The sequence below is a fragment of the Carboxylicivirga caseinilyticus genome (assembly GCF_050589785.1).
Classification (GTDB): domain Bacteria; phylum Bacteroidota; class Bacteroidia; order Bacteroidales; family Marinilabiliaceae; genus Carboxylicivirga; species Carboxylicivirga caseinilyticus.
In genome coordinates, this window is the sequence record NZ_JBNGOX010000009.1 from 1 (window position 1) to 57671 (window position 57671).

At 34.9% G+C, this 57671-nt stretch carries 40 protein-coding genes (1 of these 40 running past the window's edge); 18 read left to right on the plus strand and 22 right to left on the minus strand.

Annotation, left to right across the window (positions count from 1 at the left end):
• Positions 1–122: 122 nt before the first annotated feature.
• The 7 genes from ACRD62_RS06575 to ACRD62_RS06605 form a co-directional block, all read right to left on the minus strand.
• Positions 123–833 carry a hypothetical protein gene (locus ACRD62_RS06575; RefSeq protein WP_430819337.1) on the minus strand — a complete coding sequence of 237 codons (711 nt, stop codon included), beginning with the start codon at positions 831–833 and terminating at the stop codon, positions 123–125.
• Positions 834–843: 10 nt separating this feature from the next.
• Positions 844–1860 (minus strand): DUF6371 domain-containing protein, encoded by a 1017-nt coding sequence (locus ACRD62_RS06580; protein ID WP_430819338.1) that lies wholly within the window; start codon positions 1858–1860, stop codon positions 844–846.
• A 62-nt stretch (positions 1861–1922) separates the two neighbouring features.
• Complete coding sequence (locus tag ACRD62_RS06585) at positions 1923–2969, minus strand: AAA family ATPase (protein WP_430819339.1); 1047 nt, start codon at positions 2967–2969, stop codon at positions 1923–1925.
• On the minus strand, positions 2959–3360 hold the full coding sequence (locus tag ACRD62_RS06590; protein WP_430819340.1) for a helix-turn-helix domain-containing protein: 402 nt from the start codon (positions 3358–3360) through the stop codon (positions 2959–2961). Before ACRD62_RS06590 ends, ACRD62_RS06585 begins: the two co-directional genes overlap by 11 nt.
• 106 nt (positions 3361–3466) lie before the next feature.
• Positions 3467–4246 (minus strand): hypothetical protein, encoded by a 780-nt coding sequence (locus ACRD62_RS06595; protein ID WP_430819341.1) that lies wholly within the window; start codon positions 4244–4246, stop codon positions 3467–3469.
• On the minus strand, positions 4239–5489 hold the full coding sequence (locus ACRD62_RS06600; protein ID WP_430819342.1) for a tyrosine-type recombinase/integrase: 1251 nt from the start codon (positions 5487–5489) through the stop codon (positions 4239–4241). Before ACRD62_RS06600 ends, ACRD62_RS06595 begins: the two co-directional genes overlap by 8 nt.
• 339 nt (positions 5490–5828) lie before the next feature.
• Positions 5829–7142, minus strand: a complete 1314-nt coding sequence (locus ACRD62_RS06605; RefSeq protein ID WP_430819343.1) for an ATP-binding protein — start codon at positions 7140–7142, stop codon at positions 5829–5831.
• A gap of 537 nt (positions 7143–7679) precedes the next feature.
• Between ACRD62_RS06605 and ACRD62_RS06610 the strand changes: the two genes are divergently transcribed.
• Positions 7680–9179 carry a leucine-rich repeat domain-containing protein gene (locus ACRD62_RS06610; protein ID WP_430819344.1) on the plus strand — a complete coding sequence of 500 codons (1500 nt, stop codon included), beginning with the start codon at positions 7680–7682 and terminating at the stop codon, positions 9177–9179.
• 1 nt (position 9180) lies between these two features.
• Positions 9181–9618: a T9SS type A sorting domain-containing protein gene (locus ACRD62_RS06615; RefSeq protein ID WP_430819345.1), complete on the plus strand. Its 438-nt coding sequence runs from the start codon at positions 9181–9183 to the stop codon at positions 9616–9618.
• A 39-nt stretch (positions 9619–9657) separates the two neighbouring features.
• On the opposite strand, the gene ACRD62_RS06620 is transcribed toward ACRD62_RS06615, so the two are convergent.
• The 6 genes from ACRD62_RS06620 to ACRD62_RS06645 form a co-directional block, all read right to left on the minus strand.
• Positions 9658–12945 (minus strand): two-component regulator propeller domain-containing protein, encoded by a 3288-nt coding sequence (locus tag ACRD62_RS06620; RefSeq protein WP_430819346.1) that lies wholly within the window; start codon positions 12943–12945, stop codon positions 9658–9660.
• 252 nt (positions 12946–13197) lie between these two features.
• The gene (locus tag ACRD62_RS06625; protein ID WP_430819347.1) at positions 13198–15201 is read right to left on the minus strand and encodes an IPT/TIG domain-containing protein; all 2004 of its coding nucleotides are present in this window, start codon (positions 15199–15201) and stop codon (positions 13198–13200) included.
• A 26-nt stretch (positions 15202–15227) separates the two neighbouring features.
• Positions 15228–15926 (minus strand): hypothetical protein, encoded by a 699-nt coding sequence (locus ACRD62_RS06630; protein WP_430819348.1) that lies wholly within the window; start codon positions 15924–15926, stop codon positions 15228–15230.
• Positions 15919–18411, minus strand: coding sequence for an IPT/TIG domain-containing protein (locus ACRD62_RS06635; protein ID WP_430819349.1), 2493 nt, complete (start codon positions 18409–18411; stop codon positions 15919–15921). The genes ACRD62_RS06630 and ACRD62_RS06635 overlap by 8 nt, the downstream gene beginning before the upstream one ends.
• Positions 18412–18413: 2 nt before the next feature.
• Positions 18414–19643, minus strand: coding sequence for a hypothetical protein (locus ACRD62_RS06640; protein WP_430819350.1), 1230 nt, complete (start codon positions 19641–19643; stop codon positions 18414–18416).
• A 10-nt stretch (positions 19644–19653) separates the two neighbouring features.
• On the minus strand, positions 19654–20625 hold the full coding sequence (locus ACRD62_RS06645; protein ID WP_430819351.1) for a WD40 repeat domain-containing protein: 972 nt from the start codon (positions 20623–20625) through the stop codon (positions 19654–19656).
• Positions 20626–20810: 185 nt separating this feature from the next.
• Between ACRD62_RS06645 and ACRD62_RS06650 the strand changes: the two genes are divergently transcribed.
• Together ACRD62_RS06650 and ACRD62_RS06655 are read left to right on the plus strand one after the other, a co-directional pair.
• The gene (locus ACRD62_RS06650; RefSeq protein ID WP_430819352.1) at positions 20811–21905 is read left to right on the plus strand and encodes an AraC family transcriptional regulator; all 1095 of its coding nucleotides are present in this window, start codon (positions 20811–20813) and stop codon (positions 21903–21905) included.
• A gap of 149 nt (positions 21906–22054) precedes the next feature.
• Positions 22055–24394 carry a TonB-dependent receptor gene (locus ACRD62_RS06655; protein ID WP_430819353.1) on the plus strand — a complete coding sequence of 780 codons (2340 nt, stop codon included), beginning with the start codon at positions 22055–22057 and terminating at the stop codon, positions 24392–24394.
• A gap of 41 nt (positions 24395–24435) precedes the next feature.
• On the opposite strand, the gene ACRD62_RS06660 is transcribed toward ACRD62_RS06655, so the two are convergent.
• Positions 24436–26676, minus strand: a complete 2241-nt coding sequence (locus tag ACRD62_RS06660; RefSeq protein ID WP_430819354.1) for a T9SS type A sorting domain-containing protein — start codon at positions 26674–26676, stop codon at positions 24436–24438.
• Between the two features lie 302 nt (positions 26677–26978).
• Here ACRD62_RS06660 and ACRD62_RS06665 point away from each other — a divergent pair, with 302 nt between their 5' ends.
• Positions 26979–30464: a discoidin domain-containing protein gene (locus ACRD62_RS06665; protein ID WP_430819355.1), complete on the plus strand. Its 3486-nt coding sequence runs from the start codon at positions 26979–26981 to the stop codon at positions 30462–30464.
• Positions 30465–30608: 144 nt separating this feature from the next.
• Complete coding sequence (locus ACRD62_RS06670) at positions 30609–30884, plus strand: hypothetical protein (RefSeq protein ID WP_430819356.1); 276 nt, start codon at positions 30609–30611, stop codon at positions 30882–30884.
• Positions 30885–30934: 50 nt separating this feature from the next.
• Here ACRD62_RS06670 and ACRD62_RS06675 read toward each other — a convergent pair whose 3' ends face one another.
• The 4 genes from ACRD62_RS06675 to ACRD62_RS06690 all read right to left on the minus strand — a co-directional run bounded on the left by ACRD62_RS06675 (position 30935) and on the right by ACRD62_RS06690 (position 37714).
• Entirely contained in the window at positions 30935–32542 is a 1608-nt protein-coding gene (locus tag ACRD62_RS06675; protein ID WP_430819357.1) for an alpha-L-fucosidase, read from the minus strand.
• 90 nt (positions 32543–32632) lie between these two features.
• Positions 32633–35728 carry a glycoside hydrolase family 2 TIM barrel-domain containing protein gene (locus tag ACRD62_RS06680; RefSeq protein WP_430819358.1) on the minus strand — a complete coding sequence of 1032 codons (3096 nt, stop codon included), beginning with the start codon at positions 35726–35728 and terminating at the stop codon, positions 32633–32635.
• A gap of 33 nt (positions 35729–35761) precedes the next feature.
• Positions 35762–36739, minus strand: coding sequence for a glycoside hydrolase family 43 protein (locus ACRD62_RS06685; protein WP_430819359.1), 978 nt, complete (start codon positions 36737–36739; stop codon positions 35762–35764).
• Between the two features lie 18 nt (positions 36740–36757).
• Positions 36758–37714 (minus strand): glycoside hydrolase family 43 protein, encoded by a 957-nt coding sequence (locus ACRD62_RS06690; RefSeq protein WP_430819360.1) that lies wholly within the window; start codon positions 37712–37714, stop codon positions 36758–36760.
• A gap of 784 nt (positions 37715–38498) precedes the next feature.
• Here ACRD62_RS06690 and ACRD62_RS06695 point away from each other — a divergent pair.
• From ACRD62_RS06695 to ACRD62_RS06740, 10 genes are all read left to right on the plus strand, one after another.
• Complete coding sequence (locus ACRD62_RS06695; RefSeq protein ID WP_430819361.1) at positions 38499–41624, plus strand: SusC/RagA family TonB-linked outer membrane protein; 3126 nt, start codon at positions 38499–38501, stop codon at positions 41622–41624.
• 12 nt (positions 41625–41636) lie between these two features.
• Complete coding sequence (locus ACRD62_RS06700) at positions 41637–43346, plus strand: RagB/SusD family nutrient uptake outer membrane protein (protein WP_430819363.1); 1710 nt, start codon at positions 41637–41639, stop codon at positions 43344–43346.
• 24 nt (positions 43347–43370) lie between these two features.
• Positions 43371–44207, plus strand: coding sequence for a hypothetical protein (locus ACRD62_RS06705; protein ID WP_430819364.1), 837 nt, complete (start codon positions 43371–43373; stop codon positions 44205–44207).
• 80 nt (positions 44208–44287) lie between these two features.
• A complete protein-coding gene (locus tag ACRD62_RS06710; protein ID WP_430819365.1) occupies positions 44288–44872 on the plus strand; it encodes a DUF4369 domain-containing protein in 585 nt (194 codons plus the stop codon).
• A 50-nt stretch (positions 44873–44922) separates the two neighbouring features.
• A complete protein-coding gene (locus ACRD62_RS06715) occupies positions 44923–46671 on the plus strand; it encodes a DUF6057 family protein (RefSeq protein WP_430819366.1) in 1749 nt (582 codons plus the stop codon).
• Positions 46668–48122 (plus strand): TolB family protein, encoded by a 1455-nt coding sequence (locus ACRD62_RS06720; RefSeq protein WP_430819367.1) that lies wholly within the window; start codon positions 46668–46670, stop codon positions 48120–48122. Before ACRD62_RS06715 ends, ACRD62_RS06720 begins: the two co-directional genes overlap by 4 nt.
• 14 nt (positions 48123–48136) lie before the next feature.
• Entirely contained in the window at positions 48137–49891 is a 1755-nt protein-coding gene (locus ACRD62_RS06725) for a DUF6057 family protein (RefSeq protein ID WP_430819368.1), read from the plus strand.
• 12 nt (positions 49892–49903) lie between these two features.
• Positions 49904–51358 (plus strand): TolB family protein, encoded by a 1455-nt coding sequence (locus ACRD62_RS06730; protein ID WP_430819369.1) that lies wholly within the window; start codon positions 49904–49906, stop codon positions 51356–51358.
• Positions 51359–51372: 14 nt separating this feature from the next.
• On the plus strand, positions 51373–52581 hold the full coding sequence (locus ACRD62_RS06735; RefSeq protein WP_430819370.1) for a chorismate transformation FkbO/Hyg5 family protein: 1209 nt from the start codon (positions 51373–51375) through the stop codon (positions 52579–52581).
• A 16-nt stretch (positions 52582–52597) separates the two neighbouring features.
• On the plus strand, positions 52598–53122 hold the full coding sequence (locus ACRD62_RS06740) for a nitroreductase family protein (RefSeq protein ID WP_430819371.1): 525 nt from the start codon (positions 52598–52600) through the stop codon (positions 53120–53122).
• A 30-nt stretch (positions 53123–53152) separates the two neighbouring features.
• Here the strand turns inward: ACRD62_RS06740 and ACRD62_RS06745 are convergent, their stop codons facing one another.
• Genes ACRD62_RS06745 through ACRD62_RS06755 form a run of 3 tightly spaced genes read right to left on the minus strand, consistent with a single transcriptional unit; the run spans position 53153 to position 54358 of the window.
• Positions 53153–53473 (minus strand): hypothetical protein, encoded by a 321-nt coding sequence (locus ACRD62_RS06745; protein WP_430819372.1) that lies wholly within the window; start codon positions 53471–53473, stop codon positions 53153–53155.
• Positions 53474–53496: 23 nt separating this feature from the next.
• Positions 53497–53892: a NifB/NifX family molybdenum-iron cluster-binding protein gene (locus tag ACRD62_RS06750; protein WP_321406300.1), complete on the minus strand. Its 396-nt coding sequence runs from the start codon at positions 53890–53892 to the stop codon at positions 53497–53499.
• 22 nt (positions 53893–53914) lie between these two features.
• Positions 53915–54358: an ArsC/Spx/MgsR family protein gene (locus ACRD62_RS06755; protein ID WP_430819373.1), complete on the minus strand. Its 444-nt coding sequence runs from the start codon at positions 54356–54358 to the stop codon at positions 53915–53917.
• A 223-nt stretch (positions 54359–54581) separates the two neighbouring features.
• On the opposite strand from ACRD62_RS06755, the gene ACRD62_RS06760 reads away from it, so the two are divergent.
• Together ACRD62_RS06760 and ACRD62_RS06765 are read left to right on the plus strand one after the other, a co-directional pair.
• Positions 54582–55037 (plus strand): hypothetical protein, encoded by a 456-nt coding sequence (locus tag ACRD62_RS06760; protein WP_430819374.1) that lies wholly within the window; start codon positions 54582–54584, stop codon positions 55035–55037.
• 123 nt (positions 55038–55160) lie between these two features.
• Entirely contained in the window at positions 55161–56486 is a 1326-nt protein-coding gene (locus ACRD62_RS06765; protein ID WP_430819375.1) for a T9SS type A sorting domain-containing protein, read from the plus strand.
• A gap of 134 nt (positions 56487–56620) precedes the next feature.
• Here ACRD62_RS06765 and ACRD62_RS06770 read toward each other — a convergent pair whose 3' ends face one another.
• Positions 56621–57671 carry the 3' portion of a tetratricopeptide repeat protein gene (locus ACRD62_RS06770; RefSeq protein WP_430819377.1) on the minus strand. 905 nt of this gene lie beyond the right edge of the window, so 1051 of the gene's 1956 nt are visible here — the last part of the coding sequence; the start codon falls outside the window, past its right edge — the gene reads right to left on this strand; it ends in the stop codon at positions 56621–56623.

The following is a 57671-nucleotide window of genomic DNA, read 5'->3' on the forward strand; positions in this document are numbered from 1 at the left end:
ATTTCTTAGCGTTTAGCATGTCGTTCGTTTTTAGTTTTCCGAAAAATAAAAACTGACATGGGGATATTTTAGGCGGAGTTTACCGGATGCTTACATTTTATCCATCGTTATGCGAATATAGATTAAACGGATAACAACAAGGCTTCATATTTCAATACTCGTGCTTCGTAAAAGCGCAACTGATTTTGTAACTCTTTAATTCTTGCGCAGATATCCTCAATTTGGTTCTGAAAGGCTGTTGTAAGAAGTTGCTTATTGGCAATTTCTAAGTCATGTTTTTGAATGGCATCCTTAATTCGATTTCGGTAATCATCAATCTCTACTCGTAACGTTGGATTAAACTTATTCGCCAAGTCAAGCTCAGATTTTAAACGATTATAAGCAAACTCGTTTCCCTTCTTCTTTTCTGTTAAATATGCGCTATTAAGATAATTGTTATAAAGAACTAAGTCCGATAAGCTCATAAGTTTCATCAATTTGGCTTTGTCACCACTTTCAATTGATAAAACTTCTTCTTCAATAACTAATATTTGCGCAGAAAGCTTACTTTTATCGACTTCCAACTGTTCTATTTGGGCATTAATAGCTTCCAGCTTAGTTTCGCACTCATTGCATTTTGAAATAAGATACTGTGTATCTAATACTCCTTCAATAATAACATCATTTTCTTGTTGTTGCGCAATATTATCTATTTGGTGTAAATCCATATTGCCGTTTTTGCGCTGTTTCTTCTTGTAATTATATGCAGCACGGCACTTATCGGAACAGCATACTGCATCGGAACGTTTAGGAGTGAATGATTCTCCACAATTAAGGCATGTTTTGTTATTCATGTTTAAATATTTAATCGGTTATTACTAAATCAAATTTTTCGATTAGAAGAGAAAGGTTGGGATTTTTAGCAGTTAACGCATTTAATCGTTTTTGCTCTTCTGATATTGGCTCTGTTTCTTCTTGCCACTTGTAACGAACAAGAAAATCAGCAAGGTCTAGCCCTTTTGTAATTTCTTCTTCACTGGCATGTTTTTGCAGTAAGTCAGATACTAAAAACTTTACGTTAATAGATTTCTCAATTTCAGCAGCTTTGATAGTCCAATCTTCAACTGCATTTAAGTCTGGGTAAAGAACAACGGTTTTACCTTTGAGCACTTTACACCTTTCTGCGCTAAAGTTTTGCATTCCACCGGTAGCTAACCATGTGAATTTAGGTAGGTAGGCACTTGCTATGATAGCGGTCTTTTCACTCTCAACAAGTGCAATGGGCTTGTTTTCTTTTAATAGATGCTCTCCAAACAGACACATCTTATAATTGAAGTCTTTAAGATTAAGCTCGGTATGAACCACCGAGAAATAGTTTTTGGGTTTTTTAGTGCGTTTGCCTGTTGTAGCATTATAAAGCATTATCTTACCAGACCTTGCTCTTCCATTAATGTCGGTTTGCCAAAATACAGTTGCACCATTCCATTTTTTAGATGTTCCAACAAAATATCTGCTGACTAATTCAAGGACTTTTTTGTTTCCAAAAATGCTATTAAGAAAAGTCACAAAGTTATTATCGTCATATCGCTGCAAAGACGCCTTAACTGTTTCTGAGGGAATGAATGATATTCTTTCTTCAATCTTTCTAGCTGGGGGGTTGTAGTTAATGTATTTAAGGTCAGAACTAGTTCTTTTGCTCTTGTATGTATGGAGTTGAATTACTTTTCCGCAATGTTGACACGTGCCTAATCCAGTTTTCCAGTCAAGCATCATGCACTTTTCCTTGCTTTTTTTACGATGTTCAGAGCATATAGGACAAGTGCTATACCGCCTACCTTCAGGAAGATTATATTGATTATATTTCTCTATTTCAAAGTTCATAACTGAGAGATGTGGTGTAACAACCTGTAACAAGTATAACACTGTTACATCTGTTACACTTGTTACAGATTGTGCCTTTTTAATACTCTTCCAACTTGCATTGCATTAGTGCCAAGTTGCTCAGCAATTTTTCGATTGCTTAATCCTGAGTTTTCCTTTTTTAGTTGAAGTATGTTTTGTTCCAGCTCTGCTCTTTCTGACTTATCAATCTGTTTAAGGTGCTCTATTTCAGAGCTAAAATCAACAAAATGGAACTCCAAAAAGTTAGTTTGCTTATTAATCTCACAGATTATAATGTTTTCTGCATCATATACTTGTTCAGAGTTACGCTGTTTAATTTGCTTGATATAGCGCAAACTTTTGTCTTTATGACTTAAACCGATGGCGAAACTGCTATCTGTAAAATTTGATAGCATTTTACTTCCTTGGATATCATTAACAGTAATTGGTTTCGATGAATCTCTTTTAGGTGTATGCGCTAACACTAAGATAGAGAGCGCGTATTTTTTCTTAAGAGCCTTTAAGTGTTTCATAAGTGGTAAGGCATCCTTGGCTTTTTCATTGTCATTGCCCAAAAAAGTAATATTGTCAATGATTAAAATACGTGCCCCCGTTTTTAATATGGCTTTCTCCAGTGATTCGTTTAAAAAGTTCTCAAACGATACATTATCCGGTAATTCCGCATCTGTATTTATTTCAACTCTCTGGAAGCGTTCGTTAAAACGATAGTGGTTTGTATAGTTATCCGAATACCTTACTTCAAACTGCTTGTCTGATAGTTCAAAATCAAAGTATAAGACCTTTTGTTGTAAAGCTTCCAGTTTAAAGCCTCTTATTGGTATGCCTTTTGAAATACTATTGGCAATTTGAACTGCTAAAATGCTTTTCCCTAAGTTAGTGTCGGCAAACAATATGCATAATTCACTTTCGTGCCAAAATTCAGAAAAAAGCATTTTAGGTATTGGTCTATTCTTAGCTTCGTCAATCCACTTATTGGCAGATTTTACAATGAATAGCCCCTGAACTGCTTCTGCATCCTCCACTAGCAGTGATTGTTTTAATGCATCTTGCTTTATAGCATCAAGGGATATTGAGTTTTTATCTTCCATCCGAAGCACCTCCCTTTCTGATGTTCAAATAGTCCAGTGCGCTGTCTGCCAACTCATCATTTGTCTTAACCCTGCCTGAGTGGATATATTCAAGAAGTGCTTCTCTTGAGAAATATAGGCGTTTACCTTTCTTCATATGTGGCAATTCGCCCCGGCTAACTTTTGAGTAAACAGTCGGTTTTTCTAAGTGTAGTACTTCGCAAGCTTCGTCAATATTTAGAAGCTTGTCTTGAGGTTCCCTCTTTTCAGTGCTTAGTAATGGAACTACTTGATTGGCAAGATGGTTAGCTACTTGGTTGGCAATAGCTTTAGCAATGTTGTCGATAAAAACATTGGTAGCTTGATTAACGGTTTCGTTTGTTTCTTTTTGTTGTAACGTGGAATTATCCATAAGTCTGTTTTTAAAATTTGAAACAAACTTATGGTTGGTTTGCACTGTGTATTGTGCTGTGTAAATACATGGATTTTTACATGCATTTAATGAAGCAGTTAAGTTTTTAGGATTTAATGTATCCTATTAAATCCTTGTCTTCTGTCAATCCAATTAGTTTTTCTTTATAATCAGAACCAAATGAATTATTAATTACTTTTTCACTTACACCATAAAACTCCTTAAATGCCCTATAGAAACCTTGTCCATTTTTAACTGGGTAGTTGTCTTCTGCGAATTGCTTTATGAGTTTATAATCAAACTGGTCATTCTCATTTAAAGGAAAAGCTATCTCAAAACCTGCATTGATTTTAAAAATGTGTAATAATGCGTACCATTTTGCAGGTACTTTTTTTTCCACAGGAGAATCGTCGTTTTGTTTAAAAAACGGAGCAATCTTATCAATAAATATTTCTTCTTTCTCAAACCATTCTAACAAATAATCGACGTATTCAGGTTTTTGATATCTGGTTCTGCTCACCTGCGCTCTTATCTCAGTTTTTCGGTTGTTAAGTATAATCTCCAACTTGTGCTTTTGAATGTCATCAATTTTACCATCGTCGTATAATGATAAGGTATTAATACTTCCAAGGATTGACATTGTTAGCTGTGACAAATACCTAAAAAAGGTTTTGGGAGAATAAAAATTGATATGAACCTCGTTCAAATCTTTGTAATATAATGCTTCGTTGTTTTTTATGATAGGAAGTTCGTTTTTATACTTTTCCTTTAAGTGTTTAAACATGTCTAGTTCGAAAGGAAAAATTTCAACCCATCCCTGATATATTTCGTTCAATTCGTTTATGATTTTATCAATCGCTATTATTTTTCTTTCCGTATCAGTCATTAAAATCCATCATTTTATTAGCTATATCTCTTTTCTGGTCATCGGCAAAACCAGCAAAATATGCTTTTGTCGTTTTAATATCAGTATGCCCAAGTGATTCTTGCGCAAGCTCCATTCCAGCTCCTTTCCTAATTAGGTTTGTTGCAAAGGAGTGTCTGGCAATTTTACTATTAATTTTAATATCTAATTCAAGACTTTGCGCATATTTTTTCATATGCTGACTAATAAAACGGTTGAAATTATTAACCGCTCTGTCCGTTTCCGCTTGACTAAAGCCTTGGGATAATATTGGAAATAAGTATGTTTCGTTGTTAATTTTCTTATTACCATACTTTTTAATGACCTCTTTTGTGAAAGGATTAAGGTAAATTATAATTGGTTTGTGTTCTACATCAGTGTCTTTGATTTTATTTCGGTAATAATAAAATGTATCATCGTCAATAAAATCCTTGTATTTAACATTCGCAATATCTTTAACATTCATACCATTACAAGCATAGGAGAAAAACCAGAACGCTTTAGCCTTTTCTTGCTCTTCTGTTTTTGGCTCTCCCTTCATTAATACTTTTAGTTCCTCTTCAGAAAGTGCTGTTTTGACTTTCTTCGAGGTTGGTATTTGATACTTTCCTTTCCCAAAAGGATAAATCTCCTGTTTTATAACTCCATCTGCAATCGCACTGTTGAAAATAGCTTTTAGATTTCGCAAATACATACCAATTGATGTTCGACTTCGCCCTAACGATTCCATATGGAATTGATAGTCTTTTAACCATTGTACTGTTATAGTTTTAAAGTACAATTCATCATTACTTGAAAATTGAATAAGTGATTTTAAACTGTATTCATAACTCGTTGCAGTAGTTAATTTATTGTTGTGCTTATAATTATCAATTGCTGCATTGTAGTATTCGTTAACAGTGCGTTTAACCTGAACCTTATTGGGCGCTATAAGTAGTTCAAAGTCCTCAAAAGTAAATTCATCTAAAGAATCCGCTTTTTCATATGTAGTTGTTTCCAGTCCCTTCAATAGTATTTTATAGTCCTTCCATTTTCCTCTCGGTTTTTCCACAGACCATATCAGGTCGAATTCATCCTCTGTGAATTCAAACTTAGTTGGATATAACTTTTGCCTCCGGGGATGAGCAGTAAATACTCTTAATTTAACCGGATATTTTCCATTCTTCTTAGCTCTACGAGTGTCCAGATAAATGGATATTTGGTAGTCTCTATTGATATTCGCCATGTCAAAATTTGCATATTATTTGCATACTAAACTACAAAAAAACAATAAATTTCACAAATTTACACAAAGTACCATAATTATATATTACTGTCTTTCTGTATTTTACAAATTTTTGCAAATCATCACAAATGTAAATTATTTGACTGGCAGTCAAAAGGTCATCGGTTCGATTCCGATATTCTCCACATTGAAAATCAAGGCGTTTGCAGGCTTCCACTGTGGGCGCTTTTTTTTGTATTTGCATAGAAGAATTATAACTTTTTAGTTTCCCTTCAGATTCGAATTCAATATATTTTGAACTAAAATATTCTTCAGATAATTTATTTACGATATAACGAACTACATATCCTCCATTGATAAGGCTTTGTATTCTATAGCATATCCTTTAAAAGATTTTTTTATATTCTGTGCTTTTTCTTGTAATTCTATTATACTTATATTTTCCTTGTTTCTTTTGACTTCTGCAAAAATCACCGTTTTTTCAAAATCATTTACTGCAACAATATCAATCTCATTCAAATCTCGCTTTTCCCAATAGGTACCAATTGTTGAGAATTTTTTTTGTTCTTTGAAATCTTCAATAAAGTATTTCTCGAGTAATCTGCCACTATACATTTTATAATCTCTTTCTACAATATCTCGAACATAATCAAAGTTCCCGATTTCTACCGCACTCTGATATTTGTATACAAAACGAAACCAGAAATTCAGAAAGTTGTCTTCTATAGTATATTTCATATTCCTACCTCCCGGTTTGGCTAATATGGGTTGAACTTTACGTATAATGTTGAAGTCCTTTTCCAATCTCTCAAGATACCCACCAACTGATGTTTCCAATATTGATTCTATCTCAGGTCTGGAAGTCTTTGACGATGCAATTAATGATAATATTGAAAAGTAGGTTGCATAGTCTTTTCCAAATTCTTCTATCAGTATGTTTCGTCCTTCATCAATAAATAATGAATTTTCTCGATAAATCTCACTCAATATTGCATCAAGAGTATATGCATTTTTGTTGACTAAGAGCTCAACATATTTCGCAACTCCACCTGTGACAGTGTAAAATGCCAATAAATCTTCCTTTTTATAATCAGGATTATTATCTGCCATTATTTTCTTTATAGTCGTTGGGGAAAAAGCCTTTATTAATATTCGATCTGTAGCTCTTGCAAATAATGGTTCTTTAGAATTTTCGAATATTTTATTCATTAATGAATATATTGAACCACATAAAATCAGGTTAATTCTACTTTCATTTTTATATGTGTCCCAAATATTTTGCATATCACTGTACACAGAAGGATTAACTGTGTAAAATTCCTGAAACTCATCAATGATCAATGTAAAATTCCGTTCCAATGATAACTCCATAAGATATTGAAACAATTCTTTAAAGTTGGATATAGAGCCGAATATTTTGATTCCAAGTCTCTGTATTACTTGCTCTACAAATTCTTCACATAATAACACTTCATTTTTACGAGCAACGAAAAAATAAATCGAGGAGTTATTCAATTCATTGGACTTCTTTATCAAGCTTGTTTTTCCGATCCTCCGTCTACCAACCAAAACAGTCATTTTTGCATGATCTTTTGATTGTTCTCTAATTGAATCAAGTAATGCCAATTCACTTTCCCGATTATAAAATTTCATAGTGATTACTTTAAATTAAATAACTTCAGACTCAACTCACAGTATGTATTATCTATCGCAATTCAATACTTTTTCGCAACAATCAATACTGTATTGTTCATTACTGTAATGCACATTGCAATAAATGCAAAAATACAATAAATTGCTTAATTCACTATCCAATGATATAAAAATCACCTCCTAAAAGAATTGCTTTTGGGTATTTAGTTATTAATGTTTTTAATTCTGTTTTGATAAATTTCAAATTTGAGTGTCACTATCTCTTATAGTTTAAACCTAAGCTCATCTATCAAAATCAAATTGTATGGCAGTCAAAAGGTCACAGGTTCGATTCCGCTATTCTCCACTGAAAATAAAGCGTTTGCAGATTTCACCGTGGGCGCTTTTCTTATTTCACTTTTTGATCGCAAGGTTATATTCTGATTCGCCTCTATTCCAACTAAGTTACACACAGAGGTACTTCCATAAATAATTATTCATTTTATATGGAATAAAATAAATTATATTTAAATTTATTTTTTAACCAATTATCTTACTATGAAATCCTTGCTAATTCCAATCATTATTTTATTCAGCCTAAATGTCTGGGCAGAAAACTATACTTTAACACTCAATGATGTTACATTTGACCAAGCAACTGGCACCATTGTACAATTCAATAATTATACTGAGAAAGACATTACAATCCCTTCCTTCTTTAATGTAGATGGCATTGATGTTGAAATTAAGATAATCGGTAATAATGCCTTTAGTTTTCAATTCCTATCGTCAGTTAAACTCCCAAATACCATAACAAGAATTGAATATATGGCATTCAATTACAACAACTTATCCAGCATAGATTTGCCCGATGGAATTACTACCATTGGAAATGAGGCATTTGCAAATAATTATATAAACACTCTTTCATTACCTTCATCCTTAACTGAGATTAGTTATGGTGCCTTTGAAAACAATCAACTTAGTTCAATTAATATTCCATCAAACCTTACAGAAATAAAGGCTTATACATTTTCTCAAAATCAAATTAGTTCTGTAGTAATTCCCGAAAATATTGTGAGTATTGAACGCTTTGCATTTTATTCGAATCAGATTAGTTTACTTACTATTCCAAATACAATCACATTTATAGGAGAAGCCGCTTTTAACAAAAACGCGATTACAACTATAAATGGAGAAAGTTCTGATGGCATAATATACCTAAGGAATGAAGACGGAACCGAAGACCTTTCTGCTATTATTTCATATGGTGGAACTTCAAAAGCCATTGATTTCATACCATCAAGTGTGGTATCGATCAATGAATTGGCTTTTACCGGAAATTCAATTACTTCATTGACTATTCCTGAAACCATTACTGAAATACAAGATAATGCCTTTGCCAGTAATGCCATTACTACATTATCGATTCCTAACAATGTTACATCTTTAGGAAGTTTTGCATTTGCATTTAATAGCTTAGTCTCAATTTCTCTTCCTGAATCTATTTCTGATATAGGCTTTGGATTAGTTAATGGTAATGCCATTACTGAAATTAACGGTATCCCTTCAAATGGAATTTTATTTGGCCGTAATTTTGACGGTACGGAAGATCCTACAATTGTGACATCATATGGAGGTGTATCCGATATAATCAACTTTATTCCTGAAACAGTTAAAACAATAGGCGAACATTCCTTTATTCTTAATAATCTTACATCTGTGACCATTCCTGAAGGAGTGACATGCATAAGAGATTTGGCTTTTCAAAACAATAAGATTACAACATTAAATCTACCTAATTCATTGCATTATATTGGATATCAGGCTTTCTTTTTGAATTCAATAAACTCAATTACAATTCCTGAGAATGTAATATGCATTAAGGAAGGTGCTTTTTTAATGAATTCATTAAGTAATTTTTATCTACCAACTCATTCCGAACTTTCTTCAAAAGGATGGATAGATGCAGCTGGAAATACATATTATTCAAACGAGAAGGTTACTAATTTGTCAACATCTTATAGAATTCACCGACATCTACCATATCGAATATAATTTGAATGGAGGTGCATTAACTTCAGAAAATCCATATTATTATGAGAAAAGCACTGGTATTTCGAGCTTTAATGCTCCAGTCTATAACAATTACGATTTTAGTGGATGGTATAAAAATGATGATTTAATTGAATCAATCACCCCAGGTTATGAGGGAGATCTCTTCTTATCAGCTAGATGGGATTTAGCCAATAATATTCAAAATGAAAGCAAAGTATTAGAAATCTTTCCTAATCCTACAGATGGATATCTTAACATTAAATATGGAAATAGGTTTTCAATAGAAGTAATCGATCTTACCGGAAGTATTCTTTATCATGAAAAGATTTCAAATGGATCAGTAAATCTCAGTAAAATCTGTAATCCTGGTATTTATATCTTAAAAGTTGAAGATATCGAGTCTAAAAAAATCATGACCAGAAAAATCGTAATAAAATAATGATTAGAAGTGTACTGCAAATAATATATTAAACAATCATTAATCTTCTTTGGGTAAAGGGATTGTAAAAATAAAGGCTGTCCCTTTACCTAAATTTGATTGAACTTCTATCGAACCATTATTTTTCTCAACCAATTCTTTACAAAGGAAAAGTCCAATACCCGTGCCGGGTTCTCCAGAAGTTCCCGTAGTACTTGCTAATGCTTCATGATCAAAAATAATTGGTAGCTTATCTTGGGAGATACCAACACCATCATCTTCTACAATAACCTTGATTTGATGAACTTCATTTATTGCTTTTACTTTAATGTTTCCGTTTAAATTTGTGAACTTAACTGCATTACTCACAAGATTCCTTACAACGGTTCTGAACATATCTTCATCTCCATAAGCTATTAGATCGTCAGAACACTCCAGTTGAAACAATATCTTTTTTTGGTAAATAGCTTCATGAAAATGCAGAGTCGACTCCTTTAATGTCCTAAGCACCATGAATTCCTTCCTCCGGAATTTCACTTCTTTTGTTTGACTCTTTGCCCAAAACAATAAATTTTGAAGCAGATCAAAAATACGACTTGTTGACAAATTAATATTATGAGCCAATTTAACCCTTTCGTCCTTATTACCACTGTCCTGTTCTTCCATCAATAAATCCGTCATTCCTAAAATAGTATTAAACGGACTTATTAAATCATGAGCAATAATTGAGAATAATCTATCTTTGGTCTGATTCAATTCCTTTAAACGCACATTTCCTTTTTCAAGCTCTTCCGATTTCTCTGTGATTATTTTAGACTGTTGTTCTAATTGCACTTGTCTATCTTCTAAAAGTTTATTTAGGTTATCCAGGTATTCGGCCTGTGTTCTGAGCTCTTCGTTGCTTTGCCTGAATTCTTTGGTTTTCCGGTTCACCTGCATTGCCAATAACTTGCGTTGCCTTCTTATTCTAAGTGAATGAATATTTAATGTTATCCATATCAGAAAGAAAACGAGACCAATTAAAAAAACTATAAACAACGGAGTTTTATACCAGGGAGGATTTACCTTAAACGAAATTTGTGCTTCCTTCTCATTCCAGACGCCATCATTATTGGCTGCCTTAACATGAAATTTGTATTTACCTGGTGATAGATTGGTAAAACTTACTGAAGTTTGTTTGGTTGGTTTCTGCCAGTCCTCATGCAGTCCCTCCAACATGTATTTATAGGTATTCTCGTCCGGATTATTATAAGACAAACCCAAATACTCAAATGTGATGATCTTATCCTGATAATCAACTTCAAAATATTTGGTATAACTAATATGCTCTTTTAAGATTGAAGATGAATCATTGGGATCGGTAATATGATTTAATACGTAAAGATTGGTAATAACCGGATCAGGAGGATACATATTTATACTTACCTCTAAGGGATTAAAATGAGTAATACCTTTTGTACCTCCAAAATATATTCTTCCTTCAGAATCTTTATACTGAGCCCTTGGAATGAGGCTGTTATTATTCAATGATTCAATATCATCAAATAATAACACATCATTGTTTTCTACATTAAGTCGTATAATACCATTGTAGGTACTTAACCATAAATTACCAGCGTTATCTTCCTGAATTCCACAGATTGTTGTTTTTAAGATGTCGTTATTAAATCTCTTAAATTCCTTTACTTCTTTTTGATACAGATTAAGTCCATTATCTGTACCAACCCAAATTCGCTTTTTAGTATCTTCAAATAACACGAATATGTTATTACTGCTTATGCTGTTTGAATCGTTGGAATTAAAATAAAAGTTTTCGAATCGACTACTCCCCTTTTTCATAAAACCCAATCCCCATACTGTAGCTGCCCATAAGTCACCATCAGAAGTACCAAGAACATCATTTACATAGGGATTTGAAATACCTGAATTAAGAGTATTGAAGTGATAAAATTTGTTTACCTTTTTATCTAATTTATCAATCCCTTTACTATATGTCACTATCCACAAATCACCATTTACATCCTCCGAAATTGCACGAATATCGTTACAAGCTATTGATGCAGTGTCGCCCGGACTATGAGTAAAGCTGTCGAAATAGTCTTTTTCTGAATTATATTTTTGCAGTCCTCCTTCGTATGTTCCGAGCCAAACAGAATTATCCGAATCAGTATATAAAGTAAAGACTGTTCCAGAGCCAGGTCCTCTAGCGTCTCCTTCTCGATGAAATTTTTGTTCCATCTTCCAATCCCAGTAATTAAATATTGTTATACCTGGCCTGCTGTTAGCTATCCATAAATTTCCTCTGGAATCTTTTGTAATAGCGTTAACACCCATATGTTCCAGATGCCAATGCTCTGCTTTATTATTTGATACATGCTGAAATCCACTTGGCGGTACTCTTAAGCCAAGTCCTTCACCGTTATGACCTACCCAGATATTATTCTGATTATCCTGATAAATTATGGCTGGAGAAGGTTTTATACTATGCTGATCATCACTATAATAATAATAACCATAAAAAGAATCCTTCTCATCATCATACATTTTTAAACCCGTATAATCAATGGTCCAGATCTGATTATTATTATCAACCATGATATCAACAATATGATCTGTATCAGGCAAACCTATCGGATGCAATTTAAAAATACGGTTTTCTATATCATAGGAAATCAGACCATTCCCCCTGCTTGCTATCCATAACATACCATCTTTAATGGCAATATCCTGAATATTAGCATACGGTAATTTAAACGAGGAGTCTCCAATTTCAAACTTCGTTAACTCTTTAGTGTTATGGTTGTAATAACTAAGTCCACCACCAGACATTGCACCAATCCAAATATTATTATTTGAATCAAATATGAAACGGCTTATTTGCCCATTCTCTATTTCAATAAATTTCTTAAAGATATTTTCGGTGGCATCATACTTAAAAATGGTTGAAAATACACTCACAAAAATTTCACCATCAGCATTTTCTGCAATACAATCAATATGCATGGTTTCACTAATTTCCTGAAGACCAGAAAAACCATAACTTATAAAATTGTCCTTCAACCTATTATATGCATGCAAACCATTTTGGGTTACAACCCAAAGAGTAGATTTACTGTCGACAAATAAATCAGTAATATAATAATGTTGTAATTGGGTTGAATCTTTAACATTATCATAGTAAGATTTAAAATTCTCACCATTAAAACGATTTAATCCATTTATGGTACCGACCCAAATATAACCTGTTGAATCTTTAATAATTGAGGTCACAAAGGTATTAGAAAGTCCTTCTCTTTGATTAAAATAGCGAAATTTTAAATCAACTGTTTGGGCAAATCCATTACTCAATACTATTAAAAAAGCTAATAGTAAGAAATTGAATCTTATATTTTGTTTACATGCTTTGATGATGTATAAATTTTCCCCTTACACAAACAATCATCTAATTTACAAAGATGTTTGCGTTTTATAAACAGTTAGGTTCAAATAAATACGCAGATATTCAAAACAAGTTTTAAAATATAAAGAAATATTGATCCTTCTTTTTCAATTATTTGCTAACATTTCAAATTTGAACTCAAGTTTCAGTGCTTAATCATATTATCTGGATGGGTCAAACTCCCACATCCAATTATTCATTCCTAACCCCACATATCCTTTCCCATCTATACTAAAAGCAATTGCATTGCGATTATCGATTAAATCGGATGTTTCAATTTCCGACCATGATTGAAACATTATATTATAAGAATAGAATGAATGCCAATATCCTATGGAAGCGTAAATTTGATCATTAATAACAAAACCTAAAGATCGGTTATTATCGCCTCCTTGAGGAAAATCTTTTATTTTAATCCACAGATCATTACCCGGATCATATCGATACATAAAAGAAATATCTGTAGCAAACCTTCTGCCTAAACCCACATAAGCATTAGAACTTGTTGATAAGGCAATACCATAAAACATCTGTTCAGGATAATTAGCGACTTTAGACCAATCATCTGTCATCTCATCATATCTCCAAACATCAGTAAAATACTCGAGCGTACCGCCACCATATCCTGTACCTATATAACCCGAATTATTAATTTTAAATGCAACAGCACTTGAACGCTCCTTACCAGCAAAATCCTGAAGTTTTGTCCATGTATTATTCTGAATATTATATTCCCACCAATCTTTATAATAAACATGATAAGGTGAAGGAGAACTACCTGTTCCAAAGAAAACATTATCTTCGATAACAAATCCAACCCCATTAAACCTGTTTCCTCCGGGAAAATCTTTTAACCTTTTCCATTCGTCTTGATTCGGATCGTATTCAAAAAACACACTACTATTATTTAATCCAATATATGCTTTCGATTCACCTGCAAAACAACTGGCATAACCATATGAAAAACCTGATGTTAATAATTCTTCTGGTGCATTTTTAAGTCTGAACCATTGATCATTAATTATCAGCTTCTCATCAAATGTGTATTGTTGCCCGGCTATTTGAACTGCCAAGGACAGATTTCGGGAAGGATAAATTATTTCATCCTGGGTGGGTAATTGAACTTGAATTTCATTATTACTTGCCTTAATAACTTCAACTTGTATTCCTCCGACATAAACATCGTTATTTTGAGCTAGCGGACTAAAATTCTCACCTGTTATAGACAGTGTAGTACCTGTTAATATGGCTTTTGGAGAAAATTCTGATAACACAACTGGCAGTAGTTTAAAACTTTCTGTTGCAAATGAAGAAACACTATTCATCTCAACCCTAACCTCTGAACTCTTTTTATTCAGATCATCAGGTACATTTACAATTATTTCTTCATCTGACACTTCTATTAATTCTGCTTCAAATTCATCAAAAAAGACTTTAAGAGTGCTTATATTCGAAAAGTTTTCTCCTGTTATGGTCACAAGCGTTTCAAAATTCCCAGTTTTTGGACTGTAATCAAATACTTCTGGTGTAACTAATTCAAATTGCTGGTCTGCTATGGCTCTATTTCCATTTATTGTGACCGATAATTCTGATTTTTGACTTGCTAACCACGGCGGAACTAGTGCAACAATAGTATCCTGACTTTCTTTAAGAACTCTTGCATAAGACGTATTAAACTTTACTTCATTTGTAGTTTGTACATAGCTAAAGTTCTGCCCTACAATCGTAATGGTATCTCCTAAATTACCTATTTTAGGTTCATAATAAGTTATAACAGGGGCTTTACTACCCATACTTTCGAATGATACCTCATTTCCATAGGTAATTAGACTAGTGTTTTTTAAATAGCTGCGAACATAATAAACCTCTCCTGCCTCTAATGTTGTCGTAACAAGCTGGTTAAAATTTTCACTTTCCAATGGCTTGTAAATAATATATTTATCAGATCGGTCAATAGTTGGGTTATTTACTTTACTCCAAACGAACCCATATTCTTTAATATCTGAGTTGTATCCATTAATAACCTTGGCAGAAAAAAAGGCTCCTTCTTTAGTTATATTAGTTACTTCTTCGGTATACAACAGTGGCAATAAATCAGTATGTTGCTCCTTATTGCAAGCAGCCACAATCAACACCATTATAATAATTGAAAAATAGCTTTTCATAACTGATAGATTTTATAAACAAGATTCTAAAGAAAAACATGTCGATAATTACCCAATGTAATTATTAAACCACCCATAAGCGAATTTAGGTAAGTACCTTCATTATCATAGCCAGTATAAATATTGAAATACTGCACATTATACGACAGCTTGAGACCAATTCTTTGCGATAAACGCAAATTTGCTTCCGGACTTATTTTCAAACTAAACCCAGTACTGGAATCTGTCATATTATAAACTGGTTCTAATGACTCTGTCTCACTAAATGGAATTATCTCATTGTCAACCAGCATCGATCTGCTTCCGGAATATAAATGCATTTGCGGAGAAATGGATAGCCCCAGGCGAAGTCTATTCATCAATCCACCTTCTTTGTGAGGTGAATGCACAAATAATTGTGGCCCAACTGATATAAGATTACCTCCATCGGTCAGTATTTGAGCAAATCCGGCTCTTGTTGATGGTTCTGAAAAATTATAAAAGCCTAAAGCAGCACCTCCTGATAACCATGAATAGATTTTATGCCCATATGAAAAATCAAAACTAAATCCAGTTTGATTTACCTCCGAAGGGAAAAACATATTAGTACTACCACTAATGCCGGACAAGGTTCCATAACCTGCTGTGATTCCTATTTGGTGTCGGGTTTCTAACAACTGAGCATTGCTATAATTTGCAAATGTTGTACTAATAAATAACAACATTAAAATTTTAATTCTATTCATCTGGAGTGAATTTATAAACAACATTATTAACTAAATAATAAACATCACCATTAACATCAGGAAAAAAACGAGTTGAGGTTGTACTTCTAGATATAATATTTGGCTCCAGCTTCTCGAATGAATCATCTCTAGGAGAAAGGCGTGCCAACTCTAAATAATATGTACGTACAAAACACTCATAAATTTCATCATTGTATACAAAAAAATGCTTGAATGCGTAGTAATAATTAAATCTATAGAGAGGAGATAAAATATAAGTAGTATTATTGAAATCACTTAGTAACACTTTAGAAAATCCATTATTAAACCCTGTATAGAAATATTCGCCAATACCAAATGTATAATAATCAAAATGAAATTCTCCCAGTTCTTGCCATGAGCCATTATATCTATATACTTTATTATTCTTAGTATTTACAATTAGTTCATTATTGATTTCAGCGGTTCGAATAACACTATCATTTTCAGCTTCAACCACTACATCATCCCAATGCATAAAGTCAAAATTAAACTCTAGCAAATGGTAATCATGACATATGTATATATTATCATTAATAATAGTTGGGAAAATACAGTTTTGTGCATACAATTCTCCCGGAATATGACTATCTGCAAGTCTTATGTTAGTTGTTATCTTTTCAACATGACCTGTATTCATGTCAATAACACGCATTGCTTTTTCATCATTTAATAGATAATATAATTTATAATCTTTGGCAAAGCAAAGCTCACCATGAGGCTCATAATCAAACTCTTCACAAGTAGTTTCATAACTAAAATAATCCTCCAATATGATATTATGATCCGTAGGATACAATTCATCTCCAAAGAGAAATTCAAGCCTATATTCCCCTTTTCCGATTAAATTTAATGTTGTATATTCATTTTTATCGACAGTAATCGATTCATTTGGTCTTTTAAACACCAAATTACTTTGAATATGTCTTAACTGATATGCTCTACTTATAAATGGCAAATTGACACCTTCAATAAATAACTTATCACCTCGCTTAATAATGTTGTTTGGAATAGATGAGACTACAGGATAAGGAACTTCAATAATCTTCTTATTAGAAAATCTGCTATTATTTTCTAACCATATCTCGTATTGCCCGGGAAGCATTTCCTCTGCAAGATAAATGAAGTATTTGGCACTACTTGAGGTCATTGCTATACTTCCTGTTACATTAGGTCTATCGATTCCTTTAAAATGAAGTAGACATCGACCTCCATATGTTCCGTCAGTACTAATTTCTAACTTCCCCCCATATGGAATTGTTGAATCAAACACTTTGGTGATTTTAGGCTTTCGATGAATCACAGACGAATTATAGATTGTCACAAGATTTTTATATAATTCACTATATACCTGACAATTAACATTAAACTCCTCATGTGCATAATCTTTATAATATATGTTTGGAATTAACCTTGCACTATCTTTCCATAATCCAACTTTATTACAAAGAGATTCTATAGAAGTTATCACATCAACTTTACTAAAATCAATATTCTTTGCATATAAGGTTATAGTGTCTGTAGCATAAATACTATCAACTGAGAGGCCTAAAATAGACTGTTCATTATAATGAAAAGTTGGACTAACTGAAACAACACTACCTGCCTGATTAAACTCCAAATCTACATCCTGCTCATCACCTAAAAAGGGAACTTGAAAATGTAACTTATCAATTTTTAAATATGGATTTTTTATTGGATTAATTCTTATCGGTTCCAAACTAATGTCTCCGAATAATAACCTACCATAATATTCTGAAAGATTTTGTCCTTCAATGATAATAGTATCTGGATATTGACCTCTATCAGTATTTATTCCGGTAATTAGAGGACTAAGTATTTTAAACTCCTTTTTATCTGATGAATTACCATATAAATTCACACAGACGACACTTTCATATACGTCCAGGTTAGGAGGAACTATTACCTTAATTGAATCGGAATTACCCCAAATAAGAGGTGCAACAATACTATTAAATAACACTTTATTATTCTTACCATTCCTATCAAAATTCTCACCTGTTATAAGAATTGTATCACCCCAGAAAGCGATAGACGGTTCTATTTTTGATATTACTGGTGGTTGAGATCCACTTGAAAAAAACTCAATCAGGTTGCCATAAATCAGGTATTTTTCAGTTTTGGCATAACTTCTTAAATAATAAGTAGTATCAGGAACCAGCACATAATCATAAAAAAAAGAAAAACTCTTATCATTTAATTCATTTACCTTTAGTACTTCATCATCAATTGTTGGTTCCTTTTTTAAACCCATCACAAATCCCTGCTCAACAACATCATGTTTACTATCGAGCAAGATTGACGCAGAAAAAGTAACACCATTCTTTGTTGATCCATCATATGAAACTTCATTCGTGGAAAGGACTAAAACATTTGATTTCTGATAGTCTTTTTGACACCTCAAAAACAAAAGAGCTATAAATATTATGTAAAGATTCCTATTCATCTTTATAAAACTATTCCTGTTGATAATTGAAATGTATTATTAATCTCATTAGGTCTGACTAAACTTTCCTGTTGACCTCCTATTTCCACTCTTCCTGATAGGTATGAAAAATTAACGAAAACCTTAATATTCTTTATCTTATACATTCCACCGATCTTGAGTATAAAACCTATCTTAGAATTATTGACGTCATTAATTTCTCCTTCGTAAATGACATTTTCTTGATCCGCATAGATTGTTTCTCTATAAAACCCAGCATCACCACCCAAACTCCAATCCTTATACAACCCAATACCTAGCGAAGGCCGAAATTTTCTTTTAGGATATGTATACTGTAATCCTCCTCCCGTTAAAAGCCTGGTATTTTTTATCGTTGCATAATTATTATACTCAAGACCAATACGTTGCTCATTATAATAACCATGAAACTCATCTTTATTAATCTGCACCTTTGTAAACAGAGTTAATCTCTCATTTAGTCGTGGTACGATAAATTGAATATCCAATCCTCCAACCAAAGAATGGCTTGCATCAAAATCAAATAATTCAATATAAGGATCCTGAACTTTATACGTTGTAATTGCATAACCGATATAAGGCATTAAAAGAACACTTAATATTGGTTGTTCTTTTTCATATATAATACAAGACTCATCATCACATTTATAATCATGATATTTCTTTGTAATGTTTATTAGTGACTTATGAGTAAGTACTGAGTTATTAATATCACTTTTCAATTCTGGACAATCTTTAAGAGCATATGTCAGCAATCCAATATATTTTTTGTTATTCCCAACTAATTGTACTCCATCCTTTTCGTAAGCGATATCATTACTTTCCAATTCAATCATGCCATACTCTTCTGAATCAATAAAATAAGCATAATAATCGGCTGATTTATAAAAATATAAGCTTCTAATTCCTTTAAGCAAAAATTCAACCAGCACCGTATCTTTAACATGCTCATTATTGATATACTTTGACACATAATATTTACCATCATTAAACCTGTAGCCAAAAATTTCTTTCGGATTAAATTGCTTAATTTCCTGTTGACCTTCCTGTTGAAAAGAACAGAATTTCATATTCCGAATGTCTCCTCTATAATCAACTAAGCCATAAATTGTGTCTAAATCATTAGTTATAACGTAACCCGGTCGTAAATCTGTTTGAGAATAGATTATGCTGCTAAAACAAAAAAGAATAATAGAAAAAGGTAATGATCGCATAAAGGTTAGATTAAAAAGTACTCTTAAAATTCATTTTGGCAACAGGTATTATTTGAATACCCCTACCATGCAAAGAACAAACAATTTGTATCTGTTTTGAATTACTCCTAATAATTTGAATTTTGGTGATTGGCGCTTTTAACTTCAAATCATAAGTGCCGAAGTCTGATCTTACCAAAAGCTTTTGATTAAGTCCAGCAACAGAGATTAGTTTACCATCTTCACTAATATCCATCGTTAGCAACCAATTACCTGATAAATTCTCTTCATCCAAAAGAGTAAAATCTTCTGATTTTGTTACTTTCCAATCAAATAGTTTCCCATCATCTCCTACAGCACACAATCTATTTTTAAAATTATTAAATGAAAGGTCCCTCACCCATTTCTTACTAACTTCCATTCTTCTCAACCATTCGAAGGCAGGTGATCTAAAAATATTAATTGTTCCATCTCCACTAGCGATTGCCAGTAAACCAAGACTCTTTGAAAAATCAATAGAAGTAACAGGTCCATCAAAGTGATAAGAAAGCTTTGTCGTTCCAATTTCATCTATATTCATTTCATATAAATTCCCATTGGAACATCCAATAAATAATTTATTCTTTTCTGCAATCAGGTTCAGACAAGTAACTTCTGAATCATCAATCTTAATTCTGTTAATTAGTTCCTTTGAGGCTTTTGAAAAAATATAAACTTCACCATTATTTGTACCAGCTACCAAATAATCACTGGCTGCATTTGTAATTATAGAGTTAATGGTTTCGTTTATACCACTCCCAAATGTTTCTTTCAAAATGTTATCAGATAAATCCCAAACCAGTATCTTACCATTGTCAGGATAGTATAATTGGTCCTGATCGATAACAATAAAATCTCTGATGTTTAAATCCGTAGAAGGTAATGTGGTAAATTTATTGTTTTGCGAATATATCTGCGCAAGAAACAGAGCAAATATAATGAGAGAAGATGTAAAAGATTTCATAAGACTTAGGTTCAGATTCGCTCAAATTTAACAAAAATATTAATTGTTACGATAATCTCTGTTCTCGAATAAATCTCAAAAGCAGGTATACTCTAATCAATATCGAATAATAACATTCAATTAATGTCAAATAACAAAAATTCCTTATTTTCGACATCGACCTTTATTAAGACAAAAATATTGGAGTGATTAACAATCTTTTAGTAATATTTTTAGTTGGTTCGTTAGGACTACTTTCTTTTATTCATCTTTCAGATCCATGGAAAATAAATAAAAAAGGTAACCTATGCTTTGGTATATTTCTTTTCTTTTGGGCTTCATTCTGGATTGATGAGATAATTGAAATAACTTCTAACGGCCAGTTACCAGAAAGCTGGAATTTACTTGTTAGAAGTATCCAAATTCTAATTACCCCATTATTATATTTTACAATCATCTTTTACTCCAATCCTTTTTACCGATTTAGAAAAAGAGACCTTATACACCTTGCCATACCGCTTATTTATGCATTTTGTTTATATGCTCTTTTTAATAATCCCACTAATTCTAGTTGGTTGACATTAATAGTTATTAGCATCATTTCCTTTCAGGCATTGTTTTACGTATCCATTTCATATCTGAAGATCAGGAAACACAAAAGATTACTTCATCAAATTACATCAAACAACCAAGGAAGAGACCTTATCTGGCTGGAATACATTATCCTACAAATTTTCATTACGAGCATTATTGTCGTTATTGCCAATATATTCTTCAAAACAGAAAGACCTGGCCTGCTTATAAATGGAATTAATGTAATGGCAGTTTATCTTATTGCATACTTTTCATTGCGCCAAAAAGAAATATTTCCCATTAAAAAAGGCCGCGAAAAAGAGTTGGATTACCTAAGCCATGATGATGATGAACAAGAGACCTCCAGGCGAAAATTGATTTCTGACACGGAATTAGAATCAATTAAAACCAAATTGATTTCTGTTATGAAAAATGAACAGCCTTATCTTGATAGTGAATTAAACCTTATGAAGCTGGCAGATTTGGTTGGTATAACACCGCATCAACTATCCTATACCATAAATAATGGTTTTGATCTAAACTTCTTTCAATTTGTGAATCAGTATCGAATAGAAAAAGCAAAAGAATTATTAAATGATGATTCAAATGACTACACGATTCTTGCTATTGCTTTCGAATCAGGCTTTAATTCCAAAACTTCTTTCAATACTACTTTCAAAAAACTTACCCATCAAACACCTTCGGAATTTAAAAAAAGCAACCACTAATATTTAATTGATTTACAAATCAGAAGTTCGACTTTATAAAGTCACGTTCGAACTTAAATAAAAAGGTTCGTATTCATAAATTGGAACATTCATACCCCTTCTGAAGTCTAGTTTTGTCAAAATAACTATAGCATTAGAATGTTTAAATTATGAAGAATATATTATTGTTATTTGCAGCTATTATATTATTAACGGAAGTAAGTATTGGACAGAACCTGAGCCAAACAATTAAAGGAAAAGTATTGGATGCAGACACTCACCAACCATTACCCGGAGTAAATGTTATTCTCTCCGATTCGAATCCTCCTATTGGCACAATAACAGATTCTGAAGGAAATTATGAACTTTCCAATATTCCAATAGGCCGCCAGAGCCTACAATTTAGTTTTATGGGATATGAACCTGCAAAATTCAGTGAACTGGAGATTGGTTCAGGAAGAGTTTTTGTATTGAATGTAAAAATGAAAGAGAGCTTTCAACAATTAAATGAAATAACTATTAAACCAGAATTTAGAAAAGATAAGGCTCAGAATAATATGGCGACTTTATCAGCCCGCTCATTTAGTGTTGAAGAGGCTATCCGTTATGCCGGAGGTTGGAATGATCCATCTCGATTAGCCGGTTCATTTGCGGGAGTAACCATGGCTGAAGGCGTAAATGATAACGCGATCGTAATACGGGGCAATGCTCCAAAAGGTATTTTGTGGCGATTGGAAGATGTAGAAATCCCTGCTCCTAACCACTTAAACGGGGTAAATAATGGCGGTGGAATCGAAACTGTTTTTAGTATTAATATGCTGGATAATTCAGATTTCTATACCGGAGCTTTCCCTGCAGAATTTAGTAATGCCATGTCGGGTGTTTTTGATATGAAATTCCGAAATGGAAGCAATGAAAAGTTCCATTCTACTTTTCAGGTGGGGTCGCAAGGTATTGATATTAGTGCTGAAGGTCCTTTTAAAAAGAATGGAGATGCAACCTTTCTTTTCAACTATCGCTACTCAACCATGGGATTGATTGGGGAATTTTTGGATGGAAACTTTGGATTACCGACCTATCAGGATTTAAGTTTTAAAGTTCATCTGCCAACACAGCATGCCGGTGAATTTTCGATTTGGGGCATTGGTGGCATAAGCAGTGTTTCATTCGATCCGGATGATGACATGAGTAGCTGGACCAACACATTTGATAACAATCAATATTCAACAGGTTCTGATATTGCGGCTTCAGGCTTTTCGCATTTGATCAATACTGGTTCTAAAACTTTTATTAAATCGTCTGTTGCTGTCAGCTATGATCAATTCAAAATGGAAAGTAACCAATGGCAACGCGATGGAAACATCGTACCTTTGGCCGACCATAACGAAGATAACATACGCCTTCTTTTGAGTAGCTACGTAAATCATAAGTTTGGCAATCGACATACCAATCGTACAGGAATTCGATACAACCAAACACACTATAGCATCCTTGTAAATGGAAATCCCGATCCAATGGATGGTTCAACCCTGATTCGCATTGCAGATCAATCTGGTAATATTGGACAAACTCAATTTTTTACTCAAAGTAAATGGCGCATCACTTCCACATTAGATTTCATTGGTGGTGCAACATTTTCGCATTTTGATATGAACAATGAATTAATACTAGAACCACGTATCAGTAGTATCTGGCGTTTTTTTCCACAACATTCCATCAGCCTGGCTTATGGAAAACATAGCCGTCCGGAACCATTACGCTTTTATGAAGCTCAGAGTTCAAGTGGTGAAGCTTTGAATCCTAATTTAAAAATGACCAAAGCCAATCATTTTGTTTTGGGATATGATTTTCGAATCAATTCAAATTTAAAACTAAAAATTGAAGGCTATTATCAGCAATTATATGATGTTCCTGTGATTGATGGGACCTCATATTCAATTTTAAACTACAAATGGGACGATTACTTCGAAGATGCTTTGGTAAACAACGGCTCAGGAACTAATACTGGGATTGATATAACACTCGAAAGATTTATGAAACAAGGTACTTATTATATGATGACAGCTTCATTTTTCGATTCGAAATATGTTGGAGGTGACAAGGTTGAACGTAATACCTCGTTCAACCGTAATTATGTAATTAATCTTCTGGGGGGTAAAGAATGGAAAGCAGGTGTAAATAACAGCTTTGGATTAAATACCAAAATAGCTTTAATGGGTGGAAATCGTTTTACTCCGGCCGACCAGGAAGCATCCAGACAAAACGAAATGGTAATATTAGACGAAAGTAAAGCCTTTGAATGGCAGGAAGATCCTAAATTATTTATCGACTTATCGTTGAATTACAAAATTAACAGAAAGGGAAAAGCTCATGTATTAATGATACAAGCTAAAAATCTTTTGGCTCAAAAAGAGATGTTTGGTTGGGCTTATGACTTTGAAAAACAAAAAGTAATTGAACATGGAATGGCAATGATTTATCCATATTTTACTTATCGAATTGAGTTTTAAATAAAAGAGGAACCTGACCAGTTCCTCTTTTACAAGTTTTATTACTTTACAACCAGTTTACACTTATAAATTTGATCATCATACTGTATATTAACCAGATATACACCAGACTTATTATACTCCATTGCATATGCCATTGATGAAACATTTTTGAAATTCTTTTCAACAATCAACTTACCTGACAAATCATATACTGTAACGACTACTTGCTCTGACAAATGAGGTAATATAATGTTAATCAAATTATCTGAACCAATAGGATTAGGATAAACCAAAACATTTGTATTAGCTACTGTTTTTACTAAACCGGTTGAGATAGTTGTCTCATAAACTCCCATATCAACAACATTATTTTTGATTCGTTCACTAAAGTCAAGATCCAATGAGTAATTTGCTATTGAACTATTAGAAGCGGCGTCAATACATGGAGAAGCATTTGTTTGGTGGAAATCCAATCCTGTTGCATCAACGAACAATGGATTGTCATTAATATTACCAGCGCCGGATATTGCATCTTCAAGACATGAGTATTCAACTTGATTAACATTGTAGGTATTATTTCCGGTGACATTGGCTGTATTGCCCCAAACAATGCTATTATAAACTTTCAGGTTACCAACAGAATGGCCAAACAATCCGCCACCTGTATCATTTGAGTGATTATTAACAACCGTACAATTAATCAATGTTGTAGATCCTTGATCTAAATCCTGATAGACTCCGGCTCCCCAGCGATTACTTACATTGTTATAAATCAAACAGTTTACCAAATGCAATGCACTGTAACGGTTATAAACACCACCGCCATCATAACTTGTTGCATGATTATCACGAACAATAACATTTACTAACGCAACGTCACCTGTCATGGAAACGATTCCACCACCTCCATAAGCCTTTTCCAGGATCACACCATCTATTACTACCTTATCATCTGAGGCTGCCTCAACTCTAATTAATCGTTCTGTGTTATCACTTAAATCGTCTGCCACTCCAATATCTCCACTAATTATAGTTGGGTTTAAATTGAAATTTCGTTCTGTAACTGATGTTTCCAAACCCGAGAAACCTCCATAAATACTTATGCTCTGTTGAATTAATAGCTGATCTGAAGTCGCTGTACCTTCTGTAACATAGTAGGTTCCTTCTGCAAGCCAGATTTCATCTCCTGCCTGTGCAGCTGAAATGGCAGATTGTAAATCGGTATAAACAACGCTTTGCCCACTCCAGGCGGGACTTCCCGAACCAGGTTTTACGTAGATAACACCAGCTTGTGGAATATATTCCATTGCCCCCATATCAACCGTTGCAATAACTCTTGCATGGCAGTTCAGATCTTTTGTTTCTGAAATCAAGTCATTAGAGGCTGCACCAATAGCAGGTGATGCGCCGGTCAGATTATAATTATTTGCTGATTCATCAACAAACAATGGATTATCATTAATATTACCGGTTCCGTTTATTGCGTCTTCAAGACAAGAGTATTCCACTTGACTTACATTGTATGTATTATCTCCGGTAACATTGGCCGTATTGCCCCAAACAATGCTATTATAAACTTTCAGGTTACCAACAGAATGCCCAAACAATCCACCGCCTGTATCATTCGAATGATTATTAACAACCGTACAGTTTATCAATGTTGTTGATCCTTGATCTAAATCCTGATATACGCCGGCTCCCCAACGATTACTTTCATTGCTATAAATCAAACAATTTACCAGTTTTAATGTACTGTATCGGTTATAAACACCACCGCCATCATAACTTGTTGCATGATTATCACGAACAATAACATTTACTAACGCAACATCTCCTGTCATGGAAACTATTCCACCACTTCCAAAGGCTTTTTCAAGAATCACACCATCAATTACTACCTTATCATCTGCAGCTGCCTCAACTCTGATTAATCGTTCTGTGTTATCACTTAAATCGCCTGCAACTCCAATATCTCCGCTAATTATAGTTGGATATAAATTCCAGTTTCTATCTGCCTTTAAAGTTTCCGAACCCGAAAAACCTCCATAAATACTTATGCTCTGCTGAATTAAAAGCTGATCTGAAGTCGCATTATCTTCTGTAACATAGTAGGTTCCTTCTGCAAGCCAGATTTCGTCTCCTGCCTGTGCTGCATTAATGGCACTTTGTATATTTGTATAAATCGTACTTTGTTCACTCCAAGCTGTACTTTCTGAGCCAGGCTTAACATAAATAACACCTGCCTTCACAGATAAAACAAAGCTTATTGCGCAAATAAAAGCAAATAGATTTCTTTTCATAAAAAATACTTCTTCTTAAATAATTATCAGTTTAAAAACCTGCAAAAATATAAATTATATTGAATAATTTTCATTGTCAAAAAAGTATCTATCTAATTAAACGAACTCTAATACAGCACTTGAGAATCATCTTCGAAACCACAACCTTTTTGATTAATAGCAACTCATGCAGATTTTGTGCTGCTTTATGCAGAATTTATAAAACATCTTGTCCTTATTTTATTGTTTTTTTGAAGGTTGATAATTAAGTGATTTCTGAATTCATTCTTTCAATAGAAATCGCTTATAACTGAATGCATAAAATGAAAAAGAAAATCACCTTCCTGCTTCTGGCCATCATTTCATTGGTATTTGGGTACCTTCTGGTAAATCCCTCAATAAATGATATTGAAGATGAAATTGGTAATGAAGAACGTCCCGATGAACCTGTTTTAGCCGGTGAAGAGTTGGCAAAATTTAAGGAATACCTTAGTGAAAGATTAAATAGTAGCAGACTAAAATCAACTGAAGCAAGTACGGTTAGTTCCTATGCTAATGGCAGACTAACAGGCGAATGGAAAACCAAATTATCACAAACTGGCTGGTATGGATATCGGGTAGACAATTCAGCTTACGATTCATTACGTAACGTTTTTTACGTGGTTAGTTATGCCGGTCACTTATACAAACTGGAATACGAGAATGAAGTAAAATGGACTTTACTAAATCATAAAATAGTAATGAATCCAACTAACAATTCTACTGCAAATCCGGTTTTTACCGGAACATTGCTGGATGATAATACTTATCGTTTGATTCGTAGCAACGATGATGCAGGAAGAATGGAATATTCTGACGATGAAGGCCTAACCTGGACAGCTGCAAGTGGTGCAAATCTTTCTCAAAGCTGGTCGAACCAGATTTTTGAGATTACCAATGATGGAGTTAAAAAAATAATGTTACATACTTATTACTCCAATTATCACCACATCTATTTTTCAAGCGATAACGGCGCCACTTATACTGAATCAAGCCTAAGCATTCCCATCTCAACTTATGATATGCGGATTGCAAAACCTTTTTATACCAACAATGCATATATGTGGCTATGGCGTAAAAGTGAAAAGACCATTGATATTTACAAATACAACCCATCTGTTGGCGACTTTGAGTTACAAACCTCATCTACCAGCACATTAGCAGGAACCAACCTTTCGAGTGCTGCAGCGACTTATTATAACGGACAGTATCATTTTTATTTGTCAACCATCAATTCTACTTACACTGTTTATTACTCATCTGATGAAGGAGCTAGCTGGGTTGAAAAAAATGCAGGGCGCGACAGACCCTTTGAGGTAATTTGTCCTGATAAACCCAATATGCTTATCAGTGGCTTTGAAGATATGAAGCTATCTACTGATTACGGTGCAACATGGAACGGATTTGGTTATAAACTAGGCTGGGACATGCAGCATATGCGGACCTTTGAAAAAGCAGGAGGAACCCCAATTACACTGGTTGGTCTTGATTTTGGGTGCTATATTTCTGAAACACCTGAAAACAAGGACTCTTATACATGGTGCAACAATGGCGCATGGTTTGCAATGCATTACGATGCAGCTTCTAGCCAGAATTTCAATTCGATTTACATGGCAAACCAGGATCGTGGAGCAACTGCCTACAAAGATTCAGGTATGATTGTCAGCACAAAAGATATTGACGGAACAGATGTATTACGCACTGGTTTTTCGAAGCGCGAAACATCAGCCTGGACCTGGTTTTATTACGGAAGAATAAAGCATCAGTATAATTTTGCAACAGGTAAAACCGGAGGTTCTGCTGTATTTGATGGATTAGGCAACTGGTGGGCGGCTCCAATCTTAGCATCACCCAACCCTAACGAAGATGCCATTTATGCAGCTTACGGAAGTAATCTTCAGAAATTCACCTATGATGAATCCACAGGAACCATTACTCAAACAGCTCATGCTTATAATTTCAATAGTAAATATAGTTCTGACATCGGTAGTTTTGGTTATTCAGAACTTGACCGCGACATGTGGTATGTTGCCTTAAACAATGGCATATTCTTATACTCAACAGATGGAGGTGAAAACTGGACAAGAGCCGGATATTATGGAAGTGCGCCTAAGTCGAACGACCAGTATTATAACTATCCAAAGAATCAGGCGGTAATTAAAGCCTCTGAGATTGATGCCAACACGGTTTATTATGCAGGTGTCGGTAATTATTTTCTAGTATCGACCAATCATGGTCAGACTTTTTCGTCGAGAACAATTGGTTTAAATGTATCGCGCATACGCGACTTTGCTTTATCGCCGGATGAACAGTTTATCTTTGCAGCATGTGGATATGGTGGTGCATGGGTTTATTCAGTGCAGGACAACCGTTGGTTTCAAATGACTGATGATCCTATTCCCAGTGTTGATTTTACTGATGTTGAATTTATCAAAAGAACCAACTGTGTTCGTTTTGCTACCTATGGTAGTGGTATCATCGAGTTTCACCTGGATAATGCATTCTATCCGGTTCAGGCTCCTGACGGATTAAGTGCTGAAAACAACAAACAAAACTTTGTTGAGCTTAATTGGAATGACAATTCAGACAATGAAGACGGATTCTACATTGAACGTGCCAGTGACAGTGAATTGTACTTTACCTGCATCGATACGATTGAATCTAATTCGATCAGTTACGTCGATACCACAATGCAATACGAAACCAACTATTACTACCGGGTGAAAGCCGTGAAAGATGAAACAGCTTCAGCTGAGTCTAACCTTGCCATGGTAAAAACACTTAAAAAGGGATATGTAAGCCCGGCTAATATCAACTTAATCGATTATAGCAGCGAGGAAACAAGCAGTGAATATTCTCCGGCTATTTATGCCTTTGACGGGAATGAAGATACTTACTGGCATACACAATACAGTGGAGCAGCACCCGGCTATCCACATTATCTCACAGTTGACTTAGGCGAAGAAATGAGTCTGGCTGGATTCAGGTATCTGCCTCGTCAGGATGGAATGACAATAGGTACCATTGCTAACTATGCCATATACATAAGCAACGATCCAGCTGATTTGGGTAATGCAGTTAACACAGGTAAGATGGCTGCCAGCACCAAACTGAAAGAAGTAATGTTTGATGAAAAAGTATCCGGGCGATATGTGAAATTTGAAGCCCTTTCGGAAATTAATGGATCAACCTATGCAAGTGCAGCAGAAGTAATTTTATTAACTCAGATGGTTCCACCAGATAACCCAACCAACCTAAAAGGAACAGTATATGTTGAAACATCTGTATTCCTTACATGGAGTGATGCATCATTAAATACCGAAGGATATATCATTGAGCAGTTGAAAGATGGTGAATTTGTTCCTTTTGACACGATTCAACCAACTATTAAAGTTTTCATGATTTCGGATTTGTCACCGGCAACCAGTTATACCTTCCGATTGAGAGGTTACAACGATGGAGGTATCTCAGAACCATCCAACGAGATATCAGTTACAACCGGCGGAACAACTGACATTTCAAATACTGAAGCAAGCATTAAAACTTATCCTAATCCATTTGATAACGAACTAAATATTGACTTACCTGAAATCAGCTCGGATGCTATCTTACGATTGTGTACTATTAATGGTAAGGTATTCGTTGAAAAAGAGATAGAACCCGGAACAAAAAAGATTTCAATAAATACCGGTAATCTCGATTCAGGTATATATCTGTTAATTATCAATTTCGATGAAAAACAAATAGTACAAAAAGTGATTAAAAAATAATAGCTGATTCACAATAATAAAAAACTCCCAGGGCCAAAATCAATGAGCTTTGGGAGTTTTTATTTTGAATAGCATATCCTTTAAAATAGAAATCCCTAATTTTGCAGAGTCTGAAACAGGATAAAATAATCTAAATGATATCAAATGGATTTACTGGTACTGATTTTATTAAGTAGGAAAATTCGCAAAATAATTAGGGAGAAAGAAGGTCTTAAACCCAACTTATATGTCATCACGTTGCTCCTGTTATGGTTCTCTATTGGACTGCTTTTTGTTTTTATTGGCATGAAGTTATTTGGAGAATTAACCTATGCACTTTTCTTCGGATTAATTGGTGAAGCCATAGGAGGCTACCTTGGATATAAACTGGCAATTAATGCTGAACCGGTTGTTGAGAATGATAACGATTCATTATTCTGATATTAACAAAAAAAGCAGCATCCCGAAAGGAGATGCTGCTAAATATTTGTTTAGTATATTTTAATTACAACCGGCATTTTTGACTCAGGTGCTGATTTCAGCTTTACTCGTAGACCATCCTGATCAAATGAATAGTTTTCAATTTCACTACCCAGAACCATCACATTCCTCATTGAATCACTGATCAATGCGCCTTCTGACGAAAGTGATCTTATAAGAAGATTCTCATCATCTGGAGCACTCATCACGATTGCATAAAGAGCAGATCCTTTTTGGGTAAACCTAATATCATTTGAAGCATAAGCTTGACCCTTGTTTTCATTAAAGCCCTGTGCATTTATTGGATTTGCACTTTCTGCTTTTGGACCTTCCCCATAAATTAACCATGGACGGGTATCAAAAATACACTCACTGTTTACCTCCATCCAATGTGCAATTTCTTCTAAAATTGCTTCCTCTTTATCATCAATAGAACCATCCCCTCTTATTGGAATATTTAATAACAGATTTCCATTTTTACTAACAATATCAACCAACATCTGAATAACCGTTTTGGCAGATTTATACCTGTTCTGATTGTAAACAGCACGATCATAATGCCAGCTTCCAATACATGTACACGATTGCCATGGTTTTTCCTGAATCTGATCAGGAGCGCCCCTTTCAACATCCCAAACCATGCATTCTTTCTGTTCATCCGTTAAAATCTTTCCAAACAACACGGCATCTAGTTGACCATTATTCTGAATGATGTTGGAATTATAATAATGAGCGGCTATTTCGAGGCCCACATTGCTGACCGGATAAAGTGGCAAAGCTGTATCATCAAAATAAATAAGATCAGGATGATACTGATTGATCATATCCACAGTTCGATTGTAGAAATCCATACAATACTCTTCAGAAGGAGGTGTTGCTCCATTTTGCCAATCCCATTGAGAATGAATTGAACCGGGATCACTACTATTCTCACTTAACGGATGGTTCTGCGCATATAATTCCTGAGGATCCAAACCATCCCACCATTTTCCTTTTCCATCTGCCATTGTCATTGTTCCATCATAAGGTACTCCCTTCAAATCTCCGTTTTTATCCGACAACTGAGATGTCTCAAACCAACGCCAGGCATGTGCTGAATGAATACTGACACCAAATGGCAAATCATTATTTTTAGCTGCCTTCGCCCAACCAGCTAAAATATCCTTATGCGGACCAACTGCAACAGAATTCCACCGGTGGTGCTTGCTATTCCATAAATCAAGATTGTCATGATGGTTACCCATGGCAAAGAAATATCGGGCACCAGCCTTTTTATATAGCGAAACTAATTTTTCAGGATCCCATTCTTCGGCTTTCCAGTCATTGATTACCTCCTTAAATCCAAATTCAGAAGGATGACCATAATGATTAACATGCCAATTATATTGACCACTGCCTTCTACATACATAAATCTACCATACCAATCACCTTGTTCAGGTTGACATTGTGGCCCCCAGTGGGCCCAAATTCCAAATTTGGCATTATTAAACCATTCTGGTATTTCGTATTGTTTTAACGATTCCCAACTAGGATCGAACTTACCTGTTTGCATTTTTTCTTTGCTGGAACATGAGAGCAATGCAAAAACAGTTATTAAAACAAGGATAGATTTTTTCATGGATTTATTTTATTAGCTGCTATGTTAATACTTACAAAAGAAAACCCTGCCCCACATGGGAACAGGGTTATAATTTAAATGAACTCAACTCTACTTGCTAATGGGCTTTATCAAGAAAGTAAATTCATAATCCTGATATGGAATGCGATATTGTTTAAGTGGAAGTGCTCTCCAACTGTTTACACAACCTAATCCCAATTGCATTTTGTCGATACAGATATTGACAGCTTCCGTTTTATCAACTTCCGGCATATGGCGTTGATCTTTATCCCATCCGTCATCCAAACCATCAATAGTATAATTCAATGCCGAGGCTGAGAATAAATTATCTGAAATAAACTCTAATCCAAAACCAGCTTTATTTACCTGTTTCCAGTAACGGATGTCACTCTTGGTTCCGGTTTCCTGTGGTCTTATGTAAGGATAAGTCTGCTCACAAACCGTTTGATTATACAATCCTACAAACTCTGAATACTTACGGTCAACATAATTCTCAACCGGGCCGCGACCATAATACTCAATCAAATCAAAGTCGGCAGGCATTTGCATTTTCAACCCAAAACGGAACATTTCAGAAACTTCTTCCTCAGAGTTTGCCTTTAATTTCTGTGTGACTTTAATTGCACCTTCGTTATTGATCACATATTCAAGAACCAACTCAGCTTTAACTCCAGGCATTTCGTATTTGGCTACTGCTTTTACCATTCCATCTTCCAAAGAGCTATCAAAAGATTTCAAATCCATTTTTGGATGATGCCATGCACGATATTTTTGTTGTAGCTGCGCTCCATAATCATTATCGGTTGGAGCACGCCAGAAGTTAGGCTTTAACTCGGCCCCATCTTCCAGTAAAGGAGTATTATTTACTTCATATCTGCTTAAAAAGCCTGAATGACGATTAATATCAATACGGAAATTCTCTCCTTTAATAATCAGATAATTGTAATCGTTATCCACTTTTTCAGGAAGGCTGACTTTTTGGTTACTTTCCTTTTTATTAGAGATAACCACTGCTTCACTTTCCCATTCTTTAACTGTCAACTGTTCTTTTGCCAGGGTATAACCTGCAGGCAGCAACTGCTCAGCTTTTTTAAGCTTATAAGAAACATTTACAAAAAGTTCTTTTGAATGTTGCAGGCACTCTGGTATTTCCAATCCTAAATCAATTCGTTCAGTTTTTTGAGGTGCTACATCCATCTGATTTACAAAACCAGTTGACACAACCTTACCTTCCGAAACTAAATCCCATTGCAAGTAAAAGTTCGATAAATCGCGGAAGAAATATTCATTGGTAACCTCAATCTTACCGGCTTTAATATCTGCATCCTTTGTCCAGATTGACTGATAAAAATAACCTACCTCATAAAAATGCGGATTGGGAACACGATCCGGACTAATCAAACCATTATTCAAAAAGTTATTATCACTTCCATCATAAGCATTAAAATCACCACCATAGGCATATATTTCCTGACCATCTTTATTTGTCCATCTAATGGACTGATTAACAAAATCCCAGATAAAACCACCCTGATATAATGGATATTTACGAATCAAATCCCAGTATTCTTTGAATCCACCCATTGAGTTACCCATGGCGTGTGCATATTCGCACTGGATAAGAGGCTTAGTCTGTTCTTTCTGACAATATTCCTCACTTCGCTTGTAGTCAAGATACATCGGACAGTAAGTATCGGTAAACTCATTGCCATGTCCTTGCTCGTATTGCACCGGACGAGAAGTATCATAAGCTTTAATCCATTTGTAGCAAGCCTCAAAATTAGGACCGAAACCGGCCTCGTTACCCAACGACCAAATAATTACCGCCGGATGATTGTAATTTCGTTGAACATTACGCTGATTTCTCTCCAGATGAGCTTTATCGTATAATGGATTTTTAGCTAAAGTCTGATCACCATAACCCATACCATGTGACTCAACATTGGCTTCGGCAACCATATAAATACCATACTCATCACATAAACTGTACCACAACTCATCATCTGGATAATGGCAGGTACGAACGGCATTCACATTGAACTTTTTCATCAACTGAATATCTTCAATCATGCGTTCTTTCGAAACTACATATCCTCCATCAGGATCCAGCTCATGACGATTCACCCCTTTTATCAATATTGGTTGACCATTTACAAGAAGCTGGGCGTTTTTCATCTCCACTTTTCTGAAGCCAACCTTTAATGGTATCACTTCCTTTACAACACTCCCTTTTTTAAGCGTTGCTGTTAAAGTATACAAATAAGGTAGCTCAGCCGACCACTTGTTAACATCCGCAACTTCTATTGAAGCTGTTTTGTTGCCTGATCCACTTATGCTTTTCTTAGTAACTACTTCTCCTTTTTTATCTGTTAAAACAAGATCTACTGAAGCACCACCAATAATATCCAGAGATACATCCAGCTTTCCATCAGTATAATTATTGATCAAATCAGGAGTCACTTGAATGTCTTTGATATAAGTTTTTTCACGTGCATACAAATAGCAGTCGCGCCCAACGCCAGAGAAACGCCAAAAATCCTGATCTTCAAGATAGCTTCCATCGCACCAACGAAATACCTGAAAAGCAATTAGATTTTTACCCGGCTTTAAATATTTTGTCAAATCAAACTCAGCAGCCAGTTTGCTATCTTCACTATATCCTACATATTTACCATTAACATACAGTGATATGTTGGAGGTTACCGAACCAAAATGAGCAATAATATTTTTGCCTGTCCATCCTTTCGGTAATTCAATTTCTTTGCGGTATGTACCCACATGATTATTTTCTTCTGGTACTGTTGGTGGATTATTCGCATACTGATTACGCCAAGGATAACCCGCATTTACATAAATTGGATCACCATAACCATTCAATTCCCAGTTACCAGGCACAGGCATTGTACCCCAGCTTTTATCATCATACGTGGTTTTAAAGAAGTCAACCGGACGTAACCAGGCATCTTTTACCCAATTAAATTTCCAAATGCCATTTAAGCTCATAAAATTGGCAGACATTTCCTTATCGCCTGCTTTGGCCACTTCATCTGACTCGTATGCAAAATATGAAGTGTGCATAGGTAGTCGGTTCACCTCATTAACTTTCGGATTTTGCCACAATTCTTTTTGAGCAAAAACAGAAAAGTTCATACAGGCTAATACAACCAGCATTAATTCTTTTTTCATCTTTTTAGTATTAAGGTTCATTCTTTTTCATAATTATTTAACCGCATCAACCCCTTCTGTGGTCATAACAATCCGCTTGATAGTGTCATCCTCATTATAATATAGCTTGTCGATACATACCGAACGGCTATAGCTACTACCATCCGTCTGAATTCCTCCATTGTGATAGATAAAATACCATTCACCTTTGAATTCCACTATGGATTGATGATTTGTATTACTGTTACCGGCTATTTCATTTAATATTCCTTTGTATTCATATGGACCTTCAATATTATCGGCCATAGCATAGGCTATTTTTTCAGGAAATCCGGTTGCATAACTTAAATAATACTTGCCATTGTATTTATGTACCCAAGGAGCTTCGGTAAATTCCAATCCTTCAAAATCAATTTTCTTAACGGGTCCATCCAGTTCAATCATATTATCCTTAAGTTTGGCGTAATAGCAAACTCCATTACCCCAGAATAACCAGGCCTGACCATCGTCATCGATAAACGCCGCAGGATCAATACAAGTCCAGGAGTGAGTAGACGCAAAACAATCAGAACGCTTTACCAACTGAGTTCCTAACACGTCTTTATAAGGTCCTTCAGGACGATCAGCAACAGCCACCCCAATCCCTGATGTATTTGTACTTATATACCAATAATATTTTCCGTCTTTTTCAACTGTATGAGCAGCATATGCCTGTCCTCTTTCATCCCATGAAAAGTCTTTTGCTCTTAACGGTGTAGGATATTCTGTCCAGTTCTTTAAATCGGTTGTGGAAAAAACACACCAATCTTTCAGGTTATAACCTTTTTGTCCACCTTGAAAGTCATGACCTGTAAACAGCCATAAGGTGTCGCCCAAAACTAATGCAGCAGGATCTGCAGTATATTTATGTGTGAAAATTGGATTCCCTTTTGTAGTAAAGTGATAGATACTATCTAACTCATTTTGCGCATTAACAGCCGATAGTGCACAAAATGCAAATGCCGATAAAAGTACTTTCTTCCAAATTGTCATTGTAAATTATTTAGTTAGTTATTTTCGATTATTACCCCACTTTTCGTTTAAACGGTCTAATTCCTTCTTTGTAATTCCAATTACAGAACCGTGCCGCGGGAAAAAGTTCTTTGTAAAAGACTCTGGCTCAGCAGTGAATTTATACAAATCCGTACTTCTCTGAAATTCATATTTCCCACTACTATATAAATCATACATTAATATATACTCATCTGAATTATTGAATTTAAAAACAGATGAACCTTCAACTACAATTGAACTATCAGCATAAGCATCCAGATAAGTAAAGTCTTCAGTCCATGGTCCCTTTAAAGATTTACTGGTAGCCTGCCTGATTCCATTCTTAAATTCAACCCCCTTTTCGTCTTTTGTATTACCTTTAAAAAACATATGGTAGATACCATCTTTAAATATAATGTCTCCATCAATGGCACCATATTTCGGACTAAACATTAAGCGTGGTTCGTTTTCAAATCCTGAAAAATCATCATTTGCATACGCACAATAAAAATCCAGATTCAGATCATCATTAAATCTTACGGTAAAGTAGATTAGATATTTTCCCTCTTCTGAATCGAAAATTGTTTGCGGTGCCCAAACCCATTTTACATTCCCGAATTTTTCAGGATAAGCTTCTGTTAAATCAATAAACGAATGATCCCAATCTATCAGATTTTTTGAATTTAGTAAGACTATCCCCGGATTATGATCCCAACCATTTTTAAAAGTAAACATATCTGTCGCTACCATAAAGAAGGATTTACCATCGTCGCCTCTTAAAATATGAGGATCTCTTATTCCTCCGGTCGAAGAAATTTCAGCAGAAGGGAGTATTGGTTTATTATCGTTAAGTGCCGTCCAGTTTATTGCATCATTACTGATTGCAAACCTCAATTGTTCTCTTTCATTTGGATCACCTGTTCCTTCGAAATATGCAAAGAGGTATGCTTCGTATCTGTTTTCATCATCTGCCATTGAACAACTTTTGGTTAATAGCACAATGAGAAGAAATAGTAGAAAAGTATGCGTTTTTATCATTACTATATTGAATTACATCCTTACAAAGATGACAAACTTATGAATGTTGGTTTTTAAATTTTTTAACTTTAAATACTACTTTTTTTAAAGTTACTACTAAAATACAGATGACATTCACTAAAATTAATCTGTCTATCTAAATTGACGAATTATCCATTTTTTAAAATTTCATTCTTATCATTACAGAATTCTATTTTGAAATTTCTTGTCTTAATTCATTATTTATTTTGCAATCATTAAAATCATCTATAGTTTTACAACACTTTGATTGAAAACTGAAATTAAGATGTTTCGCCTGAATATATTATTCAATTTTTAACATTTTAAGCATTCAAAGTATACATTTAATACACCTCAAAACTGTTTACAACCCTTTACTTTACAGCCAAAACAGAAGTGCTATCAAATAGCCTATCGGTTTATACACAAAACACATGTGTATAATTTTGTTAATTTTTAATTAAATAATACAAAGAAAGGATAAAATAGTATTAGTCCATTATTGGATGATCACGTACTTTTGTTTTTACTAAGTGTACTATAAACACTCAGATTTATAAAGAATGAAATTAACCTTGTTTAATATTTGATTTACAGTTCTTTAAAAGTTTGAATATAAAATGTACATCATACATATAGTATAATTTTTAATGTATAATCTTAAAATGAAGTAAAAAAAAGAAAATCTTAAAACTTCCTTAAATAACTTAAGTTTAAGTATATGAAAAAAAGAGTCTTATTTCTAATTATTGGCCTGTGTATGGGTATAGCATCATATGCACAGGTAAGTGTAACCGGTAAAGTAACGGATACACAAGGTGCTCCTATTCCGGGAGCAACAGTATCTGAGAAAGGTACCAGTAATGGAATAATTACTGACATTGATGGTAATTACTCCTTAACTGTATCAGGCAACGAATCTGTAATAGTGTTTTCTTTTATTGGAATGAAAACACAGGAAATTGTTATTGGTAGCCAAACTACTTTAAACATTGTTCTTCAGGAAGAATTAACTGACCTGGATGAAGTTGTTGTTATTGGTTATGGTGTTCAGAAGAAAAAGCTGACCACGGGGGCCAACCTTTCAGTCGATGGTGAAGATCTACAAAAAATGAACACTGTGTCTGCATTAGGAGCTATGCAAAGTCAGGCACCAGGTGTTAACATTACGCAAAGTTCTGGTATGCCGGGTGAAGGATTTAAAGTTAACATTCGTGGTTTAGGAACTACTGGTGATGCATCTCCTTTATATGTTATTGATGGAGTTGCCGGAGGTGACATTAATAGCTTAAACCCTGCTGACATCGAATCTATTGATGTTTTAAAAGATGCTGCTTCTGCTGCTATTTATGGAGCACGTGCAGCGAATGGTGTTATTCTTGTTTCTACTAAAAAAGGTAAAAAAGGTAAAGTAATGGTATCATATGATGGATATTATGGTGTCCAGAATGCTGTTAAACTGCCTAGTTTATTAAATGCAAGCGAATACATGACCATTATCGATGAAATTACCTTTAATGAAGAAGCTGCTGATTACCAGTGGGAAAATATGTCTGGTATTTATGAAAAAATCCAGAATGGTTGGGAAGGAACAAACTGGTTAAAGGAAATTTATAATGATAATGCTGCTACTCAGAACCATGCTATTAATATTAGTGGCGGTACTGATATGTCAACCTACTCTATGGGATTTTCATACACCAGTCAGGAAGGTATCTTCGGTTCACCTGTTGAACCTAACTTTGAAAGATACACTGTTCGACTTAACTCAGACCATGTATTATACAATAATGGTTCATTTGATGTATTTAAGGTAGGTCAAACACTTAACTACAACTACAATGAGAAAAAAGGTATCGGTATTGGTAATATCTATTGGAATGATATACACAATATGTTGGTAGCAAATCCATTAATGCCTGTTTACGGCAGCGATGGAGATTATTATAATACTGACGATGCCATTGCTGATAACATGACCAATGTATTTCAGGCATTTGGAAGTAACCCTGTGGCAGATATGATCTATAACAGAGGTAATAATCTTTCTAAAAATTATTCATTAAATACCAGCGCCTATTTGGAAATTCAACCTATCGCAGGTTTGACTTTCCGTAGCCGTTTTGGATATCAGATGAGCGCCAGCAGTTACCGTTCATATGTACCGGTATATGATCTATCTCAAACAAATTTTAAAACTGTTGACGCTGTTTCTCAAAGTATGAGTGCAGGCCATAGATGGACCCTTGACAATACTCTTTCATATATGAAGAGAATCAATGAGCATACCATTGATGCTGTAATTGGTCAATCTGTTGAAAAATGGGGAATGGGCGAAAGTCTAGGTTTAACTAATGTTAGCAATGCCTTTAGTGACTTTGAACATGCATGGATTGACAATACTGATGGAGATGATGCTGCATTAATGTCACTTTCAGGATCTCCATGGGGAGAAGGTGGTATAACATCTTTCTTTGGTCGTGTTAACTACAACTACAAAGAAACCTATATGTTATCTTTGGTGATGAGAGCTGATGGATCTGCTAACTTTGACAGAGGTAAACGCTGGGGATATTTCCCTTCAGTATCTGCCGGATGGGTAATGACCAATGAATCATTTATGAGTGGTACAGAATCGTGGCTGGATTTCTTAAAATTAAGAGCTAGCTGGGGACAAAATGGTAACTGTAACATTCCTAACTGGAACTATTTAGCAACCATTGCTTTTGACGAAACAACCAAATACTCTTTTGGTAATACAAAAACTTCTCAAAGTTCAGGAGCTTATGCTGATATTCTTCCTAATCCAGATGTTACCTGGGAAACATCTGAACAATTAGACCTTGGTTTGGATGCCCGTTTTATCAATTCTCGCTTAGGAGTCGCTTTCGATTGGTATATTAAATCAACAAAAGACTGGTTAGTAAGAGCTCCAATCCTTGCTTCATATGGAACAGGTGCTCCATATATTAACGGAGGTGATGTTGAAAACCGAGGAGTTGAATTGGCATTAAACTGGAATGATAATATTGGTGAATTCAGATATGGAGTTAACTTCAATATTGCTAAAAACAAAAATGAAGTAACTAAAATTGCCAACTCAGAACAAATTATTCATGGTGAATCAAATGTACTTAGTCAGGGAACAACTGAAATGTACAGAGCTCAGGTAGGCTATGCAATGGGTTATTTCTGGGGGTACAAAACAGCAGGTGTTTTCCAGAACCAGGAACAAATAAACAATGCAGGTCCAACCTTGCAAACAGATCCTCAACCAGGTGACTTGATCTTTGTTGACACAAATGAAGATGGTGTAATAGATGAAAATGATAAAACTGACATCGGTAACCCTCATCCAGACTTCCGTTTAGGTTTCAGTGTTAATTTTGCTTATAAAGGATTTGACTTTTCTGTAACAACAAACGGTGCCTTTGGTCACCAAATCGCTAAGTCATATCGCTCATTTGCTGATTCGTACGAGCAAAACTATACAACAGAAATTTTTGGAAGATGGCATGGTGAAGGTACATCTAATAAATTACCTCGTTTAACTGCTGGTAGTAACCAAAACTGGCAACAGATTTCAGACATTTATATTGAAGATGCAGATTATCTGAAGATTCAGAATATTTCTTTGGGTTACGACTTCAAGAAACTAATCCCTTCAATGCCAATGTCAAAAGCACGCCTATACTTTGCAGCTCAAAACTTATATACTTTCACAAAATACTCTGGAATGGATCCTGAAGTAGGATATGGTGTGGAAGATAGTTGGGCATCTGGTATTGATTTAGGATTCTATCCAAGTGCAAGAACTTATATGGTAGGTGTTAATATTAATTTTTAATGAATTAATGCAATGAAAAAACTAATATATTTATTTTCTCTCGCACTATTTTTCTCAAGTTGCGAAGATTTCCTGGATACTGAGAATCTTACAAAGAAGAACACGTCCAACTTCCCGGAAACGGTAACGGACGCAGAACAAATGCTTACAGCTATATACAATACATTGAGTACAGCTTCAGCGAATCCTCAGGATACTTATTTTTATGCAGCTAGTTTGGCCTCAGATGATCAGTTTGGTGGTGGTGGTGAAAACGACAAGTTAATGCAGGCGTTGGATCTATTGATGAATTATAACAATAGTATGTTGGAAAACTATTGGTCTGTGAGATACCAGGGTATCTTTAGAGCCAATACAGCTATTGAAACACTAGATAACTGTTCTGGTTGGGAGAGTGATGATCAACGTAATCAATTTATGGGAGAAGCATATTTCTTAAGAGCGTTCTTCTATTTTGAGATGGCATCTTATTTTGGCCAGGTACCATTGGTTGTAACCACTGAACCATTAAACCTTCCAAAAGCTGAACCTGCAGAATTATATGCTCAGATTGCTTCAGATTTAAAGAATGCAATTGAATTAATGCCAGATTACTCTTATACATCTGTAGAAAGTGGACATGCAACTAAATGGGCTGCAGAAGCTTTAATGGCAAGAGTATATTTATTCTATACTGGTTTTTATAATGAATCTGCACTTCCTCTTACTGATGGAAGCACTGTTTCAAAATCTGAGGTTGTAACCTGGTTGGAAGATTGTATTACAAACAGTGGACACACTTTAGTTGGTGACTACCGCGAGCTATGGGCATATACAAACTCATACACCGTTGAAGATTACGATCTTACATCAGAAGAAGGATTAACTTTTGCAGAAAACGATGCTAATATCAATCCAGAATCAATGTTTGCTATCAAATATTCAAACTTTGCTAGCTGGAGCACAACTATCGGTTATTCAAACCAATATATGTTACACTTTGGGTTACGTGGTGGCCAGGCTTATTCTAATACATTCCCATTCGGACAAGGTTGGGGTGCAGGTCCTGTGAACCCAACACTTTGGGAAGACTGGGAAGCAGCTGAACCAACTGATATGCGTCGTGAAGCTTCTATTATTGATCTTCCAAATGAATTACCAAACTATTCAAAAGGTGGATGGAATGACTTTGTACAGGAAACTGACTACTGGCAAAAGAAATATTGTCCGGTTACTGCATATAAATCAGATGGATCACTTGCTTCATCATACAGTGTTCTTATGTACGGTACAGAAGACAATATGCAATTAGATAATGTTAAAGATCTTGTACTAATTCGTTTGGCTGATGTTTACCTGATGCATTCTGAGTTAACAGAAACAAGCACTTATATGAACATGGTACGTGAAAGAGCAGGCCTGGATGATGTTAGTTATTCTTTGGAAAATCTTAGAAACGAAAGACGCTGGGAATTAGCATTTGAAGGAACACGTTGGAACGATATTCGTCGATGGGGTATTGCTGCTGATGTGTTACAAGCTCAAATAGGTGTTGATTGTTATTTTAAAGGTAACCCTGATGTAACCAAAGCTTTTGGAGGTGGATACGCTGCCCGATATGAAGCTACTGAAGGAGGTTTCTTCCCTATTCCTGAAAACCAGATTAGCCTATCTGACGGAGTGCTTGAACAAAATCCAGGTTGGGGAACCGGTGCAGGAGCTGAATACACAGGTTGGAATTAATGAACTAATATTAAAAGAATGACAATGAAAAAATCAATAATATATTCTCTGCTTTTAATAGCATTAGGTTTCATTGCTTGTGATCCTATAGAAGACAGAGAAGACATAGGAGGAGCCATTACAGCAGCTGATTTAGAGGTTACTGCAACTCCTTTAGTTATTAATGGAATAAATACCAATAAAATAGTTCTTGAGAACCACAGCCCGGTTTTGTCACATTGGAATTACGGAATTGGTACCTCAACAAAAAGCATTGATACTGTTTTGATGGTGGTTGAGGGTACTTCAACAATTTCTTTTACTGGATTAAATCCAAATGGTATAAAAATCACCAAAGAGATTGATGTTGATGTTCAGGATTTATATTTCGAAGTATCTCCTTCATGGGGATATTTATGTGGATCTGGTGAAAAAGAATGGGTTTGGGATGAAACTCATGCAGATGGAGTATTTGGTAACGGTGGTTACCTGGGTAACACAGCTCCCGGCTGGTGGAAAATTTATATCAATGATATAGAAGGCCAGGCAGAAGGAGAAGGTAGTGGTGCTTCAATGGTATTTTCTACTAATGGTGCTTCATTAACTAAAAACTATAACACTGGAGCAAGTGCTGCAGGTACTTTTAGCTTTGATATGAATGCGACCACTGCTGATGGTAATGGTGCTATCTGGGCTCAAGGAATGCTTTACACTAAAAATGTTACAGTGCTTTGTGGTAAATCCATTAATGAAGGTGACATAGATGTAAATGACTATGATATCTTAACATTAAACGATACAAACATGACACTTTCTTACCATGCTGCTGGAACAGGAGCATGGGGAGAAGCCTGGTTCTGGAATTTCAGGGCTGCAGATTAATTAAAACTCGGTTTTTAGATTAAGAGAGGGCATTAATTGCCCTCTCATTAATTAAATTTGCTACTTCAAATCACGAGGATATGAATAATTGGAGATGGATATTAATACTGTTTGTAGCAACCCTAACCTTTTGTAAACCAAATAACGAAAACTACCAGATTAATGGTAAGCTGCCTACTCAAGATTTTGATGGCGAATATGTATATTTGGTTCCTTTCGAAAATGCCACTCAAAATACAGTGGATTCTACATTAATTCATGAGGGGAAATTTGTCTTCAGAGGTTCTAGTGAACAACCAGAGGTCTGTATTTTAAGAACCCGCCCTCTTCTTCGTCTTCAACTGGAAGAAATACTAATCATTAAAGAACCTGGAATTCTTAATGTTACCCTGGCATCTACCAGTTATGCACAAGGAACAGTTTCAAATGACTCTTTACAGAAATGGAAAGAAGTCAAATCCAATATTGACAGCATGTTCAGGCAAGTATTGATACAATACAAATCAAGTTCTGATTCATTAGCAAAACAAAAAATTTCTTTAAAATTGGATTCTTTAAAAGAGTTAAGTTCCAACTTTAATCAAGCTTTTATCGAAACAAATAAAAATAACACTGCAGGTGAATTTGTACGCAAAATATTAGGCAATAACCTCTCAAAAGAGTAGATATTCATTAGAAAGCAAATCATATAGCTTTCAAGAAAAAGGGGAATACAGTGGCAACGTCATTATCAGAAAATATCCGTATTAATAAGTCAATCAGATTTACTTTACTTCTGATACCAGGATTGTTTGTTTTTCTTTTCTACTCACTCACCTTTAAATACCACCTGTTTTTTAAAGAACAAATTACTTTATTTATTTACTCTCCTGAGTATCTTCTTTCCTACTTTAATAAGCCCGGAGGACTTGCTTCTCTCGCTGGTGATTTTTTCACACAATTCTTTTATTTAAAAACTGCCGGCCCCTTATTAATCACATTGATATTTTATATCAATTGGGTATTATTCTACAAAGTAATTAACCCATACTTCAGCTCAGAAAAAAATTTAATCTGGTTTATCCTTATTCTGCCTTTGACAGAATCATTAATGCATTATCATATTGGATATACCATAACTCATTCTCTGTCTTTAATACTTACACTTCTCATCTTTATCATATCAAGAAGGATTCTTTCATCCAGGCAAAAACAATTTCTGTTTCCTTTATTTATTCTTTTTGGCTACCTGATTTCTGGAGGAACGATTGTCTTATATTTTATATTTCAGGTTTTTGAATTCTTAAGGCAAAAATCCATTCATTATATAGCTAACATACTGGCATTAATATTTGTAATCTTTATTCCTGTCATTCTAAGATCTTATTTTTTGGTGACTATTGAGGAGGCATACCTATATCCTTTTAATAAACTTATATATCTTTTACCATCAGCACTTTCTACTATCTACATCATCCTAAATTTAATATGGCCTGATAAAATACTAAGTCTTAGATCGTCAGTGATTATTTCGTCGATTATCTTAATCATAGTAATTTGGAAAGACCGTCCGGATTTCAACCGTGAAAAACTTTTATCTCTTTCTTGCGAAGGTTATTTTGGTAATTGGAATAAAGTATTGCATCTATCAGCAGAATACAAACTCGAAAATCAGCTTGCCAGTTACTTTACAAATATTGCTCTTGCAAAATACAATGCCTTACCAGCGCATTTACTTGAATACTACCAACCTTTTGCAGAAAGTCTTTTTTTACCTCTTGGCAGACAATCTGGTTGGCTCAATATTTTTTCGAGTAACGAAGCCTATTATCAAATAGGCGACATGAATCTGACACAACACTCTGCCCATCTGGGACTAATATTTTCACCCTATAACAGAAGCTCTCGTATGGTTAAGCGACTTGCAGAAACCAATATGATTATTGGTGAAAAAGAAGCCGCTTTGAGATACCTTGGTATGCTCGATAAAACACTTTTTCATCATCAATGGGCTCAGAAAAGAATCGGAATGATTCACAACCGGCAAATAATAAGCAAAGAGCTTCTTGACAAACAGTCTTTTTTGCCTCAGGCCGATACATTGCGCAAGGGCGAGGATAACCTTTCTGGTCTTAGACTATTGGCAAATTCCAATCCTGACAATCAATCTGCTATAGATTACCTTTTATGTTATCATCTATTAAACAAAGATTTACAGTCATTTAAAGAAGATTTTGAAAAATACTTCACCTTCAATCGTCAGTTACCCCGATTATATGGAGAGGCACTTTTAATCATCCTTTACCAGCAAAAGGCATCAACAGAAGAAATAAGTCAATATTTTTTACCTTCTTCGTTGATGAAAGAGTTTGTTGAATACACCGAGGCTTATAGCAAATCAAATGGTCAGTTAAGCAATTTATCAAACCAATACAGATACACATATTGGTTCTTTTATCATTTTGCCCAAAAAAGTAAGGAATGAAGCTATCCTATCTCATCATATTATCCTTTAGTCTGCTAATCGGTTGCCGTCAGCGTATTCAAACTGACAAGGTATTGCCAGTCTATCCACCTGTGTACCCTGATTACACTGAGGTAACCATCCCTAAGAACATAGCACCTTTAAACTTCATGATAAAAGATGACATAACAGCAATTCAGGCAGTTATTAAGGGTGATCAAAACCAAATGGTTTTAAATGGTACTAATACGATACGTTTTAATCTGAAAAAATGGAAACAGCTGCTGCTTGATGAAAAGAAACTTGCCGTAACTGTGAGTGTTCAAAAGAATAATGAATGGATTCAATATAAATCATTTAACTGGTACATTGCTGACGAAGAAATTGATCCATACCTCAGTTATAGATTGATTGAACCGGGATATGAAGTCTGGAACAAAATTCAATTGGCTGAACGATGTATTGAAAACTTCGATGAGAATATTTTTGCTGATAATAACCTTACTGAAGGATCCTGTATGAATTGTCATATATACAATAACCAGAATCCATCGCAATCCATGTTTCATATCAGAGGGAAACATGGTGGAACTGTTTTAAACAACAACGGTAACCTTCGTAAACTCAAAACTAAAACCGACAAAATGCTTTCTAATGCAGTGTATGGTGGTTTTCATCCTGGTGGGCGATATGCAGTTTTCTCAACCAATTACATAATTCCGGAATTTCATGCTCAAGGGAGCAAGAAACTGGAAGTTTATGATACAGCTTCTGATTTAGCAATTCTTGATTTTGAAACCAATCAATCCATCACAAATCCTCTCCTGACAGATTCGTTGAATTTTGATACGTTTCCTGTATTCTCTGCTGATGGGAATAAAATATACTATTGTGGAGCGAAAGCCATTGACGTACCGGATAGCATTCAAAAACTTAAATACAGTATTTGCAGCATTTCTTTTGATGGCGAAAAGGGTGAAGTTGGCACTTCTGTTGACACCTTATGGAATGCACGTATGACCAACCATTCAGCCTGCCACTTAAAACCATCTCCGGATGGGAAGCACCTGCTTTTTACCGAGGCTGATTACGGCACCTTTCCCATCTGGCATCGTGAAGCTGATTTAAGACTCATAAACCTTGAAACAGGTAAAATTGATTCGCTCAACCAGGTAAATGGAGACTATTCAGATAGTTATCACAGCTGGTCATCGAATAGTCGCTGGTTTGTTTTTGCCAGTAAGCGACAAAACGGAATTTATGGTCAACCATATTTTTGTTACATCGACAAAAATGGTGTAGCACACAAACCTTTTGTTTTGCCTCAAAAAAATCCCGATTTATATAACATTACCCTTAAATCTTATAATATTCCTGAATTATCCTTAGGACCTTTGCCATTTGATGCCATGGATATTGAAAGACTTTATTGGAAACAGGAAGCAGAACCATTCAGCGACAAAGAAATTTAATACTTTTAATCTGTATGAAAAAATTCTCACATCATATCATTTCACCCTTTGCTTTCGGAACAATTGTGTATCTGTTTTTTACACTATTGTATCCATATCATTTACATTATCAGGAACAATATCAATTATTTTTATTCACGGGTGATTACTTTCAATCATACCTCAACATACCTGGTGGGATGAGTGATTATATTGGCAACTTCCTTACTCAGTTTTATTTTTATCCTTCTGTCGGAGCCATATTTATTGCATTTCTGTTGGTTCTGATTCAACAACTCACTTGGAAAACAGTAAAAAACACAGAGAAAAGCTCAGTATACTTTCCTTTAACATTTATACCTTCCATACTTTATTGGGCTTTACTTTGTGATGAAAATTATCTGCCAGGTGGATTGATTTCCCTGGTTTTTCTAATGGTATTTATATCCATCAGAATAACTATAAAATCAGAGAACCTTAAAAGTATTTTTGCTGTGTTGTCAATTCCTGTACTCTATTGGATAGCTGGAGGAGCGGTTGTATTTTATGTGCTTTATTCAGTGCTTGCAATACTTTTTATTCGAAAGGAAAGAACAGCCAGAAATACCATTATTACTTTCATACAAGTCGGTTTAGCAATATCATTACCATTTATAGCTAAAGCCATTTTAATTCAACATCCAATAATTAAAATGTGGATAGGTGTTAACTTTTACAGTTTCCCCAATACATTCCCGTTTTATGCAGGTGGCGTCTTTTTGCTTAGTGTTCTGCTTCCATTCTTCATTAAATCATTAATGATAATAAGATTTCATTTTAAATGGGCGATAACAGTTCTGTACGTGGTTATTATTATTGCTGGTTTTGTTACCATTAAAACTTCATCCGTTTTTGATAAGGAAGAAGTAATGGCTTATGATTTTCATACTCGTATGCGTCAATGGGATAAGGTCATTGCAATGGCTGATAAAAAATCTCCATCCAGTCCTTTATCTGTTTCTTGTCTGAATCTTGCTTTGGCAAAAAAAGGCATGCTGGCCGAACATATGTTCGAGTACTACCAAAATGGAACAGGAGGTCTGTTGCCCGATTTCAAAAAAGATTTTACTATACCTATGGTAACAGGTGAAATCTATTACCAACTTGGTTTTATAAACACGGCTCAGCGATACACCTTCGAAGCGATGGAGGCATTGCCGCTTTATCAAAAGAGTGCACGTACGATGAAACGACTGGCTGAGACGAACCTTATCAACGGAAACCGCGCATTGACGCTGAAGTATCTGAAGATATTACAGAAAACTTTGTTTTACAGTAAATGGGCTACTGCTTTAAGTAAAGTAATTGATGATCAGGAAATCTTACTGCAACATCCTGAATATGGTTGGTTAATGACTCATAAAATTCAAAATGACTTTTTCTTTAGCGAAGGAGAAAAAGACATGATGTTAGGGCAACTATTTACGGCAAATAATAAGAACAGGACTGCCTATGAATATCTGATGGCTTATTGCCTTCTCAACAAAGACTTGAATCATTTTATGCAATACCTTTCACTGGCTCAAACCATTGGTTATAAACAAATGCCTATAAGCTTTCAGGAAGCCTTTATTTACAGTTGGAAAATGACATCACAGAAAGCCCCAAAGTCGATGCCTTCCTTTATCTCAAATGAAAAGATACAGAGTGCCAATGCATTTCTTTCTAAGATGAATCTTCCGAATGCCTCCGAAGTATTAAAGAAAGACTATGGAAAAACCTATTGGTATTATTTGCAGTTCAGAAATTAAAATACTGAAAAAATGAAAAATCTGTTCATCCTCATATCAGCAATGGTTTTATTGAATGCATGTAATGAAACCATCAAAGTAAAAGAAACATATTCATCAGCTCCTGATCTATATCCGGATTATAATGGGGTTACCATTCCATTTAATATAGCACCTTTAAATTTTAAGGTGAATGATGAATATTCAAAAATCGACGTAGTTCTTGAGAGTAAAAGTGAATCTTTGCATATTCAACAAAACGAATTTGCTGACATTCCTGTCGACTCATGGAAAGAACTCCTGAATTCTTCAAAAGGTGACAGCATCAGAATAACAGTATCAGTGCAAAAAAACAATGCCTGGTATGCCTATCAGCCCTTTTATATTCATGTTTGTGAAGATGCTGTTGATGATTATCTGGCATACCGTTTAATCGCTCCCGGTTATGAAGTTTACAGTAAAATGGGAATTTATCAGCGATCGCTGCAGGATTTTGAGCAAGATGCTATTTATGAAAACACACTGGTTCAGGGAAGTTGCGTAAACTGCCATTCTTTCAAACAAGGATCAGCCAAAGATATGAGTATGCATATCAGAGGCAAGCTGGGTGGAACTGTTTTACTTACAAATAATAAAATGGAAGTGCTGAAAACAAAAACCGACAGTACGCTGTCGAAGTTTGTATATCCATACTGGCATCCGTCAGGCAACTATATTGCCTATACATTAAATGATACGCACCAGGTTTTTCATTCATCAAATAACAAGCGAGTAGAAGTTTTTGATAATGCATCAGATGTGATTGTTTACGATATCAACAAAAATGAAATTATTAAATGCGAGGCACTAATGTCTGATTCTGTTTTTGAAACCTTCCCTTCATTTTCACCGGATGGTAAGACTCTCTACTTCTGTTCGGCTAAAATGGAAGTGATGCCCATGGAATATACCAAAGTTCATTACAATTTATGCAGCATTGGTTTTGATCCCGAAAGTGGTACCTTTTCAAATAAGGTAGACACCTTATTTAGGGCAGCAGACATTGGTAAGAGCGTAACATTCCCCCGACCATCACCTGATGGAAAATACCTAATGTTTACATTGGTTGATTATGGTAATTTTTCAATCTGGCATAAAGAAGCTGACCTTTATTTACTCAATACTGAAACCAATCAGGTAAGATCAATCAATGAGGTAAATAGCGACGATACAGAAAGCTATCACTCCTGGTCGACAAACAGTAAATGGTTTGTTTTCAGTAGCCGGCGATTAGACGGATTGTATACACGCCCCTTCATCGCTCACATTGATAACGAAGGTAAAGTTGGAAAACCATTTCTTCTGCCTCAGCAAAATATCAGTCATTACGACGATCTTTTATTTTCATATAATATACCGGAGTTTATAACAGAAAAGGTTAATATTGACATTCCGGAGCTGGAGAAGAAACTGGAAGGTGAGAAGAAACAAGTTGGGATTAGACAATAGGAAAGAAATAATAAATGTTTGGGAAAGTGATTCAAAGAGATTATAAAATAATAGTGCCAATTACTACGGGTGAATTAAAGAGCCAGTGGAAAAGTTGTATTGAACAACTTAAAGAATTTAAACCGGGCAGTATTTTTAAGATCAGTATTTTTGTGGGTGCTGAAAATTGGGAAGAAGCATTTACAAACTTTACACACGAAATTCGTTCATTATTTTCTGATAAATGTCCGGCATATACAATACTAACACAAGCCCCCGGAAATGATAAAGTCACACTGGAGGTTGGGGTCATCAATGATGAACGGGTAAAAATCACTTATAATAGCTTTCACAGCACCCCTTATTCCTTAATTGAATATAATGGCACCAAAGAACTTTGGGCTTCAGGAATCGGACTTACCTTAAAAACAGATGATATAAGTTCATCGGCCAGGCATGCTTTTGAAGAAATGATTACGCTTCTTTCTAAAGAAGGCTTTACATTGAATAAAGTAGTCAGACAATGGAATTACATTCCGGAAATATTGAATTTTGAATTACGAAACGAAAAAGAACAGCAACATTACCAGCTTTTTAACGAGGTTCGTAAACATTATTATAACCAGTATCGAACCATTGAAGGATATCCGGCTGCAACCGGCATTGGAATTGCAGCAGGAGGTGTATCAATAGATATTTGTGCCATTCAGCCTGCTCATGAAAACTCTGTTTACTCAGTTAATAATCCTGAACAACTAAATGCTTATCATTACCGCCAAGATGTACTGGTAGGTGAATTAGCTGAAGGATCAACAGTGAAACAGGCACCTCAGTTCGAAAGAGCTAAACTAGTTACTGATAATAATACCTTGTTTATATCAGGTACTGCATCCATAAAAGGTCAATATACAATCGGTTTAAACAATGCAAATGAGCAAACACAAACAACTCTGGAACTGATTCATAATTTAAAACTGGCTGCAAAACAGACGACCAAAAACCTTGATGAGTATTCATTGAATTTCTCATATGCCAGAATTTACATTAAAAGGACAGAAGACTTTGAATCAGTCATGTCGATTTGTACAAAAGAACTTCCGAACACTCCTCTAAATTTTGTTCAGGCTGATATCTGTCGCGATAACCTTTTAGTTGAAATTGAAGCTGAAATGCAATATAATATTGGAGATAATCAAGCAATAGATACTTTTATAACACAAACAGCCTGTTCGAATTGCCGCTAAATTAAGATGATAGATTATGAAAATGGTTGAACTGATACAACAACGCCGTAGCTGCAGAATTTATACTGATCAACAAGTTGAGACAGAAAAACAGGAAGAACTGAAAAAAATTCTGTTGTGGTCACCTACTTCTAAAAATAACCGCCCCTGGGAATTTGTTTTTGTAGATGATAAGTTATTGCTTCAACAACTTTCGGAATGTAAACCTCACGGTGCATCTTTTATAAAAAATGCTCCTTTAGCCATTGTTATTCTTGCCGATCCTGAAAAAAGTGATGTTTGGATTGAAGACACATCTATAGCTGCAGCTTTTCTTCAAGCAGGGGCAGAAGACATAGGATTAGGCAGTTGTTGGGTACAAATTCGAAACCGTTTTCATGCTTCCGGTATAAAAGCATCCGAACAGGTTAAAATGCTACTGAACGCTCCCACTCATTTAGAAACAGCTTGTATCATAACCATTGGCTATAAAGGCAAAGAAAGGCGCCCTTATAACAATGATGACTTGTTGAATGAAAGAATTCATCACAACACGTTTTAACAAAAAGAAGACTACATAAGTTAAAGCCTCTTAACTTGCCAAAAAACTAACCTCAAACCCTGTTTTATCTGAATTGGGTGTAATTGTAAAAGTATTATCCTGCTTCAACTTTACCCCATCCTTCACGGCAATGGTTTTTAGTCCCTGCTTTATTAATTTAGCATCAGCTGGATCGCAATTTTTGTTAAAGTGCAAATGCAAAACAGCTGGATCCTGCTTATTAAAGCGGATTAAGAAATTATTGCGCTCCACAAAAATCAAATCTTGATGAGCATAGGTAGGTTCTAATCCAATATAATTAAGCATGTGCCTGACTACCCCTATCGGAATCTTTATGTCTTTATTTTTCATGGGATTAGATTAAAGTTTGAAACTTATTTACACGATGTACTCGAACACGAACTACATGATGATGGAGAACATGAAGCACCACCTTCAGTCATCATTTCGCTGGATTGAAAGGGTGGTAAAGCTTTATGATACATTAGATCAACATTAAATGTCAACATGGTTCCTATGGCTTTGTAAACAGAAATTCCCATTTCCTTAAAAACCTTTAATGCCATTACCTGAATATCAGGTGTGATGATAGCTTTGATTTTTTGAAATCTAACCCACTCAGACAAATCTTTAATATCAGTTCGATCTATCACTTCAACATTACCTGTTTGGGTATCATACAATCCCATCAGTCCACATTTTGTAAAGTCATCCGATAAGAATAACTGTAACTCACCACTCGCTCCTGCTGCTGGAAATCCTATTTTCATATCCTCAGTTTTTATGTAATTGTTATTTTATTTCATCATCGCAACTGTTTTGAGTTTTGCTTTTGGGGCAACTCAATAATGCCCTATCAATCTCTTCCTTCATTAATTCTTTTGCCAGAACACTGTCGAAACCACAACCATAGTTTTGTCCAACCCTGATTAAAGGTCTTTTTATTAAATACGGATCATCAATCATGGCCTGCAAGGCTTCTTCTTCACCAAAGTTAGCAGGGTTAATTTCACCCGATTTAATGCGGGGTGCACTAACATTAAACCATTCAGCAAACGGACGGGTCGACAAATATTTCGCTAGCACAGTTGTTGTCCATGGCTCCTCAAGCAAGTTATATGCAATAACTTTATAACCTTTATCCTTAAGTAATACCTTTTGCTTTGTATTATTAATGCATCCTGGCTTTTCGTAAAAATGTACCTCCATAACTTCAACATTTTTGTCATTCATCATTCGAAAATCATCTGCAGATAAAATAAAACAAGCTACATACCAAAGAATCTATCGAATTGATAATCTGCAACCATAAGGTATCAATCCGACATTATGGTAGGATATTTATAACCTTGATAACAAATCTGAAGTACATCTATTTTTCATCTAAAAACTTACACTCTAAGTATTCCCATCTGAAAATTTTTGTCGTAACTTGTATATAGACGTTAGAAGAAACCAAATGAAAACTAAATTTCTAATATGGATTTTTTTAATCTCTTTGTTTACAAGTTTATGTAATGCACAAATATTTGCTAAACAGGATAATCCTCAAAAGTTATCACTTTCCAACATCCCCAGAAATTCTGTTCTGAATGAAGATCTTCTGATATTCTCTTACCAACGTATAATGTCCCAAACCGATTCATTTGGATTTACATTCAAAGCTGGCATCATGATTTTCGATCCATTTTTATGGGTTGCAGACTTTGGAATCATTACCGGCCATTCGAAACATTATTTTGAAGCTGCAATTGGAGGTATTGCAGAACCTGCTTTTGGCGATTTTGCTATGATTACCATTCGTGCTAATTATCGCTATCAGGCAGAAAAGGGATTTGTTTTTAAGGTTGGCCCATTTGCAGGCCCACCTGATAATTTTATCATACCACTAGTTTCAATTGGTTATGCTTTCTGAGATTTTTGATCGAACAAAATTGAAGAATTTATCACCACTACCCTAACCTATTTCCTGATTACACGTATTCAATCTATTCATATTAAAAAGGGGAAAAAGAGGAAATTTTTACTATTGTTATTAATGGGTTGGACTATCCAATCTCAGGCGGCTGATCATGACTTATCCATATCAAGATGGTTGTTACAGCAATCAGCAGGTGATTTAGGAGATGCCGAAACAGTGCGTTTCGAAATTGAAAATCTGGGACTAAACGAAGAAAGTAATTTCACAGTGGCTTTCTCTCTTGATGGTGGCAATACCTTTATTGAAGAAACTTACACCTCAGCAGTTCCAGTAGGTGCAAAAAGAACACATACGTTTACAGCCAAAGCAAATTTAAGCACTGACGGTGCTACTTATGTTATTATTGGAAAAGTTTCTTTAGTTGGAGATGAAGATACTTCCAATGACCAGATTGAAGTTTCGGTTGTGAATAAAATGATAGGTGATGATTGTGATGATCCTTTTATTATGGATCTGGCAAGAGGTGTAGCATTTACCGATACCAGAGATATCACCCCGTTTGGTGACGATTATGGTTACAACTCAGGATGGGGAGCTCCTAATTATCTGCAGGATCGGGAAGTGTTCTATCAATTCCAGACGACTGCTCAAACAAGCTATTTAGATGTTGTGCTAAATTCTAATTATCCAGGCAGTTTTTCACCTAAAGTTGCCGTACACGTAATCAATGCTTGTCCTTCAGTGTCTTTTACCACCGCAAGTTCTGGTTATGGAATAGGTAACTTCGATGCAGAGGTAAAGAATGCATACCTGTACTATGCACAAACCTATTATGTAGTGGTTTCGAAATGGGAAACATATAATTTTACCTATGACCTTAAAGTTACTCTGTACGAACAAACTGACTTTAAGTCATTTGAATTTAAAGATTTAACTTCTTCCACAACTATTGATTACGATAATCACTCAATTATGGTAACAGTTCCTTATGGCACTAATTTGTCAACATTAACACCTGTATTTGAGACTCCAGCCTATGCCGATGTTTGGAAGGATGGAGCAATACAAGCCAGTGGAATTGAAGTTATCGATTTTAGCAGCCCGGTAACTTTTTCTGTAATTCAAAATATTGGAGCAGGTCTTTCCCAGGATTGGAGCATTACAGTACAGGAAGATGTTGCCAATAACATTGCTCAATCAGATTTGGATGATATCACTATTTCACCTAATCCGGTTACAGACATTTTAAATATTGAACTAAGTTCGATTGACAATACAACTGCAAAAGCATCCATAATAAATTGTGCTGGCAGCTTAGTTCAGGAATTTAAATTATCTTCCAGTGAAAATCAGATAAATTTATCCAGTTATTCACCTGGTTTATATTTCATCCTGATAGAAAGAAATGGAAAGCAGATAATCAAAAAATTCATTAAAAAGTAAAAATCAGGAGTCATACGAATTAAGTATGAGTATTAACTTATTTGACTATTCATTTATAAAATATAAAAGCCTGTTTTCATTTTTGAAGACAGGCTTTTTCACGACAATAACGGCCGATTTTATTTCGCGATGCGTTAGTTTAATTTTAATATCTCAATATCAGCAATGGGACGGACAAACGAGTCGTTAAAACGACCCAACTTTAATAATTCAGCCCTTGCTTTAATAGATTCTTCTTTGTTATTATATACACCATAAACATACCGAGTATATCCATCAGAACATTTGTAGGATTGAATATCGTCTTTGTTCAATCCTTTAAAATATATGAATGCAAAAACAGGCTTTCGCTTCAACGCCAATATTTGTACGGTATAATAGTCAACGTTCTTAACGTTTTGCATTTCAAGTATTATCTGTTCTTCAATCTGCTTTGATTCCTGCTTAAAATCCTTTCCGGCAATCATTTGTACCAGAGGAGGCTCCATTCTGATTTCTTCAAAGGAATAGACTGGTGCTTCAGTTTCTTTATATGCCATTTGCGGAGTCACATCTATTACAGATGCCCTTAGATCTTTTTCACCCTGTTTCTCCTGAATGTTATACTCCTGTCCTGTTTCAAGAAACATCAAATACTTACCCGACTCCTGATTTGGTCGATAGTCACCTACCAATTCATTATCTGATTGACGGGTTACCATTATTCTTAATGATCCTTCCTCCAAGACTTTTTTATCATTTACTTCTCCTTCAATGATAGCCAGTTCACCTTCAAATGCATCATCAAACTCAACCTTATAAATATCCGAACCACCATAATTATCATTGAATCGGGCAGATGCATAATATGCTTTACTTTTATCCAAAGTAGGTATGAAGAAAAAATCATCATCTGGAGTATTTATAGGATAACCTAAATTCACAGGCGCTTCCCAGGTACTATCAGCTCTCATCTGCGTAAAAAACACATCCAATCGGCCCATACTGTTATGCCCTTCCGAAGCAAAATATAATGTTGTACCATCCGGATGTATCATGGCGGTTTCTTCATCGTATTTTGTATTTACAACGGGTCCCAGATTATGAACCTGCCCCCATGAACCATCTGTATTTTTCTTAACCATGTAAATATCGGTTCCTCCATATCCCCCTTCTCGATTACTCACAAAAAACAAAGTACTTTTA

Coding starts and splice junctions, on each gene's coding strand:
- ACRD62_RS06575 (WP_430819337.1), bottom strand. CDS start 833: ATGAATAACAAAACATGCCTTAATTGTGGAGAATCATTCACTCCTAAA.
- ACRD62_RS06580 (WP_430819338.1), bottom strand. CDS start 1,860: ATGAACTTTGAAATAGAGAAATATAATCAATATAATCTTCCTGAAGGT.
- ACRD62_RS06585 (WP_430819339.1), bottom strand. CDS start 2,969: ATGGAAGATAAAAACTCAATATCCCTTGATGCTATAAAGCAAGATGCA.
- ACRD62_RS06590 (WP_430819340.1), bottom strand. CDS start 3,360: ATGGATAATTCCACGTTACAACAAAAAGAAACAAACGAAACCGTTAAT.
- ACRD62_RS06595 (WP_430819341.1), bottom strand. CDS start 4,246: ATGACTGATACGGAAAGAAAAATAATAGCGATTGATAAAATCATAAAC.
- ACRD62_RS06600 (WP_430819342.1), bottom strand. CDS start 5,489: ATGGCGAATATCAATAGAGACTACCAAATATCCATTTATCTGGACACT.
- ACRD62_RS06605 (WP_430819343.1), bottom strand. CDS start 7,142: ATGAAATTTTATAATCGGGAAAGTGAATTGGCATTACTTGATTCAATT.
- ACRD62_RS06610 (WP_430819344.1), top strand. CDS start 7,680: ATGAAATCCTTGCTAATTCCAATCATTATTTTATTCAGCCTAAATGTC.
- ACRD62_RS06625 (WP_430819347.1), bottom strand. CDS start 15,201: ATGAAAAGCTATTTTTCAATTATTATAATGGTGTTGATTGTGGCTGCT.
- ACRD62_RS06630 (WP_430819348.1), bottom strand. CDS start 15,926: ATGAATAGAATTAAAATTTTAATGTTGTTATTTATTAGTACAACATTT.
- ACRD62_RS06635 (WP_430819349.1), bottom strand. CDS start 18,411: ATGAATAGGAATCTTTACATAATATTTATAGCTCTTTTGTTTTTGAGG.
- ACRD62_RS06640 (WP_430819350.1), bottom strand. CDS start 19,643: ATGCGATCATTACCTTTTTCTATTATTCTTTTTTGTTTTAGCAGCATA.
- ACRD62_RS06645 (WP_430819351.1), bottom strand. CDS start 20,625: ATGAAATCTTTTACATCTTCTCTCATTATATTTGCTCTGTTTCTTGCG.
- ACRD62_RS06655 (WP_430819353.1), top strand. CDS start 22,055: ATGAAGAATATATTATTGTTATTTGCAGCTATTATATTATTAACGGAA.
- ACRD62_RS06660 (WP_430819354.1), bottom strand. CDS start 26,676: ATGAAAAGAAATCTATTTGCTTTTATTTGCGCAATAAGCTTTGTTTTA.
- ACRD62_RS06665 (WP_430819355.1), top strand. CDS start 26,979: ATGAAAAAGAAAATCACCTTCCTGCTTCTGGCCATCATTTCATTGGTA.
- ACRD62_RS06670 (WP_430819356.1), top strand. CDS start 30,609: ATGGATTTACTGGTACTGATTTTATTAAGTAGGAAAATTCGCAAAATA.
- ACRD62_RS06675 (WP_430819357.1), bottom strand. CDS start 32,542: ATGAAAAAATCTATCCTTGTTTTAATAACTGTTTTTGCATTGCTCTCA.
- ACRD62_RS06680 (WP_430819358.1), bottom strand. CDS start 35,728: ATGAAAAAAGAATTAATGCTGGTTGTATTAGCCTGTATGAACTTTTCT.
- ACRD62_RS06685 (WP_430819359.1), bottom strand. CDS start 36,739: ATGACAATTTGGAAGAAAGTACTTTTATCGGCATTTGCATTTTGTGCA.
- ACRD62_RS06690 (WP_430819360.1), bottom strand. CDS start 37,714: ATGGCAGATGATGAAAACAGATACGAAGCATACCTCTTTGCATATTTC.
- ACRD62_RS06695 (WP_430819361.1), top strand. CDS start 38,499: ATGAAAAAAAGAGTCTTATTTCTAATTATTGGCCTGTGTATGGGTATA.
- ACRD62_RS06700 (WP_430819363.1), top strand. CDS start 41,637: ATGAAAAAACTAATATATTTATTTTCTCTCGCACTATTTTTCTCAAGT.
- ACRD62_RS06705 (WP_430819364.1), top strand. CDS start 43,371: ATGAAAAAATCAATAATATATTCTCTGCTTTTAATAGCATTAGGTTTC.
- ACRD62_RS06710 (WP_430819365.1), top strand. CDS start 44,288: ATGAATAATTGGAGATGGATATTAATACTGTTTGTAGCAACCCTAACC.
- ACRD62_RS06720 (WP_430819367.1), top strand. CDS start 46,668: ATGAAGCTATCCTATCTCATCATATTATCCTTTAGTCTGCTAATCGGT.
- ACRD62_RS06725 (WP_430819368.1), top strand. CDS start 48,137: ATGAAAAAATTCTCACATCATATCATTTCACCCTTTGCTTTCGGAACA.
- ACRD62_RS06730 (WP_430819369.1), top strand. CDS start 49,904: ATGAAAAATCTGTTCATCCTCATATCAGCAATGGTTTTATTGAATGCA.
- ACRD62_RS06735 (WP_430819370.1), top strand. CDS start 51,373: ATGTTTGGGAAAGTGATTCAAAGAGATTATAAAATAATAGTGCCAATT.
- ACRD62_RS06740 (WP_430819371.1), top strand. CDS start 52,598: ATGAAAATGGTTGAACTGATACAACAACGCCGTAGCTGCAGAATTTAT.
- ACRD62_RS06745 (WP_430819372.1), bottom strand. CDS start 53,473: ATGAAAAATAAAGACATAAAGATTCCGATAGGGGTAGTCAGGCACATG.
- ACRD62_RS06750 (WP_321406300.1), bottom strand. CDS start 53,892: ATGAAAATAGGATTTCCAGCAGCAGGAGCGAGTGGTGAGTTACAGTTA.
- ACRD62_RS06755 (WP_430819373.1), bottom strand. CDS start 54,358: ATGATGAATGACAAAAATGTTGAAGTTATGGAGGTACATTTTTACGAA.
- ACRD62_RS06760 (WP_430819374.1), top strand. CDS start 54,582: ATGAAAACTAAATTTCTAATATGGATTTTTTTAATCTCTTTGTTTACA.
- ACRD62_RS06765 (WP_430819375.1), top strand. CDS start 55,161: ATGGGTTGGACTATCCAATCTCAGGCGGCTGATCATGACTTATCCATA.